Source organism: Achromobacter sp. D7-1, assembly GCF_059760445.1.
This window is the reverse complement of sequence record NZ_JCBAMT010000013.1, coordinates 1-52750: the sequence shown is the minus strand read 5'-3', so window position 1 is coordinate 52750 and position 52750 is coordinate 1. Positions and strand designations below refer to the sequence as shown.

Genomic DNA, 52750 nt, shown 5'->3' with positions numbered 1-52750 from the left:
GGCCAGGGCATTTATCCTTGGCCGGGTCGGCGGTCGGGTTGTTGTCCAGATCGAACATGGCCGCGCCGGTGTAGCCGCAATAAGGGCCGCGATAGCCGCCCTTCCGGGTCCAGGGGCAAACGCTGGTCTGAATCACCAGGTCTGGGATCCGGCGGTCATCGGCGTCCATGACGTTGGACAGCTCGAACACAACCACCGAATCATCCTCGGCAAGCTTTCCCTCTATGCGCCAGCGCTGCGGTGCATACTGCTGCGCCGGGTCCGCCGATGGGTTGCCCTCGGCGAAGTTGGCCGCGTCCAGGTAGAGACCCAGCGTGCGCCGCGTGATGACGGGTGCGCCCACAAGATCCTGGAACTGGATGCAGAGCGCCGAAACCAAGCCGGGGATCGCGTCGCCGTTCACATCGCTGCCGATGTTTGCCACAGAGAGGGATGGGGTGGGCTGTACGCCCTCGGCCGTGTACTCCAGGCCGTCAACCTCAATGGGCCACGCCGAATACTCCAGACCATCAAAGATGATGGGGCCGACCTGCATGTAACCGTGGAACAGCAAACGCTCGCCGCCAAGCTCGCGCAAATCGATCTCGAAAAGGTCCACCAGCTCGCCAACATCAAGGCGCTGGACCTGGGCATAGATACCGGGCACTCTGGCCTCCTAAATGGGGCGGGCGCGGCCAGGGTATGGCGCGCGCCCGCGTTGTGGATCAGCCGCCAGGAGGCAGCTCGCCGGCATAGGTGAACTCACCAGATACCAGCCAGGTCGGCCCGCCTTGCGGTAGCGCCGACCAGGTTTTGCAGCGCCAAAGGCGGCGCGTGCCAGTGAACGGGTCCGCCCAGATAAAGCGCCGGCCCATGCTCTTGACGAGGAAGTTATGCACGTCCAGCGCCATCGCCTTATCGCCAGGTACGGTGATTGGCCAGGAGGTCCGAAGCGCCTGGATAGCAGGGCCATCCAGCGCCACGGCCTCGTGTCCGTCGGCGAACTGAGCGGACAGAAGCGCTGGCGTGTACTTCCCCTGCGTCTCGTCCGTCACTTTCCAAGTGAAAGTTTCAAAAGCCATGGGCGTTACCTCATCTGCATTTCTCGTGTTTTGTTGTAGGAGTACCCACCGGGAGCCCAGGAGCGGGCGAGTTGATCCCGGACGGTGGCCGCTATCGCTTCGCCCATACTCCTCCCCATGTCCTTATTGCTGGATACGCTGGAGTCCCGGCCGTCGCCCGAAACCGTGACGCTCACGTTGATCACGGGCGCCATCGCCGGGCCGCTCTCACCCACATTGTTCACGACCGAGATCCTAGGGACGGAGGAAGTCGGCGACGCCCATGTGCCAGGTGGCCGACCAGCAAGGCCGCCCTGGGCATAGCCCGTCTGGTTGAGGCGATCGAGATTGCCCACCCCGATGCGAGCAGTCGCCGCTGCATTCAGTACATACTCACCCTTATGAACAATTCCAGCTGGTTCGTACTTTCCCCCGTTTCCGGTGTAGCCACCCGAGGACAGGAACATCAGGCCACCACCTGAGCGGGCAGAAGCATTGGCAACGTCAGAAGCAGTTGCGCTGCCGATACCGGCAGAAGCCCCGCTGGAGAACGCGCCGACAATGCTGCCGATCGCCCCCACGATTGCCTGGCGGGCGGCAATGCGTGCCAAGTCCGCAAGGATCGATGTCGCCAGGTCCTTGAAGCTGAGCTTCCCGGTGGTGACGAAGCGCGTCAGGGCGTCTTCCATGCCCTTGAACGCGCCCGAGAACAGGCCCTGCGCCTGTTGGGAAACGTTCGCAGCGGACTCCACATAGTCGGACAGGGCCTCGCGGGCGCCCACGCTCCAATCAGCGTTGAGCTTGTCCAGCTGGTCGTAGTAGGCGCGTTGTTCCCCCAATGCGCCTTGCAACGCTTCGCGGATCTTCGATTGCTCTTCCCTAAAGCGTTCCGAGCCAAGCTGATCCTTGGGGGTCGCCTTCGCCAGCTGGTCCTGATAGCGTTTGAACTCCAGCCGAATCGCGTTTTCAGCTTCGACGCGCTGTCGGGCCACCTGCCCCAGTCCCGAAGCCCCAAGCTGCCGGTCGTACTGCTCCTGACGGGACTCAGCAGAAGAGGCGATTGCCTGCTGGATCTGGGCGGCACGCTCGTCCAGCTTGAGCATTTCCTGCTTGGCCGCCAGCTCCTTCGCAATTCCCTCGTTCTTCGTCAGCTGAGCACGAATGGCATCCTGATTCGCCAGCAGGCTACGCTGTTCGGCAGTGAGAATTGCCTTACCCTTGAGGTCCGCAATCTCCTGCTCAAACTGCGCACGCGCCTTACCGGCGTCGGTCAGCTTCCGCTCACCGACCAATTGCGCGGTCAATGAAGCTTCTTGTTCCCGCAGTTGCGCCAGCCGGCGGGTAGCCGCGTCGTCTTTGTACGCGCCCCCGCTGCCCTTCGGATCTTTGTACTTCTCGTTGATCCGCTTTTCCGCTTCGGCGATCTGCTCGGCAGTCCACCCGGCACGGGCAGCATCCTCGCGCATCGACTTGATTTCGTCGGCACGAATCTGGCTGCGGTCACGCGTGGCCTTCATAAGCTCCCGCAGACGGTCGTCCGCGGCAATCTTCTCCTGCGTGGCCTGCCCCTTCAGCGCGACGCCGCGCGCGGTGGCCTCCTGCTGTTCCTGCCGTGCAATCTCCGCGACGATGACCGCATGTTCCTCCCGGAACCGCTTCAGAGCCTGCTGCGCGCGATTGCGGCCGCCCCCAGTAGCCGCGCCGCCATCGTTTGTGGAAAACCCCTGGTTGTTCTCGATGCTCTCGATGTTCTTGGCAAGCTCCTCCGCTTGCTTGCGCAGTTCACCGATGGGCGTCGGACGCCCAATGTTGAGCATGTAATCCCAGGCGCGACGGGCGGCCAGGCCCAGGCTGTTCCAGCCACGCTCCAACGTCCCCGCGCTGGCACGGACACGATCCGCCGCGCGGTTCGTAGCGTCAGCCAGAGTGGCCTGCGCCAGCGCCACCGCCTGTTCCTTCTGCCCCTGCTGTTCCAGGGCGCGGATACGCTCATAGGTCGCCGAATCCAGGAAGTGCATGGATTCGTTGATCTTGGCGATCGCCTGGCTAGGGCTGTCGCCCAGGCGCGCAAATTCGGCCACCAGGTCGTCGACGGACCTGGCGCCGGTCTCGCTCATGTTCACGATGGCGCCGGCCACCGTTTCCAGCGCGCCGCCGGTAATACGGCCGGACGAAACCAGCTTATTGACCACGTCAGCAGAGCGCCCAATCGTGCTGTTCGCTTCGCCCACGCGCCGGGACATATCGACCAGCTGACCGGAGGTCTTCCCAGCGAAATCGCCCGTCAATGCCAACGAGTTGGCGAAGTCGCGCGATTCGCTCGACCCTTTGTAGAACGCCGTGCCCGCCAGAGCCAGCGCCGCCGCCACTCCACCCACGGCCAGAGAGAACGGCGTGACCATTCCCAGCAACGCCCGGAACATCGGGACAAGGCCACCAAAGCTGTCCTTCAGCTGGCCGCCTTGCTGGATCATGATCAGGAACGGATTTTGCCCGCCAGCCAGCTGCGTGACGATATCCGTCATCTGCGCCGGCACCATCCGCATAGCGGCAGCAGTTTGACGGGCGGAAATGCCGGTCCCGTCCAGGTTCTTGTTGACCTGGGCAAGCCGCGCGATCAGCGGGCCTGCGCGGTCGCCCACACCCAGCTGAGCCGCGCGGTACTCCAGCAGTTGCCGGGCCGTCATGCCGGCGGTTTCCGCCTGCTCACGCAAGCCCGCGATGAACCTATCGCCCTGTGCCGCAGCCTGGGCACTGGAACGCGCCAAGGCTGCTTCCGAGGCGTCCAAGCGCTTCACGGCGGCGCCATACTGTTCCGCCGTGATTCGGCCCTGGTTCCAAAGGGACACCAGCTTGTCGGTCTGGGCCTGGATCGCGGACTGCGAGCCCGCTCCGCGCTCAATAGCGGCCAATGCGGCATTGACCTCGTTGATATCGCGGGTCAGCTCCTGAAAGCCGCGGTTCTGGCCAGCCAGGGCACCCGACCCCTGACTACGCGGCGCCCCGGAAGAGACGGCCGACAGTTCCCGCTCCGCAACAGCCGCAGCGCGGGCTTGCTCGACCTGGCGCTGCAACGCGGCAGCGCGCTCGACGGCGGCCTGGCCGATGTCCCGATAGCGGGCAGCCGTTTGCGCCTCAGACTGGGCCGCCTGGGCGCCAGTGGCCGCTACGGCGCGCTGGCCAGCACTGAGGCCGCCCATAGCCGCTTCCGCTTCGCGGATCTTGGCCACCAGCGGCTCATACACATCCCGCGGCAGCCCTGCCGCCTGCGCCCGATACTCGGCGACCTCCGCGCGAGAGCGGCCCAAGGTGTTCGCCAAGCGCTCCAACGACTGCCGGGCACGCTGCTGCGACGAACTCAACTTCTGGGCGGCGCTCTCGCCCGCGGCTCCGATGCCCTGGAGGCTACCGGATGCCTTGACGGCGGCAGCCGCGGCGACGGACGCCATGCCGTTGACCTCGCGGCCAACCTCCTGCACCGCGGATTTGACGCCACTGTTGTCCGCGCCGAACTCCAGTGTGGCTTTGCCTACAACGTCTGACATGTCAATCCTTGTGCATTTCTTCCAGGGCGGCGCGCTCCATCACACGCACCGAGTCCCATACTTCCGGCCATTCCGCCCGCTTGATGCCCAGAAGCCGCAACACGATAGGCAGCGCGCCATAGTCCAAGCCGGAGGGCCCGCTCGCGCCCACGCGCCACTGCGTATCCATGGCACAGAAGACTTCGAACGGCAGGCGGTTTTCCGAAAGCAGCGCTACCGGCACCGGCTCGATGTCCTGAAGCGTCAACCCCAGCCACGTGTACTCATCGGACGGCGGTGGACGCCAGTACCGCCGCCGCGCCGCCGCGATCAGTTTCCCCGCCGCACCTCTGTCAATTCGGCCAGATACTTGTCCACGATGGCCGTGACGGCCGGCGCGTGGTAGTTGTTGACCAGCTTCGCCAGCGCGTCGACGGAAAACTCTGCGCTCACCCCCTCCCAGCCCTCGACGATGCCCGCCAGCCATTCGGCATCGCTTTTCGCTTCCTTGGAGCCGGTGAGCCAGGCGTTCAGCCCCTCGCCGGTCAGGTGACGGAACACCAGTCGCAAAGGCGCGGGCTCCGCGCCAGGACGCGGAATGTCCACGACGGCCGAAAACGTCGTCGGCGCGTCCAGGGAAAAAACTTGCTCTTTGGTCTGTTTCGACATTGGGGGTCCTTACGCCGCGTAGCGGGTCGGGGCGCCGGTCAGCGCCAGGGTGACCTGGAGCGTCATGGCTTCGTTCTTGGTGGTGGTGGGCATCTCGCTGAACGAGACATAGGCGCGGAAGTAGATGACCGAGCCGTTGGGCAGCTGGAACCGGATCGCGCGCGGTTCGCGGTCGTCGTTTGCGGCCTTCAGCACCGCGTAGTGCGGCAGCGTGTCATCGTCGGCAATCGTGAGGGTGATCGACCGCGCGCTACGGGTGGTCGGGATCTGGCGCTCGTCGCCGGCATCTTCCAGGAAGGAGTAGTTGTAGAACTGCTGCTCGCCGCCCTGGCTCGCCGATTCCATCACCTGCGAAATCTGGGTCCAGTCGATGACGCGCCGCACACTGCCACCGCCCGTGCCCGCGGGATAGCGCTTGGTGTCCGTCGTGTCGATGCCTTCCAGCGCGAGGCCATCGGCCGCCACGGCATCAGCACGGGCAACACGGCCATCGAGCGCCGTCCAGCCGGACACCATTTCCACGATGTCGCCATCAGCCGCGCCATGGCCTGCCGCCGTCACAACCGCCGGCACCGCGTTGGTCACCGCAGTCACCACAGCAACCGCGGCATAGGTCTTCGCAACCGAGAAGATTGCGCCGTTGGGAAGTTTCACGCCCATGTCGGGCCTCCATAAAAAAAGCCGCCCGAAGGCGGCTGAGTTTTTGCCCAGTACGGGCTAGTCTTTGAACCAGATAGAGAAAGTCTGCTTTCGGGCGTATAGCTTGGTGTCGGATTCGTGATCCGACAGCGCGCCGCCTTCCGCGGTGGCGCGCAAAGCGGGACTCAGACGCAATGCATCCTCGGCCTGGCGAATGATGCGGGCTGCGTCTTGGTCCAGAAGAGCCCATACATCGACCTGCAACCGACCATTGCGCAAGTCAGGAACGCCCTCCAGGAAGTTGAGCGGCTTGCCCCCTACCCAGTGGTACGTAATTCGTGGCTCGCCAGCGCCGTCCGGCGCGACACCGGGATAGACCTGGTCATCCACCAACGGACCAAGCACCGCCCTCACATCGTCTTCAACCATTCGAAAGCTCCACAACGATTTCCGCGATCAGGACTCTGGAACGGTCCCTTGAAGCGTCTATAGCCTTCTCGTAGAAGTCGAACGCCGGGCGTATGAACGACTTTGGACCGTGGCGACTGTTCCCGTACTCCATCCAGTGGCCGTGCGGTGCCTTGGAGTGGTTCCAGCTGATCTGGTAGATCTTGAAGTCGTCGGTCGATTTGTCTTCCGAAAAGACGTGGTAGATCGCCGCACGCAGTTGGCCGGGCTTGATGCCCTTTTTCACAGCCCCCCTGTACTCGGGGGCCAGCTCCCGCGCTCGATCGTAAAAAACCAAAGCGCCAGCGCGCGCCGCCGGTCGCACCACTCGCTCCTCGACCGCCTCAACGAATCGGGTCAGCCCCGCCACCGGGTCGCCGTTCATCTCGAAAGTGAGTTTCACGGCTTCGCGCCCGGTATGGACTGGCAGACCAAATCGACGTACTCGCGGCCGGCCAGATCGGGCAGCACCGCCTGAACGTCGAACACCATTCCGCTGGTCGCCACTCGCATATCGGAATGAATGTCGTCGCGGAAGCGGATACGGATGCTGGCCCGCACCAACGAAACATCGGTGCCCGCTTTGATCGTGGCGCTGCCGCTCGGAAACCGCACGTTGGCCCAGGTCGCAGCATGTTCTACCCATTGCCCCACGACCTGCCCCCCGCCGGTTTTGACCTGCTCCTGGCGGCGTATCGATATCCTGGTGTTGAGCGTTCCTGCTCTCATGGCATCATCGTCCTTCGATCCGGTTTCAGAAGCTCCGGTACACCTTGCGGCAGCTCTGCCGTGGTAACACCGACAACAACCTGCTCGCGGTTCGCATAGAGATTGCCCAGCGTCAACCTCACAGCCGCAGCGATGCGCGGGTTTGCCACCATCCCGTGCAGAACGCGGCCGAATCCAATCCTGGCCGCTGCCAGGCGCTCGCGCGCCAGCGATACGGCCATCTCCTGCGCAGCTGGGTTGTCCAAACCGGATGCGTTGATGATGGCTGCGTCGTAGGCGTCCTGCGCTTCACCGGCCGCGGCGGGTAACGCGTCCTGAGCGGCGAGCAGTTCGTCCGTACCTGAGAACAGGGCCCTGTTGAGATAGCCCGCTACCGCGCTCTCTGCCGAGGCAAGCAGCAATTCGAGAAGCGGCCCATCTTCCCGCTCAGCTCGGCAGTGCTGAATGCACTCTTCAAGCGTCAGCAACGGCATGGTCAGTCCTTCTGGCCTTCGGTGAGGGCGGCGCGCAGCTTGTCCGGGCCCCAGCGCTTGTCATACTTGATTTGCGCCGCATCCAGTTGGGCCATCAGGTCTTTCTTTTCGTCCGACTCTTCCTCCGCCCCTTCCAGCGCGCCCAACTCACGCGCGCCGGCCTCCAGTTCAGGCGGGCATTCTTGGCCCGCCTCATAGGCAACAGGGTAAATTGCGCCCTTCGGGACGCCACGAAATGCCTTGATCAGCTTCGGCATGTACATCTCCTAACATGCAGGAGGGCGTCAAGCTGCCGCCCTCCCTTGGGGTGTTTAGGCCGCGGCGATCTTCATCGCGCGCATCGGTTCGGGGTTGTGGACGCCACCGCCCACGCGCTTGGTCGTGTAGAACAGCACGAAGGGCTTGTTGGTGTAGGGATCACGCAGCACCTTCACGCCTACTCGGTCGTAGATGGTGTAGGTGCGCTTGAAGTCCCCGAACAGCACGGCGGCTGCGCCGGCCACGGCATCGGGCATGTCCGGCACCTCGCTGAGCGGGAAGCCGCCGAGAGTCGACGGCTGGCCCGCCACCATAGACGGCTGCCACAGATAGTTGCCTTGGCCGTCCTTCAGCTTGCGTACCAGGCCCTGGGTCTTGCGGTTCATGGCGAATCGCGCGTTGCCCGTGAAGGCCGAGGGCAGGTCATAGATCAGGTCGATGATGCCGTCCGAGGTAATGGCCGCCGCAGCGCCGCTGTTCACCACCTTGATCGCGCCAAACGGGTGCTTGGCCGCATTGGCGCCGCCCGCGATGTAGGTCAGGATGCCGAAGGGCTTGTTCGTACCGTCGCCAGAAATAAACGCCAGGCCTTCCTGCTTGGCGAACTCGGTTTCTACCTCGCCGGCCAGCCAGCTTTCCAGGCTGATCGCAGAATCATCCAGCAGCTGCTGCGTGGCGGCCGGATTGGCGTAGATCTCGCCCCAGCCGAAGCCCAGCGAGGCGAAGCCCGCGGTGTTCGTCTGCGGACGGGCGGCGGTTTCACCGACCCAGCCAGAGGCAGTGCCGCCCAGGTTGTACAGCTTGGTGAGGCCGCCGCCCGAAACAGGCTGAACGGTGGCTAGCTGACGCATGGGCGAGACGAGTACCAGCTTGTCCGTGATCGTGCGGTCCCATTCCACCGGAGCGAGGTAACCGCCCTCTTCCGCGGCGCCCTTGTTCAGCGCGGCCTGCACGTCGCCCTTCTTGAAGTGAGCATTGAACGCGTCGCTGTATTCGGCGTCCTTCAGGCGTTGGCCGCTGCCGTCACCCATCTGCGCCGAAGCGATCTTCAGATTGGCGTCATCGATGGCCGATTGGAGCCGGCTGATGTCGGCGTTGATCTTTTCGACCTTGAGCGCTTGCAGGGCGTCGTGCGTGCCTTTCTTGACCTCGTCCAGCTGCTTCGTATGCTCGTCCTTGAACGTGGCAAAGGCTTGGTTCAGCTGGGTAACCAGCTCCTTGACATCTCCCGGACCGCCGGCGTCGGCGCGAACGGAGACCAGCCCGCGGGGTACGCGGGCATTCGATTGTTGCTTCATGTTTAACCTCGCAGGGTTGTAAGTGTGGTTTGCAGCAGGGCTGCTACGTCGTCACCAGCGCACGGCGTGGTGGTTGTGGCAGCGCTCGGCTTGCCGGAAAAAAGTGCTTTGAAAGTGTCGCGACGAGAGGAGCGGCTATATCCGGCGCGAGCCATTGCCGCTTCCACCTGGGCCAATGCCCGGCGTTCCCCGTTCGACTGCGGCTGCTCGGTGACTGCGGCGCCATCGAGTAAGCCAGTGGCGAACCCATCCTCCACCGCCTGATCAGCGCCGATCCAAGTTTCCTTGTCCATGAGTGCTGCGGCCTGTTTCGCCGTCAAGCCCGTTCTGGTTGCGTAAACTTGGGCCATCGCCTCATCGAACGGCTCCAGCTTTGCGGCTGCGTCGACCAGGTCGTGCCGGTTTCCGATAGCTACTGCCCAGGCGTTGTGGATCATAAGGAACGATCCCTGACCCATCAAGATTTCATCGCCAGCCATCGCAATGACAGACGCCGCCGACGCTGCAAGCCCCAACACCTTAATAGTGACCTTGGCCTTGTGCTCGCGCAGCGCGTTGTATATAGCGACCCCTTCGAAGAAATTACCGCCGGGTGAATTCACGTTCACCGTCACGTCCCGCGCCCCGACGGATCGCAGCGCGGCCTGAATGCGCTTGACCGTCACGCCACTGCCATCCCAGGTTTCCCCGATGGCGTCGTAGATAGAAATGGTCGCGTCTTCGTCCGCGCCGGCGGCGCGCACCTGGGGCGCCCACCGCTCCAGTGCGTCTGGGCGCAGATCGAAGTCGGCGGCGCCAAGGCGGGCGTCCGCCTTGATCTCAGGCAGTTGCAGCAGGCTCATTGGATTTTCCTTTCTGGGTAATGGGTTCGCGTAGCTTGTTTGCCTGCGGGTCGTCGCTCGCGGGGAGGTCCAACAAGTCCCGAATCTCGTTCTGCCACATCCACGGAGCATGGCCACCGGCGCCGGACGACTTGGCAAAATAGTCCGCTTGATCCTTCAACGTCCCGCGCGTCAACGCCCGTTCGTTGAACTTGTAGGCCAGCTCGTCCAGCTCCTCATCGGTCAGGAAGGTGCGCATCGCCGCCTGTTCCCACGCCGTAAACCAGAACTGCAGTCCGTACTGCACGAAGAAGATCCCCAGCTGCTCTATGCCCGACCCCCAACTGGTGTCGTCCATCATCAAGAGGGGCCGCGGCACGCCGAAGGCGCGCGCCACCTCTTCAATCTGGGCGTTGCGGTTCTCGATGTGCTGCGCTTCGGCTGCGGTCACCTTGAACTTGTTCGCCTTGGCGCCTTCCTCCAACAACATCCAGCGCTCGACGTTCTCAGCGCCAGCAAAATCTGTGTCCAGGGAATTGCGCATCCGCCCGTAGGCCGTATCCGATAGCGCCTTGGGCACCTCCACGGCGCCGCCCGCCAGGTTGCCCGTCCGAAATACGCGGCCAGCGGCGCGCTCCGCGTCACGCGCCAGACCGATGGCATCGCGCGCAAGCTTCATGCGGCCCAGCCCTTCCACCCCATCAATGGTGATGTCCCGCAGGTGGAACACCTCCTTTTGGGATAGCTTCAATTGCTGACCATCCGGACGGGTGTACGTGTAACGCATCTCCCATCCAACAAGCTCGGCCTTGACGGACCCAAGCGCCATCGGCACCAGTGCGATAGGTCTGCCAGCCGACCAGATAACCCTGGCATACGCATTGCCCTGCTGTAGGACATGCAGCTGCATCATGCTTTTGAATTCGAATGGCGTTTGCCACCCGTTCGGCTTGAGCTTCATCAGCCGATAACCCGGGTGGTCCTTCGCGGCCGCCTTGGATGCGTCGTTTCGAATCAGGTTGAGTGGCAACATGCCAAGTGAAGTGACGATCAGGGACACGCACCGCAGGGCGGCCATGTTCCGCAGCGATTCCACCCGGCTTCTGTAGTCGCCGGTTCGGATGTATTCCAGCAGCGCCGGATCATCCAAGCCTCGGAAAGCCTGCCCCCTCGGCTGCTGCGAAGCCTGCGCGCTTTCGAGCGCAATGGTGGGCTCAACCCGCGGGCCGGCCTCAGGTGCCAACTCATTGGCCGTGCTGCCCAGAAAGCGGTCCAGTAGTTTCATGGGTTCTCTCAAATAGATCGAATGCCGCGCGATTCGTACACCGAGCGGCCGCAGGCCTCCGGATTGAGCGACAGCAGGAAAACGGCGTCAAAGAGCGCCATGAGCGGGTCGATTTTTGCGGTGCCCGAAACCTGCTTGTTGATGGCGATTGCGTTTCCCTGCGGTACCGTCTTTGCATTGCCGACACACCAGGCCATTAACGGCCGCCCCCCGTGCAACATCTCTTGGCCGGCAACCTTGCGCTCGGTGGTCTTGATCGCGCCGTTCAGGCGCCATCCCTGCGAAATAGCGGTGATTTCTTCTAGGGTGAATCCGCGCCCAGGACTGGTTAGCTCGTCAACAATGTCTCCGATGCCTGAACCGTCCACGCCGATGGACAGCTTCTCCGGCAACAGCCCGCGATCACGCACCCGGCAGACGATGTCAGCCACCTCAGCTACGTCATCGCCCGGCCGGTCCACAATAGTCAGGTCGCCCTGTTTATCGAAGTCGAGCAAAGCAGGTGCAATTTCTGCCCTGCGTTCCAGGACAATCTTGTGCGCCCAGGCGCGCCCCCAATGTAACCAGCGGCGGGTTTCAATCTCCCGCCCCATCAGGGCTAGCCCCAGCAAGTCATCCAAGCCACCTCCGTCTATGCCGACCACGACCACTTCGCAGCGGTCCAGGAACGCGTCTAGGTCGGCTAGGGTTGAATCGCCTTGCGCTTGCCAGAAGTCCGCACCGGCCCAACGGTCTGACCGCAAGTTCAGGCCGATTTGCACGTTCAGGTGCTTCGCCAGGAACTTCTGGCTTGACCCATCGCGCTTGACAATGTGCTTCTTGAGCTCGTCGGCCAGCCATTCCGCGCTGACGGAGCGGCCAAGGTTCGGGTTGGTGATGTAGAAGTTCTCGGGCAGCAGGTAGGCCTTCGCCTCGACCATTTCATCGGGGAATTCGTACAGAATGCCCAGGGTCTTCCGGTCTTCAACCTTGCCGTCGCGCACGTCACGCCAGTAGTCGAGCTTTTCCTTGAACACCCCGGCCGGCGGATCATCGCTCTGCGTGGTCAGGTAGATCACCCATCCCTCATCGCGGGAGACCTGGCCGCCCAAAGCCTCCATGAACATCGCCGCGGCGTTCGCACGCTTGCCGAATAGCCACAGCTCGTCCACCAAGACCCGGCCGGATTTCTTGCCCGATACCGTGTCGGTATCCGCGGCAACAACCTTCAGGCTGTTGCGCGTCACGCGATGCGTAATGGTTCGCACATGGTCCTGAACGTGGAACATGTCCGCCAGCTCGTCGTCCGCACGTACCATCGCGGCGGCTGGCTTAAAACTGTTATCCGCCACCTCCTTTGTTGGGGCCAGAATTAGGTGTTCCTCTTCCTGGCGCCAGCAAAGGATCAGAGCCGTCAGCATGATCCCGGCCGCAATGGTCGATTTCGTATTTTTCTTACTTATGAGCAGCCCATACTCTCGAATCAGCTGCTTGCCAGTAGTCGCCTCATAGCCGCCGAAGATGGCGCGCACGAAGTCAAACACCCATTCTTCGGAGCATTCGCCAAATGTCTGGTGGCGGTACTCCCCGATGGTTTCGTCGTAGACCTGAGGAAGATCCACCACTTTTAGTTGCTTGAATATGCTCAACGCATAATCGGCCTGATCGGGGAAAATAGGTGGAGGGATGATCGACTTGCGCGCCCGCAGCCGATCCGCCCAGTCCGGGCACGCAGTTGACCAGACCATGGCTTAGTCCTTCCCGACAACGCGCAGATGAGTCGGAGGCGGTGGCGGACCGAATCGCCCACCGGCGGCGACCTTATTGGCCGCGTCCTTCTGCGCGCCCTTCTTGCCCTGCTCTGCAATTTTTCCGTGCGTGAAGGGCATCAGTGCTTTGGCCGCCTCCAAGCGCAGCTTCGGTTCCTCAGCCGCATCATTCATGATGGCCACAAGAACCGTGCGCGGATCCGATGTAAGACCCAAGGCCTTCAACCCGATTCCACCCAATGGTTCCTCGTCGGCAGCCTGCTTCGGAACTTCTTCCGGAGGGGGATTGTGGCTTGCCGGTTTGTCGGCCTCGGCCGTTTTGTTAACCGCCTTTTTGTTAACCGATTTGTTAACCTCAGCGATTCGCCCAAGGGCAGCCAGAACATGCTTGTCGCGCATCAATCGGGCGGCTGCTTGGGCCGCCCCGTTTTCGCTGTAACCCGCATGGATAGCGGCTTTCGCACCGGATAGACCCGACAGCAGCGCATCGACGAAACGGCGCTTTTTGTCGGTTAATGCCATAGATTGTGGTTAACAAAAGAGGGTTAACAATTTTCCAAAAGGGAGAAATTTTCCGTGCGTGAGGGAACAGGTGGTTTCCGGAAGGAGAGCTCTTTGGACTTTTACGCCCCCCCTGGTCTGGCGTCGAACCTCGGCGCCGTTACCGGACCTGAACAGACTTCCATCGAATCGCCCGCCAAAGTGCGCCATGCCAAGAGTTACCAGTCGCGAGATTCATCGCGACCAGAAATTTGGCGGTTGGAGCAGGCACTCCTATACGGATCGTCCGGAAGATGGCGTAGGCCGCGATCCATCTCCACTGGTAGCCACGCGTGCGGATTCTTGTAACAATTTGGCGTATATTCATGCGAAGGTAACTCCAATTGAAGGAACTCAGTCAACTATGAATCCCGCCTCTCGGCTATCGGTTTTTGTGGACCATGCGCGGAAGTACAACGCACCTAACGCAAACGGAAATGTGCAATGGACACAGATCTTTCTGAACAAAAAGGCGAATCCAACTTCTGAGGAACTACACACAATTTCGCAGAAACTCGATTCGGTTCAGAACCAGCTGAATGACCTAGCGCAAATCCTCCACGACATGCAGCTCTCTGATGATCTTTATGTAATGCCGATAGCGCAACTGAAATCGGCAACCTCTGCCGGTTCCTTAAACAAGCCTTGGGACGAGATTCGCAGTGCATTCAGCGCCGAGAACGCCATGGCACTTCGTTGGGCAGCCAATGCGATAGGGATGACCGAAGCCCCTGCGACAGACGACGAACTAAAGCAGTTCAACGAGCATCTCGTGGCAATGAGAGCCACACTTGATAGTGGTGAGCTACCGAGGTCTTTGCGTCAGATGATCAAACGTCAGCTTGATTCCATGAACGCTGCATTAGCTGACTATTCCATTTCAGGTATTGCGCCCTTACAGCAGTCCTTGAATGCTGCGATGGGCGAGTTCACGTTGAGCAAAGAAAGCATTGCAGCAGCCGTGGCAGCGGCATCCACCGAGGAAAAAAATGGGATTCAAAAGCACTTCGATACCATCAAGCGCGGCGCTGATCTTGTAGAAAAAACTGCGAAAGTGGCTGGCGCAGGCCAACAACTTATCGGGTATGCAAGTAAGGCAGTTCAAGCCTTATCGGGAATCTTTTGACGGCCTAGTCTCTCTTACCTGTGCACTCTATATCCCATGTCCCGCCGCGTCTTGGCGTCATGGCATCCGGTCTTCCGCCCGCTCGCATCTCGCGACACGCAGAGAATCTGCGTGTTCGCATCGGTGTCTTCGCCGCCATCGAATAGGCTGACCTTGTGGTCCAGTTCAAACCCATACGGGTAAATGGTCAGCGTCCGGCAGTGCGCGCAGTGTGGGTCAACAGACCAGACGCGCAACCGCCGCTCTTGCAGTTTGCGCCCCGTCATACGCTTGGCGCTCGGCGTGGGGGCAGCAGCCAGCCTTGAGCCAGCCATCGCAATGCGCGGCTTGAGAGTCTTGAGCTTCATGCCAGGATCGCCTCGCCACGACGACGATCGGCATAGGTGCGCACCAAGTCGCCTACGGCATCGACACAGTTGATGTACCGAGACATACAGCGCTCACGGCATTCACGCCTGGCGCCAGGCGCCAACCGACTCAGGCCGGACACCTTGTGTCGGTACATCCGGTCGTACTCCCTCAACAGCTGGCGAGCAGTTGTGCACAGCACGGGGTCCGCGCCTGCACGCTCCGCATTGCGGATGTCGCGGAGAACAACCGCTTCGAAGTCTCGCCTGCACATGATCCATACCCCTGAATGTTCTTGCCGGGTGCTACCTACTGCACACCGCCCGGCGGCGATGACCCAACCCCCGCGCGCCATGCTCAGCGCGCTACTAGAACCCGCCATCTGCCGCTCTTTGCTGTGCGGATGTGGGCTAAGTACGTATTGACTGTAGGAATGGATAGTGCGGGAATGAGCGCAGAGGTGGACTACGCCCATCCATTGGAGCTAGCTCATGCCGCAAAACTATACAAATCAGACTTCTGAGCTTGTTGCGGTGGACGCAAACGGGGTCACGTACATCATTGAGCGCCGCTACAGGTCTACCCCCTGGCACGACGGGGCCTGGGCCAACTACTACCTCTGCTTGCGGGATGGCAGGCCTGTGACATGGCTTGGTGCAGAACACTACCAATTGCCCGACGGAACTGCACTACTCGCGATCGAATGCCGTCTGCCTCAGAAGTAGCGGCTGAGCTGAAATCACCGGAATCCTAGACGCGTAAAAGCTGGAAGATTCACAGGTCCAACTTTTGCTAGGCTAGGTGTGCCGGTGCGGGTGCACTATTCCGTGCCCAGGTCCAGAGTGCTAGTGTGGGTGTTCGCGGAGGCCTCTCCGGAGATTACTCATGAAGAAAAAACCGGACGCCATCCTAGCCCGCGCTGTCAGCCTTGAAGTCGGAATATTGCACGGGGCACTAACCGCTATCTTTATGCGCGTCAAGCATACAAACCTAGCAATCGATGCGCCAGCAGATACACCCATAATTTCCGTTTTCGTCCTAGATAGGGACCAAGCGGCAGATCTAGAGCGACAGCTGGCAACTGCGCTGGGGGGATTCGGTTCCAACATACCTCGAACTAACCATTGACGTTATGGGGCTGGAATTTTTGCGCCGTCACACCTAGTCCTTCACGGTTTTTAATAGCCCCGACCGGAACATCCGAATCGGGGCTTTCGTTTGTCTGGAGCGGGCTGCGGGGATCGAACCCGCGTAAGAGGCTTGGAAGGCCACTGCCTGACCACTCGGCCAAGCCCGCAGAAATGCAAAAACCCGCCGGCTTTTCGCGTGGCGGGCTATCAGATGCGTTTCGTTTGGGCGCACCTGTGGACGGACAAATTGTCGCGGTTCCTGTCGCACTAATCAACTACTTCATGTCGCACTTTTCCAGCGGTACACAGCGGCATTGCGAACACCGGGACGGCTGGGCCGGCGCAACACTTGCCCGTGGTCGATAAGGGCCTTGACCGCGCGCAGCACACCTTGCCTCGCCGCGGTCCGCTCCTTGATGGTCAGCTCGCGCGCCCCCGTCGCGGCTCTCACGAGATCAGCCATCTTGAATTCTCGACCGGGATACGGGGCCATCAAGCCGATAATTTCCTTAGCAAACTTCACGTTTCACCTTGTCTTTGAAAAGCCCCAGATACAGCCTGTATTCGGTGGCCGATATTGCCTTGCCCGTCACCTGGGCAATCCAGCGCAGGGCCGATGTGCGCCGCTGGTGCGCCTCCAGGCCCGCGAATCGTTCATGACGCTGCGGATACTCCGCAATGATGATCATCGCTTCATGGTGCGGCAGGGCCTGATGCAGGCGCTCGACAGCCTGCGCCTGATCCACTTGAATCGGGTGATAGTCATCTTCCACGGGCACATAAAAGGCCATGTTGCCGACGGGCGCGCCGGACCAGCACCAGCGCGCCCAGTTCCACAACACGGCGTCAGCGTCGAATCGCTCAGCCATTGCGCCCCCGAGCCTTAGCCCAGCTCCTTGAGGAGCGTGGCAATCTGCTTGACCTTCAGGAGCTCCTTCGAATCCGCAGCGGTACGCTCCTCGATCATGATCGCCGCCTGGTCGATTTCTTCGGCCAGCGCCCCCAACCCGGCCATTGCCGCGCGGACCTTGCCGGCGATACCCGCCAGCACGTCTATGGGTTCCATCGGCCCCGCGCTGTCGGGAACATCAACCGGCTCCTTGCCATGGGGCGTGTTGCGGGATACCTGCTGCTTTTGCTGCACCATTTCCAACTTCTCCTTTACCTCGACGCGCCGGAATGCCCCCGGCACAACCTCTTTGATCAATCCCGCGTCCTTCAGCGCCCCCAGGCACCCGCGCATGGTGTGAATATCCAGGCTCGCCCCCGTGGAAGTCTTCAGGGCCTGGGCGATCTGCAAGGGCGTATACGCGCCGGTTCGCCCTTCGGGCAGGACTGCGTAAACCTTCTTGGCCACCGCCGTTTGCCCTGCCAGCAGTTGCGCGTTTCGTTCTGGCGTCATCAGATGATCCCCGGCGAGTAAGTCACTTTCGCGGGCAGCATTTCCCGCATCCATTGCATTGCCGCTTCCCATGCGAAGGTGACGGTATGCCGCCCCCGGACAGGAAAAGTCTTCGAATTCACGTGATGGGCGTCCACCATCACCAGTTCGCCGCGCGCCCCCGTCTGCCTGTAGATCAGCACCGGCACGCCCTGCTCTCCGGCCTGCTGCTGCGCCTGGCGCCACCATGCCGGCAGGCAAAGCGTATTGGCGTGTTTGCATTCGATGACGATGTGGGCGAACGCCGGATCATCGGCAACCACATCGCTATCGTCCGCGGCGTTGCGCACGCGCCGGCGCCATACCTTCCCGGTTGCCTCGGTCAGCAGATTCGCCACCTTGCGTTCAAACGCCGCGCCCTTGTTTCGCTGCATGGCGCTCATCGCTGCGCCCCCGTGTCCGGATATGCATCCATCGCAGCCTTAGCCATGGCGATGACCGTGGGCGAGTATTGCCGGTCGCCCTTCTTCCCCGTCTCGGCCAGGATGCGCTTTGCGCCTCGGCGCGGATCACGGCCCGATTCGTTCATGATCGCGCTCGCCCCCATCTCCCTGAGAGCCTTCTCGGCATCCTCTTTGGTGGCCTGCGTAGCTCCCGGCGCCGGCAAGGCAACCGCGGGAGTCGGCACCGCGTGCCATTGGCCGCGCGCGAGCTCTTCGGAGAATGCCCGCTCCCAGCGCGCCCTCAGGACCGCGTAGCCGCAGTTCAGCAGATCATGCGTGCCGACTGCTACCGCCGCCCAGTAAATGGCCGGATGCGGCCACTTGCCGATTTCACCGCGGCGGCGGGCCGTCATCCCCGCTACTGCGTCGTGAAACGCAACCTCAGGCACCGTCCACGGGCGGCACAGGCGCATGAACTCCGGCAACGTCGGCGGCCAATCACGGCTGAGGCAGGCAACGATGCCAACCCGCGCTTCCGCTTCGGTGTAGCCCGCCAGCTTTTGATTCCATGCGTCCTTGACCTCGCGCGGCGTCAACCCTTCCCATGCCTGGGCGAACTTGGACCCGTACATCAGGCGCAGTTCCGCAACGACCATGCCGCCCAGCCCAGCGTCAGCGGCCGAATTAGTGAGTTGTGACATCGATGATCCCCATGTCGATTTCGGTTCGCGGCGCGCCCTGTGCAAGCGACGCCCCCATTTCCTCATTCCACGATGCGCGCCGCTGCGCCGCACTCGGCTGGCGTGCAGGTCGCGCAGCCCCCGAACGCAAGACGCGTTGCAGGTAGCCCACGGGCTCAATCGCCTGGTCGTCCACGCATTGCTGGATGGCCCGAACGATGTCCTCGTCCTGGTGCGACTTGCGGAACATGCCCAGCATCGAGCGGGCTTGCTTCTCGGGCTGCCCGGCAGCGATCAGCAGCGGTAGGCCCAGGGCGAAAATCTGCTCTACGGCCGAAGGCGGCTCCGGCGGCGGGCCGCCCGTTCCGTCAGGAACGGAATATTTATTGGTTCTTGGTTCTTGGTTAGGGTTACGACTGGGTTCTTGCTGGCCCCCGACTGGGTTTCCCGTGGCATCCGTTTGGGTTCCTTCTGGAAACCCACCAGAAACCGACTGGGTTTCGTTGGGTTTCTTCTTTGGCCTTCCGCCCGCCTTTCCGTTATCCCGGTTGGTTTTCGCCTTCTGCTGATACGCGGCGATTTCGCTATCCGCCCGCTTATTTCGCCAAGCTCCCTCCACCAGTTCGAAGAACTCCTGCAAGATCATCGGCACCGCAGCGCGCTCTTCCTCCGTCCGCGCCCCCACCCAACGGCAGACCTGCTGCATGTCGTCCTTGATGGGCTGCTCCTCGGCGTAGTAGCGGCGCAGCAGGCGGCTGTAGATGGCGTCCTCAACCAGGCTCAAGTGCATCGTGGCCTGGGCGTAGTCGCCGATGTTGTGGCTGTAGTAGTTCATTCGGTGACTCCGTAGAGCGCCTGATAACCGCGCTCCGCCTCCTCGGGCCACTTACCCAAGGCGATGATGCGCAAGCGCGTAAGGCGCAGCCCGGGAATGAAGTAGCTCAACTTCATTTCCCGAGGTGCGGTCGATTGATCAATGAAGAAGTGGCAACCCACGCAGCCAAAGGCGATTGCCCAGTCATGCGCCTTGATGCCCTTCCCCTTTCCGTCTCGGGTGCGGTTCGAATGGCATGCAACGGTGGTCTCGCTACCGCCCTGGCAATACCTCGGCACGCGCAGCAAGCATTCCTCGCCCTCGGCAAGGCCCAGCAGCGCCTGGTTGCGATACACGGTCTTGGGCGGCTTCTTGCCCTTCTTGCGCGCCTTCATGGCGGCTCGCGGCGGCGGCATCGGCTTGGCCCGCATCATCGGCGCCTTGGCCTTCAACGGCGCGCCACGCTTCATCGGCGCTTTCTGACGCAGGGGCGTCTTGCGATTCAAGGTCATACCGCACCCCGCTGCTTCCGGACACGCGACCAGTGCGAGAACTTCCAGCCGTTCATGTGGCGTCTGACCAGGCCGGCGCGCACAGCGTCGAACAGAAACGACTCCACCGCGGCAGCAGCGGCGTCATCCCGGGTGGTCCGAAGCCAGGGGCTAACCGCCACCATGGCAGGCGAAACCATGGCCCGCAGCGCGTTCACTTGAACCTGTCGCGGCGTATCGATGATCGCCTGGCGGACCGCCTGCACCGTCTCCTGCGGCACGCGGTAGCCCCTGAACATGTGCAGGCAGTCAGCCATAGATGCCGCTCCACTTGATGAACGGCTTTCGGATGGCCAGATAAAACAAGCTGGCCGCCTTGGCGTTGTGGTCCAACTCGGCGCGGCTGGTGACGCCGCAAACGTCACGGACAAACTGCGCCGCGTGCTGTTTAGCTGTCACGCCCTGGGGGGCAGCGCCGACGCGGGCAACAACCCAGTCCTGGAACCGAGTGTTCCTGCAGAGTTGCTCGGCCGCACGCGCCCGCGCGCCCCCCTTACGCACCGTGGACGGGACTCGCGCCCGCACGGGAACACCCGAAGTGCCGCGCATCAGCATTGCACCCTCGACACGTTGCGCGCGCCGCGGAACGCGAGAACAGCCAACTCCATGAAGAGCGTGTAAAGCTCGCTGCGCTCACCAGGATCGATCCGACCATCCGCCATCGCTTCCAAGGTCGACGAATTCAAACCACCGACCTTCGCACCTACCTGCAATACCTTCTGGTGAATTGCCTTCAGCTCGTCCGGCCATCCGCCCTCAGGCGGCAGCGGCACGTCCAGGCAGGTGAGGCCATGCTCGACCGTTGCGTAGGTCTGCGCCCAGCGATGCGCAAACGCGGCAGAGGCTGAGTACTGCGACATCCACTCGGTCAGCAAGTCGGCCATTTCAAACGTCATCGACTCGCCCTCTTGGCCGTTCAGCTTGGCGCGCAGAGATTCGTAGTGGATCCGCTTGCCGCGGCGCTCCGTCAGGAACGACGCAGCATCCTTCACGCCCCCAGGCGTACTGCGGACATCGTTGTAGAGAACATCAAGCCAATTGTGGGAGGGGTGGCGGCTGGTCATTGGGTCTTACCTTGGAATCTGGAAATAACAGGGTTTCGCTCTTGCTTCGCCTCCCCTAGGATGCGAACCATGGACAACACCCTCAAACATCAACTGACATCGAGCGGGCCGATCTGGATCTTCTCGGCGTCGTCTGCCGGCACTTCCGGCGGCTCGTTGTCGCTCGGCTGCTCGGCCGGGACACTGAAGAACCATGCAATCTGTTCTTTCGTGATGGGATGGGTCGCCAAGCGGGCGCCGAAGGTCAACGGCGCTGGCTTATGCATGGGTAGGCTCCTGCTGGGGAGGCGCGCGCGACGCCTCGGGCTGTTCGTAGACCTGATCCAAGGAAACGGACAGGCCAGAATCCGCCGCGAGTGCCACAAGGCGCTTCGCCTGCTTGATGCCAGGTTGAATGGCTCCCCGTTCGTATTGGGAGATGGCCGACTGGCTCACTTTCAGCTTCGCAGCGAGCTGCGCCTGAGAAAGGCCAGCCGCTTTTCGGACTAGGCGGATTGGATTCATCCCTAAATATTAGTCCGACTGATTATTGTAGTCAACAGTCCGGCTAATTGCCAAATATCAGCCTGCCTAATAACGTTGCGCCCATGCCCGCCCTGCCCCTCACTCCCGCCCAACTTGCCGACGCTTCACGCCTTAAGGCCCTCTATGAAGAATGGAAGGCTCGGCGTCGAGCCTCGCGGGAATCCGCCTCTCAGGAAACGGTGGCAGCACTGCTCGGCTTCAACAGCCAGAGTTCAGTGAGCCAATATGTCAACGGCAAAATCCCGCTGAACATCAACGCTTTGGTCAAGTTTGCGGCGCTGTTCGGATGCGCCCCGGAAGACATCAGCATGGACCTCGCAAAAGAGATCCAGCGCATTGCGGAGGCTGCACCCGAGGACGATGGCGCTCAAGAGTTCGTGCCCGTGCGCCGCTTAGACGTTCGCCTTTCCGCCGGCCATGGCGAACTCGTCATGTCAGAGGACGAGAAAGGCCGCCTATCCTTCCGGGCGGACTTTCTTCGCAACGCGGGCGCGAATCCGGAGGAAACTGTGTCTGTCTCCGTGAAGGGAGACAGCATGGAACCGCTAATTCCTGACGGCGCCCTCATACTGGTTAATCGCGGCGCAACCACGATCATCAACGGCAAGGTCTATGCCTTTCGCCACCACGGCGAAGTCCTGGTAAAGCGACTCTATAGGGGAAACGGCGGATTCATTGCTCGACCGGAGAATCCTGCGGGCGGTTACCCCGACATGCACCTTTCTTTCGATGATCCCGAGATCGAGATCATTGGGCGCGCTTTTTGGGTTGGGTTCAAGTTGTAGCGCCCCCACCTGCTGTCACTCTGCAGTTGACTCCTTGGCTAGGATTCATCCCCAGCGAACTTGGTCCAGTCGGACGTGAAAATGACAGTCGTACCAAAGTTTGAACAACTAAGGTGCACCTCGCCTTCGGTATCCAAATCAAGGGCATCACCCCGCAACCCCTGCCACATCGCGAGATAGCGATGGGTTCCATACTTCTTCCCGGCAGCGAGCTTTCGCTCCAGGCCACCACGCCACGGCAGCACTACCAGCACACCATCGCGCGCTTGCGCCGCAAGCGCGGCACGCTCGATAGCGACCTCCCGCCCTCGCTCCCAACAAGCGATGAGCCCGTCATCTTCTCCGTGCCATAGTTCCTCAGTGCTCAGGCCAGACCTCAACGGAGTGGAAATCGGTCTGTACAGCTTCATCCCCGCACTCCCAAGCTATTGAACCAATGCTCTTCGCCAATGATCTTGAGCGGGATGCCGGCCTCTCTGAGCTCAACCGCCTTCTTTATCTTTAGCCCGTGGGTTGAATGAAGCCAGTCGCGACTTCCTATATCACCAATAACCAAGAAATCCAGTTTTCTGGTGACGCCAGAGACGCCTAGCCCCCCATTTGCGTGAACCTGGTTCTCGCACCAAGCGCGGCTTCCGCTGGAGAATTTTCCCGTAAAACAGAACGTTTGCCCAGGGAACACAACTTGCGGCGCAGGACTGCATAGTGGAAGTTTCGTGGAGTCACTTGCCTCACCACTAGCGGGAGCTTGATTTCCGCCGACCACCGCCAACAGGAGAGACATAATTTCACTCTCCTCATTGGGATCTACGTGGCCGTCTGCCAAGGCTTCCGCAATTCGCGGATAAAGGGCGCGCGCAGGCCACTCATCCTTTACATCCCGATTCGAGTTCATCCACATCAGTAGGAACTCAATCTCTCCCTGGCATATAGCCCCGTCCGCCAGTACGCCCTTCACCAAGCCAATCAATTCGTCAATCTGTCGCGCTTGTACTGCGTGGGCCCTATACATAGGGTGGGCGCCTTGTCCGTTTTCATCGCTGGTTGCCCGACTGAATTTTTCTGCGTTGTCTGTTAGCCAGCCCATCTTGTTCTTCCTTGAGTAACAAAACGATTCATGATCTTAGCAGGGTCTCGCACCTTTAATTATCAGTCTGACTGTTGACTATAAATAGCAGTCCGACTAATATTCTTAAAAATGCACCTCACGGACCCGCAGCCAGCAGTCAGGGCATCGCCTGAAGCGGGAGACGTCACCGCCACAAAGTCGGAATGGGGAAGGCGAGAACCGCTCTTTAACAACCGAGGCCGCCCGCCCCCGCGAGGGAGGATGGGCGAAACAGGACTACCCCAGGGGTCAGCGCCCCCGGGCCCTGTGTGCCTGACCCATTGCGGCCAGGCAACGCCCAGCCGGGCGTGGCGACGATAACCCCGGCCATCTGCCTGCGCCGTGACAGGGCGCAGACCGATGAACAAGGAGGGATGCATGTTTGATGCCAAAGAGACCATCTTCGCGGGCGCAGCAGTCGCTTGGGTCGCACTTTGTATTACAGGGCTGATTGGCTGGATCTTGAACATCGTCAAGATTTTTCAGATCAGCCTGCCAGTAGCAGATTGGACCGCTTTCGAAGTCGGCCGCGCGGTCGGCGTCGTCTTCGCACCCCTCGGCGCTGTTATGGGCTGGATGTAGCCCGCACTCACCGAACCGCTGAAAAGCGGGTTTCGGCCAGCGCTGCGAGTCAGCGCTTACCGAAGCACTCCCCCCACCCAGCGCATGCCCGCGCGAAGGAATCCCATGGAACTCAAAGTCAATATCGACCTGGAGGCAGCCGTCGCCCAGGCACTCGCACCCGGAAAGCTGCAGCCCATCCTGGACAAGCACATCATCGGCGCCATTACCAGCGCCATTGATGACGCGACGGGCTATCGCAGCACCTTCCGCACCGCTCTCAAGGACCAGCTTGCAGCGGCGATGCCGCACGGCATCGAAATAGCCGATGTCGCGAAGTTCCAGCACGTGTTGAACGAGGTTTTGCGCAACGCGGTCCACGGCCAGAACGCGACCGCCCTGAATACCGCGCTGGCAAAGGCCGCCGCCAGCGTGATGCCCGACATGCCCGCCACCGTCAAACTCTCCCAACTCATGGAGGATGCGCGGCACGGCTTGCACGTCGAGAAACACGAGGCGTTCTACGCGCTGTTTGAGCAACAGTATGGGTTCTCGCACCTCTACCTTGACCGTGAAACGAACAAAGGGAGCCGCTACGGCAGCGGGACGAGCGAGACCAAGAAGTACGCCGCAGATTACAGGCTTGATTTCAATGAGGAGGGCCGCTGCTACTCGATGAAGCTGGACGGCAAGCAGGTTACGCCTGGGTCCCTTCCCACTGCTGTGGGCGGCTTCGAAGGCACCCTGCTCGCCCTCTACGTCGGCCGCACGCGCCTCGAATTCGACATGGGGCCGGACGAGGTGGAGTCAGCCGCTTCCGAGCAGTACGACGACTGATCCCCTGCAATGAGGAAATGACCATGCTGAAGCTGATTTGGCGCATGCGCGCTGCGCTTGCCTATCGGCGCATCACTGGCCTCACGCTGACGCAAGCGTGGGGTTTCGCCGGTGCCCTGGCAGACGACTACCGGCCGGACGGATGGACGCCGACTGAAGCAGTCCGCGAAGACATCACCTACTGGCAAACCTGACAGTCCCGGCTCATGTCCCGTTTATGAGGACATGAGCCGAGAGCCGCATCAGACAGCCTCAGTAGCGCCAGCGCCCTGAGTACCAGCTTTCTGCGGCAATGGAGAGGACAAAGCCGGCGATGCCACCGATAAAGGCAGCCCAAATCAGCTTGATTTGCTGTTCGTGAGTTGGGCCTCCACGGCTTTCCAAATGCTGGATCCAAGACGCTGGCTCGCTTTGGAACCAGACATCCCAGCCATGTACGCAAATCAAAGCAACCATCGCCACCGCAGGCAGGACCCATCGAACCAAGGGCTGATCCACCAGCTTGGCGCACCCCCAAGCCAACAAGCCAACAAGGAACATTAGGCCTGCGGACCACAAAGCCAACACTACCCAATCAAGCATGAAACCGATGCCGGAAAACATAAGCGCTCCTAGAGAAGTCAAGACAGCTAAATGCCAACGGCAAAAATTCCGCCAACTTAAGTCCGCCCACCACTTTCGATTCCACCTTTCCACTCATGGGAAAACGACATGATCAAGTTCTTTGAAGACCTGTTCGATATCGTCCTGTCCATCATCAACGTGCTGGACCGCAACGGCGACCTGTAAGACTTCCCCATCCTGCCCCGCTCGTCGGGGAGGCTTCGGAGAGCGGGTCGGCGCCGCAACGTCACCGGCGCGAAAGTGACTTTCGTTCGATACCACTGGCTGCTTTCCCGGCCTGCTCTCCGAAGCCCACCACCGCGCGTTCCGCGCAAATCCCCATGCCCTCAACTATCCCCGCCATCTGGTGGGGCCTGGCGCTGCTCGCCCTGGTGGCGGTGGCCCTGGTCCCCATCGGCAACTACTTCACCCGCCGCTATGTCGCGGCTGACCCCTGGAACCCGACATGAACACCATCAGCGCAAGCGCGCCCCCGGTGCGCCACCGTCACCCCATCACGATCAAGCAGGCAGCCCGCAAGCTGGGCGCCCTGATCGCTCCCCGCGACCACGCCGGCAAAGGCAACTGGAACGACGACGCGGATATCCCGCTGTGGGCCTGGCCTGCCAGCCTGGCGCTGGCCGCGTTCTTCCTGTTCGGCCCGACGATCCTGGGCTGGCTGCTGCGGAGCATCCTATGAACGGCATCCAGTTCATCGTGCGGGACAGCAGCGGCTGGACGCCGCAAATCGCGCCCCCGACGAGTCGCCTCATCTGGGAAGACCCCACTCCCAAACCGATCTCTCGTCGGGAAGCGGCATTCATCCGCTCGGTTCAGGGTTCGCTCCCCAGCAACGACTTGGCGGAATGCTTCGGCGTCAGCACCCAGGCCATCCGGAACATCTGGAAGCGCCGCACCCACACCGGCAAACGGCCCGGCCCTCCGAAAAAGAAAGCCAGCGCGCCAGCAACACGCCTCAAACCCAGCAAAGGAGTTAATCACCCATGTGGTTCAGAAATCTGAAGGTCTACCGGTTGTCCGCCGCGCTGTCCGACTACGCTGAAAGGCTGCAGGCGGGCCTCAAGCGCCACGCGTTCCAGCCAGGCAACAACCTCGAAATGCAGTCCATCGGATGGATAGCGCCACGCGAAGGCGGCGAACTTGCCCATCCGGTCGCTGGCCGATTCCTGCTCAGCCTGCGCGCCGAGAAGAAGCTGTTGCCCGGCACCGTGATCAACCAAGTAGCCAAGGCCCGCGCCCAGGAAATCGAAGAGCAGCAAGGCTACAAGCCGGGCCGCAAGCAGATTAAGGAAATCAAGGAACGCGCCATGGATGAACTCCTGCCGCGCGCCTTCAGCATCTACCGCGATACACGCGTGTGGATCGATCCGGTGGGCCGCTGGCTGGTGATCGACACCGCCTCATCGGCTAAGGCAGACGAGGTCATCGGCCTGCTGGCGAAGACGGTTGACCCAATGCCGCTGGAAAACCTGTACGTCGCGCAGTCGCCCGCCGCGGCCATGACCGGCTGGCTGGCCGAAGACGAAGCGCCCAACAACTTCACCATCAACCAAGACACCGAACTGCGCTCGTCTGGCACGAGCGGCGCGGCGGTCCGCTACCTCAAGCATTCCATCGACGCGGAGGACGCGCGCCGGCACATCCAGTCCGGCAAGCAATGCACGCGCCTCGCAATGACCTGGGCCGACCGCATTTCGTTCGTTCTGACCGAAAGCCTCGATATCCGCCGTGTCTCGCCACTGGACGTGCTGAAGGAAGGCGCGGATTACGCGCAGAACGATGACGAGAAGTTCGACTCGGACATGGTTCTCATGACGGGCGAACTCGCCAAAATGCTTGCCGAGCTGGTGGAAGCGCTCGGCGGCGAGAAGAAATTCTGATTCCTGAAGACCCCATGACCGAATCCACCGCCCCCGTTTCTTTCCGGCAGAAGATCCTCTCGAAAGAAATCAAGCGCGCCCATGCAATGCAGGTCCGGTATGAGGATCTGCACGTCGAACCCGGCTTCAACCTCCGCGCCCCAATCGAACGCCTGGGAGGCAAACTTCGCCAGCAGGCCGAAGCGGCCGAAGAAAGCCTGTTCCGCCACATCATGTCCGGTGGTCAGTACCCCGCGCTTGAGGTTCGCCCTCGCGCCGAAGGTGGGGTCTGGATCGTGGACGGCCACCGCAGACACAGGAACATCGGGCGGGCAATCGCTGCCGGCGCTCCGCTGCAGGACAAGGACGGCTTTGTGATGATCGACGTCGTTGCGTTCGAAGGCAACGACGCCGAACGGACGAAGCGCGTTATCTCCAGTTCGAAAGCGCAGGGCCTGTTCATCCTCGATACCGCGCTCGGATATGCGCGCTTGGCCCGCTTCAAATGGGACAACGACCGAATCGCAGAGATTGAAGGCGTCTCAGCCGTATGGGTCGGCAAGCTTCTGACCTTGGCGAACGCTAACACCGACGTTCATGACTTGATCTTGGCTGACCTGGTGAAGCCCACCGTAGCGATTGCAGCAGTCGAAAAGTACGGTGAAGCTGCCGGCGAGTATCTGCGAAATCGCGGAAAGACCACGGTCGGCGATATCAAGGGCCGGCCCCTCCCCCGCAAAGTCGTCTCCCCGCTCATCAGCGGCGTGGACTCCTTCATCAAGGGACTGGACGCCAACCAGCGTGCAATCCTCATCGACATCCAGGAAGGCCGCGTAGCAGCCGACACCATCACGGTAAAGACCGAAGACCTGATCAACCTGTTCCAGGCCCACGGCGCCGTCGAAACCGTCCGCGCCAAACGCGCCGAGAAAGCCGCCAAGGAGGCACAAGAAGCCGCCCCCGAAACACAGGCACCTATAGACCTTGAACAAGAGGAAGCTACCGCATGAGCGCCCCCAGCACAGAAACCAAGCCCCAGATCATCGGCTGGCACTGCGAGGGCACCTTCCCTGCCCTCTTCACGGACTCCGTCTCCATCGCCAAACGCTGGATGGAATCGGGACAAAAGGTGTCAGCTATGGTTCGGGCCTCCAGCGCCTTTCGAACCATCACCGCGGAAGATGCTGAACTCGTCGACCGCCGCCCCCTTGTCGTCGGCTGGGCTTCCCCCTCCACCACGGCAGCGCGTAGGGATGAGCAGACCGACCGCGATGCAGCCTTCGAGGCCGTGCGCAAACGCCTGTGCGCGCTGCCCCGATACAGCTTCTGGATCGGCGATCACGGAGGCGTGAAGCGGGTGGAAGATCGGTCGGGCAACTGGATCGACTTCGACGCCGCGCATGAACTGTTCGACCCGGTTGAGGTTGACGCCGCCATTGCTGCCCAGCAGGGCAAAGGGGGTGAAGCATGACCGCCGATATTGAATCGCTGGGGGATCAGATCACCGACCTCTATGTGCAGATCTGCCAGCGCGATCCGGCCATGGCGCTACAGGTGGCCACGGGCGCCTTCGTGTCGTTGCTCCTGTCGTACATGCGGGCGCGGGGCTACGAGACCGACACGGATATCCGCGTGGACGGCGGCGATGAACGCGATATCACCGTCCATGCGCCGAAGGCCGCCTCTCAGCAGCAGGAGGGGTGATGGATACGAGAATGACCGTCCTACTTGCTTTTCGCCTTCTGCTCAGCAATGTACCGCTCTCCGTCGGCAATCGCCTCTTCACGGCTCGCAAAAGGCGTGACCCCTTTCACTTGGATAAACGACACCTCGATCGGGCTAATGCGCTTGTTGTACGAAACGACCCAGATGAACGTGCCGTCTTCCTTCAGGATCACCTCAATAGGCTCCCATTGCGCGTGCGAATCCATACGTGCCTCCCTGTGATCGCCGAATCGTACCCCAGCCCAATCGGAGTGTCAGCATGACCGACCACACCACCACCGCCCAGGCGGCAGACACCAATCCGCTGAGCGATGAATACGTCAATGCAGTGATTCAGCAGCACGGCTACGACAGCCCGGAATGCGTGATTGCCCGGCTTCACCAATGGATCGGGCTGCACGGCGGTGAAAACGGCCTCACCCTGCTCATGTACGAAGCCCACAAGGCGCTGGTAAAGCTGCGCGCCCCTGTAGCCGATGGGCTGCCTGGCGGTACACGCTGGCCCGTGCTTCGCGCCATGGCTAGGAACTACACGGCAGGCAAACACACATGGGATGCCTCGGATGCCGAGGCGTGTGAGCAAGCGGCAGAAGAGATTCGACATTTGCGCGCCGCCCTGGCAAGCGCCCCTGTAGCCAAGCCCAAGCGTGCGCCGCTCGATGATTGGCGCGTCCAGGCCATTGCTGACTGCCTGGAAACGGAATGGGATGAAATGTCGCCGAACCTGGCCGAATCCTACGCGCGGACCATCGTGGGCTACCTGATCGAGTACGAGAAGGAATCCGACCGCATCGAAGCCCAGCACGCGGCTGAACCCGTCCACCCCGTCGTGCAGGCGGTTCGCAACCTTCGGGCAAGCGGCCCTGTAGCCGGGGAGGCGCAAATAAAAACGGAGGCCCCTCTTGCGTAGGATGCCTCCGCCAATGCGATTAGCAGTTGCCCTTCTTGGCCTGCCCCGGCGGACAGAACCCGCCGCCGCCACCACCACCGCCATGCGGATCAACGATCACGGCGCCATCCGGCGTGTAAACGGCACAGCCAGCCAACAGACTGGCCACGATGGCCAAGCTACAGAGGATTTTCATATGAAAGACTCAGGGTTGAAGATGCGCGCAGTTTATTGCCCTTCGCTGAAACAAGGCCAAAGCGGCGGTTACAGGCTGTATGCCTCTCTCCCCTGGTCCGGCGCTGCCCTGTCCGCGCAACCGGAGCAACCATGACAGCACTCTATGCACTTGCGGTCCCGCTCGCGATCATCATAGGCATCGCCGCAGGGCTGCTGATGCCGAGCAGGGCGAAGCGCCCCCGGTTCCGTTGATGGCGGCAACCGACACGAATGAATCAAGTTCTCAGCAAGCCCACCTAGCGTGGGCTTCATTTTGGAGGCGAAATGCTCACGCTCACACATGAGGAGCTGATCGAACTCACAGGGAAGACCAGGAAGGCGGGGCAGATTGAGGCCCTGCGCTTCCTCTCTATCCCATTCAAGATTCGCCCCGACGGGACCCCTGTGGTCCTACGGGCAGCAATGGAGGCAGCACTAGGCCATGCGACCAAGAACCAAGGACCGACACCTCCCCGCGTGCGTATACCTGAAACACGGCGCGTACTGGTACGTTAAAGGTGGAAAGTGGCGCAAGATCGGCGCCGACCTGCACAGCGCGCTGACGGAGTACGCCCGTATCGTCGCCGCCCCCACAGACGGGATGCCCGCACTGATCGAGGCCGCGATTCCCTTTCTAACAAAGGACGTCGCCGAATCGACGCGCAAGCAGTACGAATACTGTGCAGCGCAGCTGAAAGTGGCTTTTGCCGCCTTCTACCCAAGCCAGGTGCGTCATGGCGACGTAGTTGAGCTACTTGATGGGTACGCCGACCGTCAAGCTCTCGCAAACAGGATGCTGACCGTTCTGAAGCTGGTTTTCCAATGGGCCTTGGACCGTGGTCGCGTCGAAGCCAATCCATGCGTGAGCGTGAAGCGCTTTGTTCAAAAGCCGAGGGATAGGTTGATCACGCCAACGGAGTATGCGGCCATCTATAAGGGCTGCCCGCCGTGGCTTCAATGCGTCATGGACATTTGCTATCTGACTGGGCAGCGAATCGGTGATGTGTTGAAGATCGAACTCGACCACCTGCGTGGCGAAGGCGTGTACTTCGAGCAGCAGAAGACAGGGAAGCGGCTTGTGGTCGAATGGACGCCGGAGCTCCGGGCGGCCGTTGATCGCGCCAAAGAGTTGCGGGGCTCGAAAACCAGAACCCAATATCTGCTTGGCGGCCGCGGGGGGAATCTCAGGCTCCATTCCAACGTTTGGCGCATCTTCAAGGATGCCGCCGTCAAGGCAAACGTCCCTGACGCCACCCTCCACGACCTGCGCGCGATGGCCGGCACCGATGCAGAGTCGCAAGGCATCGATCCGAGCGCCCTACTCGGCCATTCAGATCCTCGAACGACCCGAATCTACCTGCGCGACAAGCGGCCCAAGCTGGTGAAAGGCCCGAGCAAAAAGGCTGGTTAAGCGTACAGCTTACTGGGCCGAGTTTTAGACATCTAATTGACGCCTTTGCGCAAAGCCTTTGTTTATGCGGTTTTCCGGGCGATAGATGTATTCGGTCATGCCCTGTCCCAACTGACGCTTCCGCAACCCTGACATATCCGCTCTCCGGCACTGTGAAGACAGGCTTCAGTGTCGGCGTCTGCCTCCGGCGTCACAATTCGCGGATACCGAGGCGGATCAAGTTGTCGCGGCCCCATTGACAGGCAACTGACGTCAGCGGCGCCCGGCACACGGGCCAGTTGCCCCGCCGAGGGCATGTATCTGTAACCCTTTAATATTCAAGGGTTTTCCCTATTGCTCAACCTATGCCGCAGCAGTAGATTTGAGTTGCCGGGCTGTCTGACACCCATCGCGTGCGAAGCCGGGCAGGAGCGCCTCAGACTCATCTAGAGCTGGGGCGCTCTTCCATTTTGCAGCGCGCAAATGCGCATCGCGCTCAAACATGCGGCCTGGATTCGGCCCGCCCTATCCGAGGCTGGCGACCCGCAATACTCCATTGTCGATGACGATCGCGTCGCGCTCCACGACCTTCGCCCGGAAGGACCCGTCCCGCCAGACCTCCACACTTAGCGTCTCGCCGGGATACATCGGGCCAGAAAATCGCAGCGACACGGAACGCACGGCCCCTTCCGCCTCAGGCTGCAACTGCCTCGCAACGGTGTGCGACACCATGCCAAAGGTGCACAGCCCATGCAATATGGGCCGCGGGAATCCCGCGGCGCGGGCGATCTGCGGATCGCTGTGCAGCGGGTTGTAGTCGCCATTGAGCCGATATACCAGCGCCTGCTCGGGCCGGGTGCGCACCGGCACGGTCCAGTCCGGCGCACCGCCGGGCATGGCGTGCGCCGGACGCGCCTGCCTGCCGGCATTCGCCATGCCGCCATCGCCCCTGAGCACATGGGTCGCGGTAGTCCGCGCGATGAGCACCCCCGTGCCGGCATCCGTCAAGGTTTTCTCGGAATACAGCAGCAGTCCCTTTTCACCCTTGTCCACCGCCTCGACGACGCGGGTCTTGCCTATCAGTTCGCCGGAGGCGGGAATGGGATGGAAGAGTTCCATCCCCTGCTCGCCGTGCAGCAGCCGCACCGTATCGGCCCCGATATCGGGCGCATTCAGCCAGAAACCCGGATAGCCCAGGACCACGGCCATGTACGGCAGCACCAGCGGATCGTGCCGCCTGCCCACATAGGCAAGGTCGCAGGCATCCAAGGGGTCGCGTCCCAGCCCCACTGACAGCGCATACAGCATGGCGTCGCGCGCCGTGTAGCGCTGCCTGATCTCCGGCAATTCGTAGTTCAACAGTTGCTCATGGCTCAAGCGCATGGCTTCCCTCCCCTTTTTCCCAAAGACAATTCCACGTCCATGGCCGCCGAGTCAGATCGGATCCCAGCTCATCACGTCGGGCGAGCGTTCCAGGGGGTAGAAGTGCTTCTGCATCGCCGGGATGGCGATCTCGGCAATGCGCTGCGGAGTCCAGCCTTCGCTGAAATGCACCGACCGCAACGGGCGCGGCTGGCTCATCAGCATGATTTCGTTGGCGCGCACCGCGAATATCTGGCCGCTGACCTCCCGCGCGGCATCGCTCAGCAAGTAGACGGCCATCGGCGCGATCTTGCCCGCCTCCATCTTCTTCAGTTTCTCCACCCGGTCCCGCTGTTGCGGCGTGTCGGTGGGGATGGAACTGGTCATGCGGCTCCAGGCCGACGGCGCGATGCAGTTGGAGCGCACGCCATACCGGCCCATGTCCAGCGCGATCATCTTGGACAAGGCCACGATGCCCAGCTTGGCCGCGCCGTAGTTGGCCTGGCCATAGTTGCCGATCAGCCCGGAGGTCGAGGTCATGTGCACCAGCGCTCCGCCCTCCTGTTCGCGGAAGTGCGTGGCCGCGGCCCGGCTGACGAAGAACGTGCCGTCGAGATGCACCGCGATGACCGCGCGCCATTCTTCCTCGCTCATCTTGTGAAAGGAGCGGTCGCGCAGATTTCCCGCGTTGTTGACCACGCCATCGATGCGTCCGAACTGGTCCATGGCGCACTGGACGATGGCGTTGGCGGACGCATGGGTCGCCACCGAATCGAAGTTGGCGACCGCCACGCCGCCCGCTGCGCGTATCTCGGCGACCACCGCATCGGCGGGCGCCACCGGCGCCTCCCTGGCGGTCAGATCGTCGCCGTTGAGCGCGACCCCGATGTCGTTGACCACGACCTTGGCGCCCTCGGCCGCCAGTTGCAGGGCCACCTCGCGACCTATGCCGCCTCCCGCCCCAGTCACCACCACCACCTTGCCTTGCATCATGCGTTCCATGCCTGAGTCTCCTCAAAACGCGCCTGCCGGCGTCATCCGGCAGACGCGGTACTGTCGAATTCCTACTCGGTCGTCACATTGGCGCGGCGCACCACCTCGGCCCACTTCCTGCCTTCGCTGCCGATGAAGGCGGCGAACTCCGCGGGCGTATCGGGATTGGGCACCGCTCCCTGGTCGCGGATCTGCTTCTGCATATCGGGGGTCTGAATGATCGCGACGACCTGCTTGTTGATTTCCGCCACGACGCCGTCCGGCGTTCTGGCGGGAGCCCACAGGCCGAACCACGACACAACCTCGTAGCCAGGCACGCCGGCCTCCGCCACGGTGGGCACGTCGGGCAGTTGGTCGCTGCGCTGCGCCGAGGTCACCGCCAACACCTTCAGCCGGCCGGCCTTGATGTGCGGCAGCGCTGAAGGCAGATTGTCGAAAATCATCGAGATCTGCCCGCCCAGCAGATCCGTCACCGCCGGCGTGCTGCCCTTGTAGGGCACGTGCACCATGTCGACCCCGGTCATCATCTTGAAAGTCTCGCCGGACATGTGCAGCGTGCTGCCATGTCCGGAAGAGCCGAAGGTGAGCTTCCCCGGATGGGTCTTGCCGTAGGCGATCAGTTCCTTCACGGTGTCATACGGCGCATTCTTAGGCACCACCAGGGCATTCGGCACCATGGCGGTGCGCGTGATCGGCGCGAAGTCCTTGATGGCGTCGTAGGGCATGGACTTGTACAGACTGGGATTGATGGCGTGCGTGCCTATCGTGCCCATCACCAGCGTGTAGCCGTCCGGCGCAGCGCGCGCCACCTGCGCCGTGCCAATGTTGCCGCCCGCGCCGGGCTTGTTCTCGACCACCACCGACACGCCCCAGCGCTCGCTCAGGCGCTGGCCTATCACGCGCGCCAGGATGTCGGTGGTGCCGCCGGCCGAGAATGGAACGTTTATGGTCACCGGCTTGTTCGGAAAGCCCTGCGCCGTTTGCGCGCCAGCCGTACCAGCGCCCAGCAGGACCGCGCATCCCAGCAGCGCCAGGATCTTCAGGGGACGCTTGCGCGCAGAAGCTGCGGGCGCGTCTTTTTTGATTGTCTTGAACATTGTCTCCTCGCTTTTTTATCCAGGTTCAGAGGCGGTCCGCCTCAATCCAGCAACGCAAGATCCTGCCCTTCCTCCACTTCATCGCCGACCGCCACCAGCACCTTGGCGATACGGCCTGCTGCCTCGCTCTCAACGGGGATTTCCATCTTCATCGACTCGACCTTGAACGCCTCGTCGCCCGTCTGAATCTGCACGCCCTCTTCCACGCAACAAGCGACCACACGGCCCGCCACGTTGGAGACTATTTTTTTCATGCAAGCTCCTTTACCGACTCTGTTGAAATCACTTCCTGCAAGCCGTCGACAGTCATTGCTCCGGCCTGGAACCGCTCCGATCCGAGCACCTGAAGAATCATGGGAATGTTGGTCTTGATGCCCTCTACCCGCATACGGCCAAGCGCGCTGCTCAGTTCACCGATGGCGCTGGCGCGATCGGCCGCATGCGCAACAACCTTCGCCACCATGGGGTCGTAATGGCTGGAAACCCGGTTGCCTTGCACATAGCCAGTCTCTATCCGCAAACCGGGACGGGACTGCGGTAACTCGAACATCTTCAGGACGCCGGGCGAAGGCAGGAAGCGCACGGGATCTTCGGCATAGACGCGCGCCTCGATGGCATGCCCCGTCACGACAGGCTGCCTGTCGATCACCGAGGACAGCCTTTCGCCCGCCGCCAGGCGAATCTGCGCCTGCACGATATCCACGCCGGTGACCGCTTCCGAGATCGCGTGTTCGACCTGCAAACGCGTGTTGACTTCAAGGAACGAAAAGCCGCTGTCCGGCGTGTACAGCATCTCCACCGTGCCGATGACGTCGTAGCCGATCTCTCCCAGGATCGCCGACAGCCGCTGCGACATGCTGGCCACGGCCTGGCGGTCGATGGCCGGCGCCGGCGCTTCCTCGATCACCTTCTGGTATCTGCGCTGGGTGGAACAATCCCGTTCGAACAAGGACAGGACATTGCCGAACCTGTCCGCCAGGAACTGGAATTCGATATGCCGCGGAGACCGCACGAATCGTTCCATGTACAGGGTGGGGTTGGCGAAGGCCTTTTCGGCCATGCCGCTGGCGCGCTCCCAGCAATCAGATAGCGCCCGAGGATCGTGGACGGGGATCATGCCTATACCGCCGCCGCCGCCCGCTGGCTTGATCAGCACCGGATACCCTAGCGCCTCGGCCGCCTGGCGTACTGCCGCCATGTCATCCCGGGGCAGGATGCCCGTGCTGCCGCCTGCCTGCAGGCCATGCCGTTGCATCAACGTACGCGCACTCGCCTTATTGCCGAGCGCGTCGATCCACTTGGACGACGGGCCGATGAAGCAATGCCCCGCCATTTCCACCCTGCGCGCGAACTGTGCGTTCTCGGACAGGAATCCGTAGCCCGGATGCAGCGCATCGGCGCCGCAACGCGCCATGACCTCGAGCAGCAGGTCCTGGTTGAGGTAGCTGGCCCGCGCCGGCGCCGGCCCGATGCAATAGCTCTCATCCGCCTGGCGCACATACAGAAGGTCGGCATCGGCCTCGGAGTACACCACCACGGACCGCAGGCCCAGCGCCCTCACGGCACGCAGGATACGCGCGGCGGCGGCTCCCCGGTTGGCGATCAGGATCTTCTTCATCTGCAGCACCTCAGGGCCGGTATCCGGTGGCCACCTGGCCGGGCTGGCGCAGCGGTGCGGCCAGATTCGCGAACTCGACCAAGCGCGCACGCGTGCAGGCAGGATCGATGATGTCTTCGATGACGAAGGCCTCCGCGCTACGGAAGGGCGACGTCAAAGCACGCACTCTTGCCTCGATTTCCGCGCGCTTGGCTTCGGGATCGGCGGCCGCCTCGATCTCCGACCGGTACGCCACCTCCAGGCCGCCCTCGATCGGCAGCGAGCCCCACTGGGCCGAAGGCCAGGCATAGCGGAAATTGAAACGGCTGGAATTCTGATGGCCGCCCGCGGCCACGCCGAAGGCTCGCCGCATGATCAGCGAAAACCAAGGCACCGTTGACTGCGAGACCGCCGTCAACGCCCTGACTCCGGCGCGCATCACGCCGTCCTTCTCGGCTTCCAGGCCGATCTGGAAACCCGCGATGTCCACCAGGTTCACCACGGGCAGGTGGAAGGTTTCGGCCAGGTCGACCAGACGGGTGAATTTCTCGGCGGTGTGCCGGTCCCAGCCGCCGCCATAGTGATAGGGATTGCTGGCGACGAACAGCACGGGCCAGCCATCCACCCGAGCCAGCCCGCCCACGATTGCCCTCCCCCAATGCCGGCCGATTTCGAACACGGTGCCGGGATCGAACAAGGTGTCCAATATCGGCCGGATCTTGTAGACCTTGCGCGTGTCCTTCGGAATGGCGGTCCGCAACCATTCCTGTTCAGCCGCAGTGACGGGAGGCGCTCCCCTGGGCGCGAGTTCGTAGACCGACGCCGGCAGATACGACAGGAAACGCCGCGCCGCCGCAAAAGCCTCGTCCTCGGAATCCACCTCATCGTCCACCACCCCGTTGCGGGTGTGTATGGCGCTTCCGCCCAGCTCGTTCTTGCCCAGTTTCTGGCCGATCTTGGCCACCACCGGAGGTCCCGCAATGAACAGCTGCGAGGTGTCCTTGACCATGACGGAGTAGTGGCTGCCGGCGACGCGCGCGGCGCCCTGGCCGGCCACCGACCCGAGGGCCAGCGACACCACGGGGACCTGGGCCAGGTTGCGCGCCACGTAGGCCCAGATCTTCATCTTCGGCAGCAGCGCATGCCCCATCTTCTCGATGTTCTTGACCGAGCCGCCTCCGCCCGTGCCGTCGATCAGGCGTACCAGCGGCAGGCGCAGGTCGAACGCCATTTGTTCGGCAAAAATCATCTTGTCGCCCACGGCGCCGTCGTTCGCGCCGCCGCGCACGGTGAAGTCGTCGCCCACGACTACGACGCTTTTGCTGTCCAGCGCCGCCCGTCCCATGATCACGTTCGACGGCATCACTTGGACCAGGCGGCCCTGCTCGTCGTATTCACCGCTACCGGCCAGTCCCCCCACCTCGACGAACGAACCGCCATCGACCAGCCGTTCAATCCGCTGGCGGATGTCCAGCTTGCCCGCGTCATGCTGACGCTGCACCTTTTCCGCGCCGCCCATGCGCAGGGAATATTCCTTGCGGCGTGCCAGTTCGTCCAACTCCTGCGTCCAGCTCATGACTTCCTCCAATGACGGCGTCCACCTGAAATTCAGGGCGCCAGTTCGATCCATGCATCGTCCAGCTTCAAGTCCACCGAGGTCCGCGCCTGCAGCGCCGCAAAATCCAGGCCGCGCACCATCGCCCGCACATGCAGTCCGTCCGGCGTGATGTCCAGGATTGCCAGATCGCTGTAGATGCGATCGACCACGGCCTTGCCGGTTAGGGGATAGGTGCATTCAGGCACGATCTTCGGCCGGCCATCCCGGTCCACGTGCTGCATCATTACGAAGATGCGTTTGGCGCCTGCTACCAGGTCCATGGCCCCGCCCACGGCTGGAATAGAGTCTTCGCGTCCCGTGTCCCAGTTGGCCAGGTCGCCGTCGGCGGAAACCTGGAAGGCGCCCAGCACGGTCAGATCGATATGGCCGCCGCGCATCATGGCGAAGGACACCACGTGGTCGGTGATCGAGGCACCGATGTCCAGCGCAACGGGCTCCTTGCTGGCGTTGAGCAGGTCCGTGTCGACCGCGGCGCCCGGCGGCAGGCCTTTCATGCCCAGGATGCCGTTTTCGCTGTGCAGCACCACGCCGCGCTCGGGCTTCAGATAGTCGGCCACCGAGGTCGGCATGCCGATGCCCAGATTGACGTATGAGGCGGGCGGAATGTCGTCGGCGACGATCTGCGCCATGCGCGCGCGGGACAGGCTATTGATACTCATTGGGGTACTCGACGATGCGTTGAACGAAAATCCCGGGCGTTATGATCTGCTCCGGCGCCAGTTCCCCCAGAGACACCAGCTGGTCTACCTGGGCCACAGTCATCCGCGCGGCCATGCACATCACGGGTCCGAAATTACGGCTGGCGTAGCGGTAGGTCAGATTGCCCGCACTGTCGCCGTACTGCGCCTTCACGAAGGCCACATCACCCGGCAGCGGCTCTTCCAGGACGTAGCCGCGGCCATTGATCACGCGCGCTTCCTTGCCGTGCGCCAAGCGGGTTCCGTAGGCAGTGGGCGTGAAGAACGGACCCATGCCGGCTCCAGCCGCGCGCAAGCGTTCGGCCAGCGTGCCTTGCGGCACCACCTCCAGTTCGATTCTGCCTGCGGCATACCACTCTCCGAACGCCGCCGCATTGGGCTTCTTGGGATTCGACGAGCGCGCAAAGGAGCAGATCACTTTCCGCACCCGCCCCGCCCGGATCAGCTGACTCAAACCCTGCTCGCCATTGCCCGCGTTGTTGTTGACGATGGTCAGTTCGCGGGCGCCGGTCTCCAGTAGCGCCTGCAGCAGTTCCGTCGGCACGCCGGAAGCGCCAAACCCGCCTATCAGCAGCGTGGCGCCATCCGCCACTCCAGCCACGGCCTCCTCCAGCGAGGGCACGATCTTTTTCAACATGGCTTACCCCATGGCGGTGACGCGGTTGCTCCGCCTCCACCGCAGACTTGTTGGACGGTCAGAGCGTAGGCAACGCGCTGAGGATCGCGGTGGACTGGCTGGACAGCGTGCCGCCGTTGCCGTGCACCAGGGCCAGGTTCGGATCCTTCAACTGGCGTTCACCGCACTCTCCACGCAGCTGCCTGACCGCCTCGACCATGAGAAACACGCCGTACATGCCCGGATGCACGCAGGACAGGCCGCCGCCGTTGGTGTTGACGGCCAGCCGCCCGCCGGGCCCGATCGCGCCATCGTCCACAAACGCGCCGCCCTCGCCCTTCCGGCAGAACCCCAGGTCTTCCAGGAACAGGATGGTGTTGATGGTGAAGGCGTCGTACAGCATGGCCAGGTCCATGTCTTTCGCGGAGACGCCGGCCATCTCGTAGCAACGCTTGCCCGATTCAAGCGCTGCGGTCACCGTCAGGTCATGCATGGACGACACCTGCCGGTTCCATATCGCGGTCGCATTGCCCATCACGTACACCGGTTTCTTGGCGCAGTCGCGCGCGCGGTCGGACCGGGTCAGCACGAACGCGCCGGCGCCGTCGCTGACCATGCAACAGTCGCGCACCGTAAAGGGCTCGCAGACCGGACGCGCCGCCTCGACATCCGCCAGCGACAGCGGTTCGCGCATGGTGGCTTCCGGGTTCAATTGCGCCCATTTCCGCGCGGCCACCGCCACTTCCGACAATTGCTTGCGCGTGGTGCCGTACTGGTGCATGTGGCGGCTCGCGGCCAAGGCGTAGGCCGCTACCGGCAAAGGCGGGTCATAGGGCGTTTCGTAAGGCTGCGGGTCGAGGAATTTCCGCACGCGGGTCAGATCGGCACGGTTGAACGTGGCGGTGCGCTGGGTGCTGCCGTAACAGACCAGAACCGCATTGCACTGCCCGGAAGCGAGCGCGTGCATGGCCGGGAGCAAATGCGCCACATAGCTGGAACCGCCGATCATGGTGCTGTCCACGAAGGTCGGACGTATGCCGAGATACTCGACGACGGACATCGCCCACATGGGCGACAGGGAGCTACAGGTCGTAATGCCGTCTATATCCTTAAGACTCAGGCCGGCGTCCGTAATCGCGGCCATGGCGGCTTGCGCCAGCACTTCCTGCTCGCTATGGCCGCTGGCCTGTCCCAGCCCGGCCAGTCCCACGCCGACCACGGCCGTCTTGCCTCTCAAATCGCGCAGCGTCATGCTGTCCTCCCCGAGGGCACGAACACCACTTGCGCGGCATGGCCGTCCGCCACGATCCGGGCGCTTACGCGCATGCCGATACGCACCTGCGCGGGCGCCAGCTCCGCGACCCGGCTCATCATCCGCACGCCTTCCGGCAAATCCACCAGGCAAACGTTGTAGTCGCCGCCCTGCTCCGGCTTGCGGTACACGGTCGTGGTGGCATACACCACTCCCTCACCCGAAGGCGAGAACCAGCGCAATGCCAAGCCGCCGCAATGGGGGCACACGCAGCGGGGATAGAACACCGCCTGGCTGCAATCCTCGCAACGTTGAATCTGGAACCGGCCCGCCGCCAGCCCATCTAGATAAATCCGCTCGGGCCCGCCCGCTGCCTGCGCACTGCTCTGGATCTCCACCCATGCCTCCTGTCGTGTCGTCTTCTGAACCTGCCAACATTGCGGCTCAGTGTAGGGACAGGCATGCGGCAGATAAACGGACCCGAGGGCAAATCACCTTTAACTTTCCGCGTGGGAATGACTAAGATGGCGTGCACCCATCAGCCCGAGCGCCATGTACATCCTCATAGACCATCTCAAGCATGTTCTGAATTTCGTGCGGGTCGCGGACAGCGGCAGTTTCACGGCCGCGGCGCACCGGCTCGACATCTCAACCGCATCGGTGAGCAAGAGCGTTTCACTGCTTGAAGCCAAGCTGGGCGTGAAGCTGCTCAACCGCACCACACGCAACCTGTCGCTGACGGACGATGGCGAATTGCTGCTGCGGCGTTGCCGCCATATCCTGCTGGAAGTGGAGGCCGCCGAGGCCGAAGTAACGGGAGCGAGCGAGAGTCCGCGCGGCAAGCTGCGCGTGCATGCGCCGGTCGGGTTGGGCAGAAAGGTCATCATGCCTGCGCTGCTGTCGCTGACTGCGCGCTACCCGGAACTATCGATCAACGCCGATTTCAGCGACCGCATTCCCAATCTGGCTGAAGAGGGACTGGATGCGACCATACGGATCGGCGTCACTGCGGATTCGCGTGTGATCGCCAAGACCTTGTCGCAACTGCGCTACGTCACGTGCGCCAGCCCCGCCTATCTGGCCGCGCATGGCACGCCGACTACACCCGCCGAACTGGAACGGCACAACTGCCTGGCCTACGTCCAATGGCAGACCGGCCGATATCACGAATGGGATTTCCAGAAAGGCGATGAGCGCTACACGATCACGCCCGGCGGCAATCTGAACGTAAACCATCCGGAAGCCATCCTGGATGCCGTGGTGGCCGGCGCGGGCATCGCCCGCATGGCCAGCTTCATTGCAGAGTCCGCCGTCATGGACGGACGCCTGAAACTGGTGTTGACCGACTGGATGGCGCCTGGCGCGCCGGTCCAGCTGGTCTATCTGCCGAACCGGCACCTATCGCCGCGCATCCGCGCTTTTGTGGATGCAATGACGCAGGCCCTGCCTCCCCAATTGCCTTGGGAAAAGGCCATGGGCCTGTAAGGGCGCGCGCCTGCTACAACAACAGCGGCGAAATCTTGCTGCCGTCCACCGACACTCCGGCCATTAGACCGCCGTTGTTCAAGACGAAACCGACGATGGGTTGTTGCGCGGTGTTGGTATCGATGCTGCCGTTGACGCCCACGTTGGCCACCGCCACCGTCGCGTCCGCCCCGACCGTCCAACCGCTGCTGGCGCGGAACTTGGCCAAGGCATCGTCCGTCATGAACAACACCACCATGGCCTTGGACTGGGCGCCAGCCTGCAAGCCAATAGAACCGCCCGTGATGCTGTAGTAGCCGGTATCCGAACCGCTCACGCGCAGCACGCCGGACCCATGCTGGGCTCCCACGATGAAGCTTGCACTCAATACGCCCGGGAACACCAACACCCCGCGCGCGCGTTCGACCAATTGCTTGGCCTGCGACGAAGATTGATAAAGCTTGCTCAGGGTGGCGTCCGCGGCGGTATCGAGTTCCTGCCGCTTTTCCGCAGCCGTGGCCGAGGATTGAGCGGTGGTCGTGGTGCAGCCGGTAAACAACAAGCTAGCCACGCCGAGCATCGCGGCGATCACGCCCGCTCGGCCTGCCTTGGGAAAAGTATCAAGCATGTAGCGCTCCTTCTTTTTGTTGGACGCCCTTCCGGGTACGCCCGGAAAGAACATCACCATCCTACCCGGGATTTCCCGGCTCTGGCGCCATGCAAACGGGGTCCGCGTTACCTCCTGTTCCAAGGCGAGCAAGTGTCATTACACTTGGCCAGCATTTCCCCACTAATTGGCGCGGCGACACATAGCAGAATGCCGCCTGCGCAATGCAGCGTGCACGTTTTCTTCAGATGGGAATCGGCGTCTGAACATGGTCGAAATAGACTCCGTGCGACACCGCCAGCCTTTTATCGGGCTGCGCCTTGATCAATCAATTCGAACACGTCCAATGAAGTGGCTTTTGATTTCAATGCTGTGCATATCCGCTTCCGGTTGCGGCGTAGCGGCCGCCCCCTGCCGTATTGCGTCTGCGGCCATCAAGATCGTGCCCGTCGTCGGCGACGTCGCCGCAGCGCCAACGGATGCTTGCGCGGAAGTGATCGATTGATTGTTGCGACCGTGCGGTGGATGGGAAATAGCCGAAGCCGCACCGCCAACAGATTGCATACCGCTGCAGCGGGATCATCCATTTTCGGGCCCACGCCATATGTAGCAGGCTAGGCGGCAGTGCTGGTTACTTCCTGCAGACCACAAGCGCGATGCAACACATGCCGGCCAGAGTACCGCCATGACCAGGGTACGCCACGCACGGGCAATTCGTCGTGGAGGAAACTCCTGGGCAAACCTGGCCTTGCCATTGGATTGCCGGACTAAATGGGGGAGGCCGATCATCTTTTTGTCCATCGTACCTGTCAGGCACCCGCAGCCCATCGACAATCCGCGTCCGATCGCTCGGACCTCCCCAATGGAGTTGAATCACAACCGGACAGCGGGGCCGGGTAACAACATCAACGCCATCTTCATATGCACGAAAATTCGAGACATTCGTAAAAATATCGAAAAACTGAGCAGAGCCCAGACAAGTCCGAGACCTGCGCTTTTTTTCCGGGGAATGTGGCTGCAAGCCATATCAACGGCACGCGACCGACCAAGCCCTGGTATCGAACAAGCTTCTGGTACAGATGGCTGAGGATCTTCTGTTGATACTCAACGCATCCAAACTCGGGAACTACGCCTCTCTCGAGTCTAGGTTCCTCCGCAAGCAGCCAAACCTCGCCTTCAACATCTGCCAAGTGGTACTCGCCCCGAGAGTGGGCAGAAATACGTTTCAACGCTGCTCGACAACTACGAAGGAACGTCGCAAACAAGACGCCTGCATCAAGGGGATGGCGCCGCGGTAGAACACGCTAACGCCGCTGACTCATCCCCAAGCTCTGCAGATTACTCAGCGCTGACAAATTCCCGGAGGACGCCGTCCTTGAAGAGAAGCGGACCAAGGTAGCGCGCGCCACTTTCGGTCAGGTGGATGCGGTCATAAGAGATGAGTTCGTCCTCTGGAGTGACAGTGGGGCATCCATCGTTCGCGCAAACCGCAGCAAAGACATCGACGAAGGCGCCAAAGCCGGCGACACCATCCTGCAGGGTCTTGTTGATGCTATATCGGGTGACATCGGGCTTATGGCGAACTTTTGCCCTTTCTTTAGACGTCATTCGCATCATGTTGCGGATATTAGGTGCGGCAAATTCCTTTGGCCCCACCACGAACAAACGCTGGTCTCCCCGCAAATGCAGGCGTTCAACGGTGCCGCGCAGTCTCGACGCAGACCACATGTGCCAATTTGCCACCAAGAGAATGACGTCGGCCTTCTGAATCTGTGCCGTGGATTTCTTCAGCGAACGGGCGTTCGCGCACATGTGCCGCTCGGCTGCGGGGATATGCGAGCTGATGTCATCGTCGGTCCAGACGATCTGGCATTGTGCAGGCACGTAAATTGTCCGTAGCTCATCGTTCTTCCAAGCCCCGGCCTCGACTGCCAAGTTGACGAAATCCTGCGCCTGGCTATCGCCGATAACCAGTACCCGGCGCTTCGCGGCTTCGTCGAAGTCCTTTTCCAAGGCGTTGAATCGCTGGATGACGTAAGGAGTCTGTGCCTCGATGTTGTCGTACTCTTGCCAGCGTTTTTGCTCTTCGTTGTGGCGCACAACAGCGCCCTGCGTGATCCACAGCGCTACGCCTAACCCGAAGACCGCCAGCGATCCAAGCCCCACAGTCCACATCGCCGGCCCCGTCTTGAACTTCGCTCGATCGCGAAACGGACGCTCCACCACGCGCCAGCTGATCCAGCCGAGCACCAGAGCCAAGCCGGTAAGAATCAAGCTACCTCGCACTCCAAATCCAGGCCGAATAATGTGCGCGAACGTGAACAACGGTTGGTGAACCAGATAGGCGCTGTAGGAGATAAGACCCACCGCTACCAGTGGCCGCACCGACAGGATGCGCCCCAGCAAATTGGTCCGCGTGGCACCCAGGAGTACGAAGGCCGACCCCACGGCGGGAATCAGCGCGGATAAGCCGGGGAAGAAAACAGAGCTATCGAAGCACAAGATAGCGCCAAACACGCCGGCGGCACCTACCCAGCCGACGAGCCCGCGAACATTCGGGCGGGTTACCAGGAATTGCCCGATGGGGGCCACGGCAGCAATCGAACCGATGAGCAACTCATAGGCCCGAGTAGGCAACCAGTAGAACGCGGCAAGCGAGCGCCCCGTCTGAACGCTAGCCTCGCTAAGCGCCAATGACGCTAAGGCGCAAAGGACCAAGACCCAGACCAACGAGCCTCTGCCAAAGCGCCAAATAGCCAACATCAATAGCGGAAACAGGACGTAGAACTGTTCTTCAACGCTGAGACTCCATGTGTGGAGCAGTGGGTTGTCCAGACCTGCGGTGAAATAGTTCGTCGTGTTCCAAAAGAAGATATTGGAAACGAAGGTTGTAACGGCTACTAGCCCCTGCCCGAGGCGAACCAGCGCATACGGTCCTTGCAGAAACCAGGCCGCGACAGTGGTGCCCACCAAGACAGCCAGAAGTGCGGGAAGAATGCGCCGCGCGCGCCGCTCATAGAAGCCGCGGAATGTAAACGATCCGGCATCCAGCTCACGCGCGATAATCGTCGTAATCAAATAGCCGCTGATAACGAAGAAGATATCAACGCCGACGAAGCCACCCGACATTCCCGGCACCTTCGCGTGGAACAGAATGACCGCCAAAACGGCAATTGCGCGCAGTCCATCGATTTCAGGCCGGTACTTCAGGTGCACATCTGACATTTGCTGGTATTTTTCGAATCTGTAGGATGTATTAGTCGTCCGGCCGTGTATGGCCCCGGGCGATTATAAACACCTAGTTACCGCGCATCAGTTCAGGGGGCCTTCGCCCCACCTGTCGCCCAGGCGTCTACGACGAACTGGTGTCGCGCCGCGCATTCGGCATACTGGAACGCCAGCGCGGCGTGTGCCTGCGCTAAGTCGTCCCACGACGCTGAGAACGTCAAGATTACGTCAATGTCGAAGCCGGAAAAGAAACAGCCGCCATTACTGGCGGCTGTTAGTGCCTGAATTAACAGGACTTTCTTGGTAGGCCCCCCGAGAGTCGAACTCGGCACCAACGGATTATGAGTCCGCTGCTCTAACCAGGCATGAGCTAGAGGCCCTAAAAACGATTACTGCCCTTCCAGGAAGCTCTTGAGCTTATCGGCCCGGCTGGGGTGACGCAGCTTGCGCAGTGCTTTCGCCTCTATTTGGCGAATGCGCTCGCGCGTGACGTCGAATTGCTTGCCCACTTCTTCCAGGGTCTGGTCCGTGCTCATTTCGATGCCGAAACGCATGCGCAGAACCTTGGCTTCACGCGGGGTGAGAGAGTCTAGCACTTCCTTGACCACATCGCGCATCGAACCGTGCAAGGCCGCGTCGGAAGGCGCCAGGGTGGACGTGTCTTCGATGAAATCACCCAGATGCGAGTCGTCGTCGTCACCGATGGGCGTTTCCATGGAGATCGGTTCCTTGGCGATCTTCAGGATCTTGCGGATCTTGTCCTCGGGCATGTCCATCTTCTGCGCCAGGGTCGCGGGATCCGGCTCGGCGCCGGTTTCCTGCAGGATCTGGCGGCTGATCCGGTTCATCTTGTTGATCGTTTCGATCATGTGAACCGGGATACGGATGGTGCGCGCCTGGTCGGCGATGGAACGCGTGATGGCCTGACGGATCCACCAGGTCGCGTAGGTCGAGAACTTGTAGCCGCGGCGGTATTCGAACTTGTCCACGGCCTTCATCAGGCCGATGTTGCCTTCCTGGATCAGGTCCAGGAACTGCAGGCCGCGGTTCGTATACTTCTTGGCGATCGAGATCACCAGGCGCAGGTTGGCCTCGGTCATTTCGCGCTTGGCCTTGCGGGCCTTGGCTTCGCCAGTGGCCATGCGCTTGTTGACGTCCTTCAGGTCCTTCAGCGGCAGCACGACGCGCGTTTGCAGGTCGATGAGCTTCTGCTGCAGTTCCTGCACGGCGGGAATCTGGCGCTCCAGCGTTTCGGCGTACGGGTGGCCGGCAGCCACTTCATCGACGACCCACTGCATGTTGGTTTCGTTGCCCGGGAACACCTTGATGAAGTGCGTGCGCGGCATGCCGGCACGGTCCACACACGTGTGCAGGACGGCGCGCTCGAGCTGGCGCACTTCCTCGACCTGCTGGCGCAGCGTATCCGCCAGTTTCTCGACCATCTTGGCCGTGAAGCGGATGCCCATCAGTTCGTTCTGGATGGATTCCTGGGCGCGCACGTAGACGTCCGACTTGTAGCCGTCCTTCTCGTACGAGTGGCGCATTTTTTCGAACTGCTTGCCGACTTCGTCGAACTTCGCCAGGGCCTTCACGCGCAGGTCTTCCAGCTGCTTGCTGGACATGCCGCCCGCGGGGCCGTCGTCGCCTTCGTCTTCCTCGGCGGTGACGCCGGCGCCGGCGTACTCTTCGCCGTCTTCCGGATCGACCAGGCCGTCGACCACTTCGTCGATCTGGGCCTGGCCTTCGCGCACGCGCAGGATATGGGCCAGGATCTCGTTGATCGTGGTCGGGCAGGCCGAGATGGCCATGACCATGTGCTTCAGGCCGTCTTCGATGCGCTTGGCGATTTCAATTTCGCCTTCGCGCGTCAGCAGTTCCACCGAGCCCATTTCACGCATGTACATGCGCACGGGATCGGTGGTGCGGCCGAAATCGGAGTCCACGGTGGTCAGCGCGGCTTCGGCTTCGTCTTCAACGTCGTCGTCGTTGGAGGCCACCGGCGCGTTTTCGCTCATCAGCAGCGTTTCGGCGTCGGGCGCCTGGTCGTAGACCGCAATGCCCATGTCGCTGAACGTGCTGATGATGCCGTCGATCGCTTCCGCGTCGACCAGGTCGTCAGGCAGATGGTCGTTGATTTCGCCGTAGGTCAGGTAGCCGCGGTCCTTGCCCAGCTTGATCAGCTGCTTCAGGCGGTTGCGGCGCGCTTCGTATTCTTCGGGCGTGACGGGGCCGCGGGCGATCAGATCCTTGGGATCGGCCTTGCCGCGCTTGCCGCCGCGCTTGGGCGGCTTCAGATCGGGCAGGACTTCGCCCTCGCCGTCCATCGAATCGTCGAAGCCGTCGGCATCATTGTTGGCGTTCTTGGCGGGACGGCCCGGGCGGCGTCCGCTGGGCACGGGGCGCGCGCTGCCCACGAGGTCGGCGAGCTTGTCTTCGGCCTTCTTGGCGCGAGCCTTCGTCACCTTCTCGGGCTTGTCAGCCGCGGCAGCCTTGGTCGCCTTCTTGGCGGCGGGCTTGGCGACCTTCACCGCCGTCTTGGCGGGCGCCTTTTCCGCTGCCATGCTTACGACGCGCTTGGCCGTGGTGGCCTTGGTTTCGGCCGCATCAATTGCAGAGGAGGATTTGCCGGTGGATTTGGTCATAGTCGCTTCCGTGGTCGTCGCAACCCGTTCGGGCATGTTGCACCGCATGAAGCCGCCTTGGACGGGCAGCCCAACACGGCGGTTATACGGGTAAAACTGGTGAATCGGCGGAGACCACACGGCTGCGTTGTTCGCAGCGCTGGCTCTTGCGAGCCCGCTTGGCGCCGTTCCGGTGCGATACCGTACTTGCGCGTTGCGTGCATGGCCTCATCCTGCGGGGGCTTGCGCGCGTCGGGGGGGCTGTCTGCCTATAAATAGGCTTTGCTTGCTTATCGGGCCTTGGCCCCAAGCAGCTGAGTAGACACAGCACCCAAACCACTAACGCTACGCGGAAACGCCCGCCGCCGAACTGCTTGATTCACCGCTCAGCTATATTAATTAACTATGTAACAAATTTGACGCGCGCATCCGCTTTTATTTCTGCCGTTGCGCGCCTGGCGTTCCATTTCTGGAGCGCCCGCCGCGTCCGGATCGCAGGTCCCGCGTCAAACCCTATACATCCATTAGATTCCAGCATCCGGAATAGATTCCGTCTGCCAGACGCATTTCGTATTGCCCACGGATTGCAGCACCAGGATTACTACCAAATTCAGCAAGAATTAAGCAGAAATCGACTGCACACACCTCAATTCGCGAGCTCACCAGGCCAAAACCTTGTCTAAGTTCGGCGTCCCGCAACGGGTACCGCGCCGCACAAACAACTGCCTGCCCCAGCCCCACCGGCCAAAAATGCGCTATGCCGGCGGACAACCTTTGATTTTAGCGCATTTAGCGCACACCGGCACCTTTCAGCACGGCCATGCGGCTGGAAAGCTCCAGATAGCGCTTGCGCGCTTCTTCCGTGGTCAACCCCGCCGCAGCGAGTTTGGCGATCTCCAGCTTGGCCGAATCGAACTCGATGCGCCTCAAGGCATCGTCCCATTCCGTTTGCGGGTCCGGCAGGTCTTCCTGAGACAGGATATCGGCCCGCAGCCCCTTCAGCACGGTGGCCAGATCCGAATCCGGATCCGCCGCCTCCAGCAGCGCGCCGACATGACGGGCGCCGCTGGATTGCGCCAGCATGATCAAGTCTCTTACAAGACCTAGATGGGGACCATGGTCGATGACTTCAAGCTGCTGGTCGCCCATGGAGTCAACCAGCTCAGGGTGCGCCAGCAGCAGGCCCAGCAGGCGTTTGGCCAGCGAAGGCATGGTGCGGCGGCCTTCAAATCCGCCAACGTCGTTGTCGCGCTTGCCTTTCCAGTTGCCTTTGCCGCCTTTCCAGTCGCCCTTGCCCTTCCAGTCGCTTTTGCCCTTCCATTCCTGTTTGCCGCCGCCGCGCTGACCGCCTCCGCCACCAAAGTCGGAACCCTGGGACGGCAGGTGGACTTGATCCGCATAATCGGACTCATCGGCCGGAATGTCATGAAAATCGTGACCGGCGAAGTCGTAGCCCATGTCTGAATGGCCGGGTTCATGCTCCCGCCCGGATGCTGCGGCCGCGCCGGCATCCCCTCCGGCCGCGCCCGATTTGGCCGCGGGCGCAAAGGGCTTGGCGGGCTGCTGAGCCAGCACCTGAGCCATTTCCTCAGGCGTCAGTTGAACCAACTTGGCCATTTCCCGCTCGATCTGCACGCGCAGTGCGCATTCGGGAATGGCGGCCAGCAAGGGCTTGGCTTCGTGCAGGCAACTGGCACGCCCTTCGGCTTCGTTCATGTTGTGCCGCGAAGCCAACTCATCCAGCAGGAAGCGGGAGAGCGCCACGGCGTCCCCCAGGCATGCGCGGAAGGCTTCCGCGCCCAGTTCGCGCACGTACGAGTCGGGATCGTGCTCCGAGGGCAGAAACAGGAAGCGGATCGCAATATCGTCGCGCAGCACCGGCAGACAGGCCTGCAAGGCGCGCCATGCGGCACGCCGGCCGGCGCCGTCGCCGTCGAAACTGAAGATAACCTTATCGCTGGCACGCAACAGCTTCTTGACATGGTCCGGCGTGGTGGCCGTACCCAGCGTCGCCACCGCGTTGGCGATGCCTTGCTGGGCCAGACCGACCACGTCCATGTAGCCTTCGACCACAATGACCTGACCTTCCTGGCGTATGGCCTGGCGCGCCTCCCACAGCCCGTAGAGCTCATGCCCCTTGGAGAACAGCGGGGTTTCCGGCGAATTCAGGTACTTGGGCTCGCCCTTGCCGATGATGCGGCCGCCGAATCCGATGAGACTGCCCCGCGCATTGCGGATCGGAAACATGACCCGTTCCCGGAAGCGGTCGTAGCGGCGCCCGTCCTCGGATTCGATGACCAGCCCGGACTCGACCAGGACGGGGTCCTCATAGGTCGGGAAGACTTGCGACAAGCCGTGGCGGTCGGTGCCCGACCAGCCCAGGCCGAAATGGGCCGCGATTTCACCCGTCAGGCCGCGCTGCTTCAGATAGCGGATCGCCGCGGGCGATGCCCGCAACTGCTTGAGGTAATGGGCCTGAGCAGCATCCAGCACCTGCGTGTGGCGGGATTCCTCGGCCTTGCGGCGCGCGGACTCCTGCTGCTGGCGTGGACTGCGGTTTTCTTCGGGGACCGTCATTCCCGCCGATGCCGCGAGCGTGCGCACGGCATCGGGGAAACTGGCGCCCGTGTGTTCCATCAGGAAGGTGATGGCGCTGCCGTGCGCTCCGCAACCAAAACAGTGATAGAACTGCTTGGTGGGGCTGACAGTGAACGAGGGACTTTTTTCGTTATGAAAAGGGCACAGGCCAAGCAAGTTGGCCCCGCCCTTTCTCAACTGCACGTATCGCCCGACTATGTCGACGACGTCGACTCGGGCGAGCAAATCCTGGATGAATGATTCTGGAATCAATAGATTCGGGAATCAAAAATCAATACAGGCGCGGGGGCAGTTGTTGGCTACGGATGCGCTTGTAGTGGCGCTTCACAGCGGCGGCGTGCTTGCGCTTGCGCTCAGCCGTGGGCTTCTCATAGAACTCGCGCGAACGCAGCTCGGTGAGCAAACCGGTCTTTTCGATGGTGCGCTTGAAGCGGCGCAGAGCGGCTTCAAACGGTTCGTTTTCCTTCAGTCGAACGATAGGCATAAAGTGATTGGCCTGCTTGTAGGGTAACAAAAGTTGATGACAAACCTGGCTTGCTTACCAGCAACGCTGCGCGGGTCCAGGTACGCGTAAACGGCCTCGTCGATACCAAAATCATACCAACAGAGACAGATACCGCGAACGGGGAACCTTGAAAGCGCAACCCAGGGGCCGGACGCTGGCTTCAGTGCTGCCTGGCAGCCCTGAACCGCAGATCCCATCCTGGATTTCCGCTGGCTGTTTCCGTTACCCAAAGACTACCCAGAGAGTAACAAGCCAAGTTCGGTTTAGCGATAACCAGCGATTCTAGCATGGTCATGGCCATTTTGACTACTAGGGGGGACAGTCTGGCGCCCTGGGCAGCCAGAATGCCCTCTCCCGCCGGAAAAGCAAACTCAGCTCTTGGAACCCTTGCGGATCCAGGCCTCGAGCTGATGCGGACGCAGGCTGTCGTAGTCTTCGAAAGGCTGATGAATCCAGGGATTGGTCGGCAGCTTGTCGACGTAGTAATCCGGCGTCGCCTGGGAATGGCCCTTCCACCACAGCACCGCGCTGCGCAGCTCGGTGATGTCGGCGAATTGGCTCTTCAGGTGATCGAAGACCTTGTTGAAGGTCTTGCCGGTATCGACCATGTCGTCCACCAGCAACACCCGCCCGGACAACGTGCCGCGCGTGATGGTGATGAACTGGGCGATATCCATGTCGCCTTGCTTGGTGCCGGCCGCTTCGCGATAGCTGCTCGTGGCCAGGATACCCAGCGGCACATCAAAAATACGGGACATAACATCACCGACGCGCATGCCGCCGCGCGCCAGACAAAGAATCTTGTCGAACTTCCAACCCGATTGATGCACCTGCAAGGTAAGGCGCTCGATCAGGCGGTTGTAGTCGTCCCACGTCACCCACAGATGGCTGTCATCATTGGTCGGCGTGCTCATAGGCAAGCATCTCCTGCTTAATAAATACGAAAAGGCCGCCGCCGGTATGAGAC

Annotated in this window: 66 protein-coding genes and 2 tRNA genes (1 of these 68 cut by a window edge); 17 read left to right on the top strand and 51 right to left on the bottom strand. The window is 61.8% G+C overall.

The features are described 5' to 3' along the window. The 16 genes from AC6LKD_RS08385 to AC6LKD_RS08310 all read right to left on the bottom strand — a co-directional run. Window positions 1-646, bottom strand: the 5' portion of a protein-coding gene (locus tag AC6LKD_RS08385; protein WP_498115873.1) for a phage minor tail protein L. The gene continues 92 nt to the left of window position 1, outside the view; the window shows 646 of its 738 coding nt (coding positions 1-646); it begins with the start codon at window positions 644-646; the stop codon falls past the left edge of the window. A gap of 58 nt (window positions 647-704) precedes the next feature. Further along, entirely contained in the window at window positions 705-1061 is a 357-nt protein-coding gene (locus AC6LKD_RS08380; RefSeq protein WP_498115872.1) for a phage tail protein, read from the bottom strand. A gap of 5 nt (window positions 1062-1066) precedes the next feature. Further along, window positions 1067-4585, bottom strand: coding sequence for a phage tail tape measure protein (locus AC6LKD_RS08375; protein WP_498115871.1), 3519 nt, complete (start codon window positions 4583-4585; stop codon window positions 1067-1069). 1 nt (window position 4586) lies between these two features. Continuing rightward, window positions 4587-4832: a DUF1799 domain-containing protein gene (locus tag AC6LKD_RS08370; protein ID WP_498115870.1), complete on the bottom strand. Its 246-nt coding sequence runs from the start codon at window positions 4830-4832 to the stop codon at window positions 4587-4589. Window positions 4833-4894: 62 nt separating this feature from the next. Further along, window positions 4895-5233, bottom strand: coding sequence for a phage tail assembly chaperone (locus AC6LKD_RS08365; RefSeq protein WP_498115869.1), 339 nt, complete (start codon window positions 5231-5233; stop codon window positions 4895-4897). Window positions 5234-5242: 9 nt separating this feature from the next. Beyond that, window positions 5243-5893: a phage tail protein gene (locus AC6LKD_RS08360; protein ID WP_498115868.1), complete on the bottom strand. Its 651-nt coding sequence runs from the start codon at window positions 5891-5893 to the stop codon at window positions 5243-5245. A 57-nt stretch (window positions 5894-5950) separates the two neighbouring features. Further along, window positions 5951-6301 carry a tail completion protein gp17 gene (gene gp17 / locus AC6LKD_RS08355; RefSeq protein ID WP_498115867.1) on the bottom strand — a complete coding sequence of 117 codons (351 nt, stop codon included), beginning with the start codon at window positions 6299-6301 and terminating at the stop codon, window positions 5951-5953. After that, on the bottom strand, window positions 6294-6722 hold the full coding sequence (locus AC6LKD_RS08350) for an HK97-gp10 family putative phage morphogenesis protein (protein WP_498115866.1): 429 nt from the start codon (window positions 6720-6722) through the stop codon (window positions 6294-6296). The genes gp17 and AC6LKD_RS08350 overlap by 8 nt, the downstream gene beginning before the upstream one ends. Then, entirely contained in the window at window positions 6719-7048 is a 330-nt protein-coding gene (locus AC6LKD_RS08345) for a phage head closure protein (protein ID WP_498115865.1), read from the bottom strand. Before AC6LKD_RS08345 ends, AC6LKD_RS08350 begins: the two co-directional genes overlap by 4 nt. Then, window positions 7045-7521, bottom strand: coding sequence for a head-tail connector protein (locus AC6LKD_RS08340; protein WP_498115864.1), 477 nt, complete (start codon window positions 7519-7521; stop codon window positions 7045-7047). Before AC6LKD_RS08340 ends, AC6LKD_RS08345 begins: the two co-directional genes overlap by 4 nt. Before the next feature lie 2 nt (window positions 7522-7523). Continuing rightward, window positions 7524-7778 (bottom strand): hypothetical protein, encoded by a 255-nt coding sequence (locus AC6LKD_RS08335; protein ID WP_498115863.1) that lies wholly within the window; start codon window positions 7776-7778, stop codon window positions 7524-7526. A 54-nt stretch (window positions 7779-7832) separates the two neighbouring features. Then, a complete protein-coding gene (locus AC6LKD_RS08330; RefSeq protein ID WP_498115862.1) occupies window positions 7833-9077 on the bottom strand; it encodes a phage major capsid protein in 1245 nt (414 codons plus the stop codon). A 2-nt stretch (window positions 9078-9079) separates the two neighbouring features. Beyond that, window positions 9080-9919 carry a head maturation protease, ClpP-related gene (locus AC6LKD_RS08325; protein WP_498115861.1) on the bottom strand — a complete coding sequence of 280 codons (840 nt, stop codon included), beginning with the start codon at window positions 9917-9919 and terminating at the stop codon, window positions 9080-9082. Beyond that, the gene (locus AC6LKD_RS08320) at window positions 9897-11183 is read right to left on the bottom strand and encodes a phage portal protein (RefSeq protein WP_498115860.1); all 1287 of its coding nucleotides are present in this window, start codon (window positions 11181-11183) and stop codon (window positions 9897-9899) included. Before AC6LKD_RS08320 ends, AC6LKD_RS08325 begins: the two co-directional genes overlap by 23 nt. A gap of 8 nt (window positions 11184-11191) precedes the next feature. Further along, window positions 11192-12910 (bottom strand): terminase large subunit, encoded by a 1719-nt coding sequence (locus tag AC6LKD_RS08315; RefSeq protein ID WP_498115859.1) that lies wholly within the window; start codon window positions 12908-12910, stop codon window positions 11192-11194. A gap of 3 nt (window positions 12911-12913) precedes the next feature. After that, window positions 12914-13453: a terminase small subunit gene (locus AC6LKD_RS08310; protein ID WP_498115858.1), complete on the bottom strand. Its 540-nt coding sequence runs from the start codon at window positions 13451-13453 to the stop codon at window positions 12914-12916. A 382-nt stretch (window positions 13454-13835) separates the two neighbouring features. Between AC6LKD_RS08310 and AC6LKD_RS08305 the strand changes: the two genes are divergently transcribed. Continuing rightward, window positions 13836-14597, top strand: coding sequence for a hypothetical protein (locus AC6LKD_RS08305; protein ID WP_498115857.1), 762 nt, complete (start codon window positions 13836-13838; stop codon window positions 14595-14597). Between the two features lie 14 nt (window positions 14598-14611). Here the strand turns inward: AC6LKD_RS08305 and AC6LKD_RS08300 are convergent, their stop codons facing one another. The 14 genes from AC6LKD_RS08300 to AC6LKD_RS08235 form a co-directional block, all read right to left on the bottom strand. Next, a complete protein-coding gene (locus AC6LKD_RS08300) occupies window positions 14612-14944 on the bottom strand; it encodes an HNH endonuclease signature motif containing protein (RefSeq protein WP_498115856.1) in 333 nt (110 codons plus the stop codon). Between the two features lie 1224 nt (window positions 14945-16168). Further along, window positions 16169-16242, bottom strand: a tRNA-Gly gene (locus AC6LKD_RS08295). A 113-nt stretch (window positions 16243-16355) separates the two neighbouring features. Then, window positions 16356-16598 carry a hypothetical protein gene (locus tag AC6LKD_RS08290; protein ID WP_498115855.1) on the bottom strand — a complete coding sequence of 81 codons (243 nt, stop codon included), beginning with the start codon at window positions 16596-16598 and terminating at the stop codon, window positions 16356-16358. Beyond that, window positions 16585-16944, bottom strand: coding sequence for a hypothetical protein (locus AC6LKD_RS08285; RefSeq protein ID WP_498115854.1), 360 nt, complete (start codon window positions 16942-16944; stop codon window positions 16585-16587). Before AC6LKD_RS08285 ends, AC6LKD_RS08290 begins: the two co-directional genes overlap by 14 nt. 14 nt (window positions 16945-16958) lie before the next feature. Further along, the gene (locus AC6LKD_RS08280) at window positions 16959-17477 is read right to left on the bottom strand and encodes a hypothetical protein (RefSeq protein WP_498115852.1); all 519 of its coding nucleotides are present in this window, start codon (window positions 17475-17477) and stop codon (window positions 16959-16961) included. Beyond that, window positions 17477-17899, bottom strand: a complete 423-nt coding sequence (locus AC6LKD_RS08275) for a putative PDDEXK endonuclease (RefSeq protein WP_498115850.1) — start codon at window positions 17897-17899, stop codon at window positions 17477-17479. Before AC6LKD_RS08275 ends, AC6LKD_RS08280 begins: the two co-directional genes overlap by 1 nt. Beyond that, window positions 17896-18600, bottom strand: coding sequence for a hypothetical protein (locus AC6LKD_RS08270; protein ID WP_498115848.1), 705 nt, complete (start codon window positions 18598-18600; stop codon window positions 17896-17898). Before AC6LKD_RS08270 ends, AC6LKD_RS08275 begins: the two co-directional genes overlap by 4 nt. Beyond that, window positions 18584-19414, bottom strand: a complete 831-nt coding sequence (locus AC6LKD_RS08265) for a YdaU family protein (protein WP_498115846.1) — start codon at window positions 19412-19414, stop codon at window positions 18584-18586. Before AC6LKD_RS08265 ends, AC6LKD_RS08270 begins: the two co-directional genes overlap by 17 nt. Further along, window positions 19411-19905 (bottom strand): nuclease domain-containing protein, encoded by a 495-nt coding sequence (locus AC6LKD_RS08260; protein WP_498115844.1) that lies wholly within the window; start codon window positions 19903-19905, stop codon window positions 19411-19413. The genes AC6LKD_RS08265 and AC6LKD_RS08260 overlap by 4 nt, the downstream gene beginning before the upstream one ends. Beyond that, a complete protein-coding gene (locus AC6LKD_RS08255; protein ID WP_498115842.1) occupies window positions 19902-20201 on the bottom strand; it encodes a hypothetical protein in 300 nt (99 codons plus the stop codon). Before AC6LKD_RS08255 ends, AC6LKD_RS08260 begins: the two co-directional genes overlap by 4 nt. Continuing rightward, window positions 20194-20499 (bottom strand): hypothetical protein, encoded by a 306-nt coding sequence (locus AC6LKD_RS08250; protein WP_498115840.1) that lies wholly within the window; start codon window positions 20497-20499, stop codon window positions 20194-20196. The genes AC6LKD_RS08255 and AC6LKD_RS08250 overlap by 8 nt, the downstream gene beginning before the upstream one ends. After that, window positions 20493-21008, bottom strand: coding sequence for a phage regulatory CII family protein (locus tag AC6LKD_RS08245; RefSeq protein ID WP_498115838.1), 516 nt, complete (start codon window positions 21006-21008; stop codon window positions 20493-20495). The genes AC6LKD_RS08250 and AC6LKD_RS08245 overlap by 7 nt, the downstream gene beginning before the upstream one ends. A gap of 89 nt (window positions 21009-21097) precedes the next feature. Further along, window positions 21098-21274, bottom strand: a complete 177-nt coding sequence (locus tag AC6LKD_RS08240) for a hypothetical protein (RefSeq protein WP_498115836.1) — start codon at window positions 21272-21274, stop codon at window positions 21098-21100. Next, entirely contained in the window at window positions 21267-21512 is a 246-nt protein-coding gene (locus tag AC6LKD_RS08235; RefSeq protein ID WP_498115834.1) for a helix-turn-helix domain-containing protein, read from the bottom strand. The genes AC6LKD_RS08240 and AC6LKD_RS08235 overlap by 8 nt, the downstream gene beginning before the upstream one ends. A 200-nt stretch (window positions 21513-21712) precedes the next feature. Between AC6LKD_RS08235 and AC6LKD_RS08230 the strand changes: the two genes are divergently transcribed. Then, window positions 21713-22318, top strand: a complete 606-nt coding sequence (locus tag AC6LKD_RS08230) for a LexA family transcriptional regulator (protein ID WP_498115833.1) — start codon at window positions 21713-21715, stop codon at window positions 22316-22318. A 38-nt stretch (window positions 22319-22356) separates the two neighbouring features. Here the strand turns inward: AC6LKD_RS08230 and AC6LKD_RS08225 are convergent, their stop codons facing one another. Both AC6LKD_RS08225 and AC6LKD_RS08220 read right to left on the bottom strand, forming a co-directional pair. After that, the gene (locus AC6LKD_RS08225) at window positions 22357-22728 is read right to left on the bottom strand and encodes a hypothetical protein (RefSeq protein WP_498115831.1); all 372 of its coding nucleotides are present in this window, start codon (window positions 22726-22728) and stop codon (window positions 22357-22359) included. Then, entirely contained in the window at window positions 22725-23405 is a 681-nt protein-coding gene (locus tag AC6LKD_RS08220; RefSeq protein ID WP_498115829.1) for a BRCT domain-containing protein, read from the bottom strand. Before AC6LKD_RS08220 ends, AC6LKD_RS08225 begins: the two co-directional genes overlap by 4 nt. A gap of 399 nt (window positions 23406-23804) precedes the next feature. Here AC6LKD_RS08220 and AC6LKD_RS08215 point away from each other — a divergent pair, with 399 nt between their 5' ends. The 3 genes from AC6LKD_RS08215 (at window position 23805) to AC6LKD_RS08205 (ending at window position 25018) form a co-directional block, all read left to right on the top strand. Then, window positions 23805-24008 (top strand): hypothetical protein, encoded by a 204-nt coding sequence (locus AC6LKD_RS08215; RefSeq protein ID WP_498115827.1) that lies wholly within the window; start codon window positions 23805-23807, stop codon window positions 24006-24008. A gap of 105 nt (window positions 24009-24113) precedes the next feature. Then, on the top strand, window positions 24114-24824 hold the full coding sequence (locus AC6LKD_RS08210) for a hypothetical protein (RefSeq protein ID WP_498115825.1): 711 nt from the start codon (window positions 24114-24116) through the stop codon (window positions 24822-24824). A 23-nt stretch (window positions 24825-24847) separates the two neighbouring features. Then, the gene (locus tag AC6LKD_RS08205; protein WP_160144423.1) at window positions 24848-25018 is read left to right on the top strand and encodes a hypothetical protein; all 171 of its coding nucleotides are present in this window, start codon (window positions 24848-24850) and stop codon (window positions 25016-25018) included. 58 nt (window positions 25019-25076) lie between these two features. On the opposite strand, the gene AC6LKD_RS08200 is transcribed toward AC6LKD_RS08205, so the two are convergent. Then, window positions 25077-25427: a hypothetical protein gene (locus AC6LKD_RS08200; RefSeq protein WP_498115823.1), complete on the bottom strand. Its 351-nt coding sequence runs from the start codon at window positions 25425-25427 to the stop codon at window positions 25077-25079. Between the two features lie 341 nt (window positions 25428-25768). On the opposite strand from AC6LKD_RS08200, the gene AC6LKD_RS08195 reads away from it, so the two are divergent. Genes AC6LKD_RS08195 through AC6LKD_RS08165 form a run of 7 tightly spaced genes read left to right on the top strand, consistent with a single transcriptional unit; the run spans window position 25769 to window position 29011 of the window. Next, window positions 25769-25897, top strand: a complete 129-nt coding sequence (locus AC6LKD_RS08195) for a hypothetical protein (protein ID WP_262761087.1) — start codon at window positions 25769-25771, stop codon at window positions 25895-25897. Beyond that, complete coding sequence (locus tag AC6LKD_RS08190) at window positions 25894-26127, top strand: hypothetical protein (RefSeq protein ID WP_498115821.1); 234 nt, start codon at window positions 25894-25896, stop codon at window positions 26125-26127. The genes AC6LKD_RS08195 and AC6LKD_RS08190 overlap by 4 nt, the downstream gene beginning before the upstream one ends. Then, window positions 26124-26450 (top strand): hypothetical protein, encoded by a 327-nt coding sequence (locus AC6LKD_RS08185; protein ID WP_498115819.1) that lies wholly within the window; start codon window positions 26124-26126, stop codon window positions 26448-26450. The genes AC6LKD_RS08190 and AC6LKD_RS08185 overlap by 4 nt, the downstream gene beginning before the upstream one ends. Next, complete coding sequence (locus AC6LKD_RS08180) at window positions 26432-27328, top strand: recombination-associated protein RdgC (RefSeq protein WP_498115817.1); 897 nt, start codon at window positions 26432-26434, stop codon at window positions 27326-27328. Before AC6LKD_RS08185 ends, AC6LKD_RS08180 begins: the two co-directional genes overlap by 19 nt. Before the next feature lie 14 nt (window positions 27329-27342). After that, complete coding sequence (locus tag AC6LKD_RS08175; protein ID WP_498115815.1) at window positions 27343-28317, top strand: hypothetical protein; 975 nt, start codon at window positions 27343-27345, stop codon at window positions 28315-28317. Next, a complete protein-coding gene (locus tag AC6LKD_RS08170) occupies window positions 28314-28778 on the top strand; it encodes a hypothetical protein (RefSeq protein ID WP_498115814.1) in 465 nt (154 codons plus the stop codon). The genes AC6LKD_RS08175 and AC6LKD_RS08170 overlap by 4 nt, the downstream gene beginning before the upstream one ends. Further along, on the top strand, window positions 28775-29011 hold the full coding sequence (locus tag AC6LKD_RS08165) for a hypothetical protein (protein ID WP_498115812.1): 237 nt from the start codon (window positions 28775-28777) through the stop codon (window positions 29009-29011). The genes AC6LKD_RS08170 and AC6LKD_RS08165 overlap by 4 nt, the downstream gene beginning before the upstream one ends. 20 nt (window positions 29012-29031) lie before the next feature. On the opposite strand, the gene AC6LKD_RS08160 is transcribed toward AC6LKD_RS08165, so the two are convergent. Further along, window positions 29032-29238 (bottom strand): hypothetical protein, encoded by a 207-nt coding sequence (locus AC6LKD_RS08160; protein ID WP_498115811.1) that lies wholly within the window; start codon window positions 29236-29238, stop codon window positions 29032-29034. 53 nt (window positions 29239-29291) lie between these two features. Between AC6LKD_RS08160 and AC6LKD_RS08155 the strand changes: the two genes are divergently transcribed. The 3 genes from AC6LKD_RS08155 to AC6LKD_RS08145 all read left to right on the top strand — a co-directional run bounded on the left by AC6LKD_RS08155 (window position 29292) and on the right by AC6LKD_RS08145 (window position 31548). Beyond that, window positions 29292-29942 carry a hypothetical protein gene (locus AC6LKD_RS08155; protein ID WP_498115809.1) on the top strand — a complete coding sequence of 217 codons (651 nt, stop codon included), beginning with the start codon at window positions 29292-29294 and terminating at the stop codon, window positions 29940-29942. Window positions 29943-30422: 480 nt separating this feature from the next. Continuing rightward, window positions 30423-30653 carry a DUF4224 domain-containing protein gene (locus tag AC6LKD_RS08150; RefSeq protein ID WP_498115808.1) on the top strand — a complete coding sequence of 77 codons (231 nt, stop codon included), beginning with the start codon at window positions 30423-30425 and terminating at the stop codon, window positions 30651-30653. Next, window positions 30580-31548 carry a tyrosine-type recombinase/integrase gene (locus tag AC6LKD_RS08145; RefSeq protein WP_498115807.1) on the top strand — a complete coding sequence of 323 codons (969 nt, stop codon included), beginning with the start codon at window positions 30580-30582 and terminating at the stop codon, window positions 31546-31548. The genes AC6LKD_RS08150 and AC6LKD_RS08145 overlap by 74 nt, the downstream gene beginning before the upstream one ends. A gap of 504 nt (window positions 31549-32052) precedes the next feature. On the opposite strand, the gene AC6LKD_RS08140 is transcribed toward AC6LKD_RS08145, so the two are convergent. The 10 genes from AC6LKD_RS08140 to AC6LKD_RS08095 all read right to left on the bottom strand — a co-directional run bounded on the left by AC6LKD_RS08140 (window position 32053) and on the right by AC6LKD_RS08095 (window position 41158). Beyond that, window positions 32053-32910, bottom strand: coding sequence for a MaoC/PaaZ C-terminal domain-containing protein (locus tag AC6LKD_RS08140; protein WP_492276766.1), 858 nt, complete (start codon window positions 32908-32910; stop codon window positions 32053-32055). A gap of 51 nt (window positions 32911-32961) precedes the next feature. Then, a complete protein-coding gene (locus AC6LKD_RS08135) occupies window positions 32962-33891 on the bottom strand; it encodes an SDR family oxidoreductase (RefSeq protein ID WP_498115805.1) in 930 nt (309 codons plus the stop codon). Between the two features lie 62 nt (window positions 33892-33953). Continuing rightward, window positions 33954-34979 carry a Bug family tripartite tricarboxylate transporter substrate binding protein gene (locus tag AC6LKD_RS08130; RefSeq protein WP_498115803.1) on the bottom strand — a complete coding sequence of 342 codons (1026 nt, stop codon included), beginning with the start codon at window positions 34977-34979 and terminating at the stop codon, window positions 33954-33956. Window positions 34980-35020: 41 nt separating this feature from the next. After that, a complete protein-coding gene (locus AC6LKD_RS08125; protein WP_013392847.1) occupies window positions 35021-35233 on the bottom strand; it encodes an acyl-CoA carboxylase biotin carboxyl carrier protein subunit in 213 nt (70 codons plus the stop codon). Next, the gene (locus AC6LKD_RS08120; protein ID WP_498115801.1) at window positions 35230-36597 is read right to left on the bottom strand and encodes an acetyl-CoA carboxylase biotin carboxylase subunit; all 1368 of its coding nucleotides are present in this window, start codon (window positions 36595-36597) and stop codon (window positions 35230-35232) included. Before AC6LKD_RS08120 ends, AC6LKD_RS08125 begins: the two co-directional genes overlap by 4 nt. Before the next feature lie 10 nt (window positions 36598-36607). Further along, window positions 36608-38152: an acyl-CoA carboxylase subunit beta gene (locus AC6LKD_RS08115; protein WP_498115799.1), complete on the bottom strand. Its 1545-nt coding sequence runs from the start codon at window positions 38150-38152 to the stop codon at window positions 36608-36610. Between the two features lie 32 nt (window positions 38153-38184). Next, the gene (locus tag AC6LKD_RS08110) at window positions 38185-38853 is read right to left on the bottom strand and encodes a 3-oxoacid CoA-transferase subunit B (RefSeq protein WP_013392844.1); all 669 of its coding nucleotides are present in this window, start codon (window positions 38851-38853) and stop codon (window positions 38185-38187) included. Further along, window positions 38840-39529, bottom strand: a complete 690-nt coding sequence (locus AC6LKD_RS08105; RefSeq protein WP_498115797.1) for a 3-oxoacid CoA-transferase subunit A — start codon at window positions 39527-39529, stop codon at window positions 38840-38842. Before AC6LKD_RS08105 ends, AC6LKD_RS08110 begins: the two co-directional genes overlap by 14 nt. Window positions 39530-39587: 58 nt before the next feature. Beyond that, window positions 39588-40760, bottom strand: coding sequence for a thiolase family protein (locus AC6LKD_RS08100; protein ID WP_492276764.1), 1173 nt, complete (start codon window positions 40758-40760; stop codon window positions 39588-39590). Next, a complete protein-coding gene (locus AC6LKD_RS08095) occupies window positions 40757-41158 on the bottom strand; it encodes a Zn-ribbon domain-containing OB-fold protein (RefSeq protein ID WP_013392841.1) in 402 nt (133 codons plus the stop codon). The genes AC6LKD_RS08100 and AC6LKD_RS08095 overlap by 4 nt, the downstream gene beginning before the upstream one ends. Window positions 41159-41312: 154 nt before the next feature. Here AC6LKD_RS08095 and AC6LKD_RS08090 point away from each other — a divergent pair, with 154 nt between their 5' ends. Next, window positions 41313-42245: a LysR family transcriptional regulator gene (locus AC6LKD_RS08090; RefSeq protein WP_498115795.1), complete on the top strand. Its 933-nt coding sequence runs from the start codon at window positions 41313-41315 to the stop codon at window positions 42243-42245. 13 nt (window positions 42246-42258) lie between these two features. On the opposite strand, the gene AC6LKD_RS08085 is transcribed toward AC6LKD_RS08090, so the two are convergent. Then, complete coding sequence (locus AC6LKD_RS08085) at window positions 42259-42852, bottom strand: BPSL1445 family SYLF domain-containing lipoprotein (protein ID WP_498115793.1); 594 nt, start codon at window positions 42850-42852, stop codon at window positions 42259-42261. Window positions 42853-43177: 325 nt separating this feature from the next. Here AC6LKD_RS08085 and AC6LKD_RS08080 point away from each other — a divergent pair, with 325 nt between their 5' ends. After that, window positions 43178-43336: a DUF6726 family protein gene (locus AC6LKD_RS08080; RefSeq protein WP_080551052.1), complete on the top strand. Its 159-nt coding sequence runs from the start codon at window positions 43178-43180 to the stop codon at window positions 43334-43336. A gap of 833 nt (window positions 43337-44169) precedes the next feature. Here AC6LKD_RS08080 and AC6LKD_RS08075 read toward each other — a convergent pair. The 6 genes from AC6LKD_RS08075 to AC6LKD_RS08050 all read right to left on the bottom strand — a co-directional run bounded on the left by AC6LKD_RS08075 (window position 44170) and on the right by AC6LKD_RS08050 (window position 52697). After that, window positions 44170-46056, bottom strand: a complete 1887-nt coding sequence (locus tag AC6LKD_RS08075; protein ID WP_498115791.1) for an acyltransferase family protein — start codon at window positions 46054-46056, stop codon at window positions 44170-44172. Between the two features lie 304 nt (window positions 46057-46360). Next, window positions 46361-46439 (bottom strand) — tRNA-Ile (locus tag AC6LKD_RS08070). Window positions 46440-46448: 9 nt separating this feature from the next. Further along, window positions 46449-48701 (bottom strand): RNA polymerase sigma factor RpoD, encoded by a 2253-nt coding sequence (gene rpoD / locus AC6LKD_RS08065; RefSeq protein WP_013392838.1) that lies wholly within the window; start codon window positions 48699-48701, stop codon window positions 46449-46451. Window positions 48702-49469: 768 nt separating this feature from the next. Then, window positions 49470-51530, bottom strand: a complete 2061-nt coding sequence (gene dnaG, locus AC6LKD_RS08060; RefSeq protein ID WP_498115789.1) for a DNA primase — start codon at window positions 51528-51530, stop codon at window positions 49470-49472. Window positions 51531-51549: 19 nt separating this feature from the next. Continuing rightward, entirely contained in the window at window positions 51550-51762 is a 213-nt protein-coding gene (gene rpsU, locus AC6LKD_RS08055) for a 30S ribosomal protein S21 (protein WP_006218592.1), read from the bottom strand. Between the two features lie 392 nt (window positions 51763-52154). After that, window positions 52155-52697, bottom strand: a complete 543-nt coding sequence (locus AC6LKD_RS08050) for a phosphoribosyltransferase (protein ID WP_013392836.1) — start codon at window positions 52695-52697, stop codon at window positions 52155-52157. Window positions 52698-52750: the final 53 nt, after the last annotated feature.

Bases quoted from the DNA above. Each gene is read 5' to 3' on its own strand.
- AC6LKD_RS08205 (WP_160144423.1), top strand. From the start codon at position 24,848: ATGCTGAAGCTGATTTGGCGCATGCGCGCTGCGCTTGCCTATCGGCGC.
- AC6LKD_RS08315 (WP_498115859.1), bottom strand. From the start codon at position 12,910: ATGGTCTGGTCAACTGCGTGCCCGGACTGGGCGGATCGGCTGCGGGCG.
- AC6LKD_RS08380 (WP_498115872.1), bottom strand. From the start codon at position 1,061: ATGGCTTTTGAAACTTTCACTTGGAAAGTGACGGACGAGACGCAGGGG.
- AC6LKD_RS08215 (WP_498115827.1), top strand. From the start codon at position 23,805: ATGTTTGATGCCAAAGAGACCATCTTCGCGGGCGCAGCAGTCGCTTGG.
- AC6LKD_RS08210 (WP_498115825.1), top strand. From the start codon at position 24,114: ATGGAACTCAAAGTCAATATCGACCTGGAGGCAGCCGTCGCCCAGGCA.
- AC6LKD_RS08140 (WP_492276766.1), bottom strand. From the start codon at position 32,910: ATGCGCTTGAGCCATGAGCAACTGTTGAACTACGAATTGCCGGAGATC.
- AC6LKD_RS08120 (WP_498115801.1), bottom strand. From the start codon at position 36,597: ATGAAGAAGATCCTGATCGCCAACCGGGGAGCCGCCGCCGCGCGTATC.
- AC6LKD_RS08305 (WP_498115857.1), top strand. From the start codon at position 13,836: ATGAATCCCGCCTCTCGGCTATCGGTTTTTGTGGACCATGCGCGGAAG.
- AC6LKD_RS08270 (WP_498115848.1), bottom strand. From the start codon at position 18,600: ATGTCACAACTCACTAATTCGGCCGCTGACGCTGGGCTGGGCGGCATG.
- rpsU (WP_006218592.1), bottom strand. From the start codon at position 51,762: ATGCCTATCGTTCGACTGAAGGAAAACGAACCGTTTGAAGCCGCTCTG.
- AC6LKD_RS08340 (WP_498115864.1), bottom strand. From the start codon at position 7,521: ATGCCGTTGCTGACGCTTGAAGAGTGCATTCAGCACTGCCGAGCTGAG.
- AC6LKD_RS08250 (WP_498115840.1), bottom strand. From the start codon at position 20,499: ATGCTGATGCGCGGCACTTCGGGTGTTCCCGTGCGGGCGCGAGTCCCG.
- AC6LKD_RS08155 (WP_498115809.1), top strand. From the start codon at position 29,292: ATGACCGACCACACCACCACCGCCCAGGCGGCAGACACCAATCCGCTG.
- AC6LKD_RS08335 (WP_498115863.1), bottom strand. From the start codon at position 7,778: ATGCCGAAGCTGATCAAGGCATTTCGTGGCGTCCCGAAGGGCGCAATT.
- AC6LKD_RS08365 (WP_498115869.1), bottom strand. From the start codon at position 5,233: ATGTCGAAACAGACCAAAGAGCAAGTTTTTTCCCTGGACGCGCCGACG.
- AC6LKD_RS08325 (WP_498115861.1), bottom strand. From the start codon at position 9,919: ATGAGCCTGCTGCAACTGCCTGAGATCAAGGCGGACGCCCGCCTTGGC.
- AC6LKD_RS08220 (WP_498115829.1), bottom strand. From the start codon at position 23,405: ATGGGCTGGCTAACAGACAACGCAGAAAAATTCAGTCGGGCAACCAGC.
- AC6LKD_RS08375 (WP_498115871.1), bottom strand. From the start codon at position 4,585: ATGTCAGACGTTGTAGGCAAAGCCACACTGGAGTTCGGCGCGGACAAC.
- AC6LKD_RS08260 (WP_498115844.1), bottom strand. From the start codon at position 19,905: ATGACCTTGAATCGCAAGACGCCCCTGCGTCAGAAAGCGCCGATGAAG.
- AC6LKD_RS08080 (WP_080551052.1), top strand. From the start codon at position 43,178: ATGAAGTGGCTTTTGATTTCAATGCTGTGCATATCCGCTTCCGGTTGC.
- AC6LKD_RS08175 (WP_498115815.1), top strand. From the start codon at position 27,343: ATGACCGAATCCACCGCCCCCGTTTCTTTCCGGCAGAAGATCCTCTCG.
- AC6LKD_RS08105 (WP_498115797.1), bottom strand. From the start codon at position 39,529: ATGTTGAAAAAGATCGTGCCCTCGCTGGAGGAGGCCGTGGCTGGAGTG.
- AC6LKD_RS08245 (WP_498115838.1), bottom strand. From the start codon at position 21,008: ATGACCAGCCGCCACCCCTCCCACAATTGGCTTGATGTTCTCTACAAC.
- AC6LKD_RS08285 (WP_498115854.1), bottom strand. From the start codon at position 16,944: ATGGCTGAGCGATTCGACGCTGACGCCGTGTTGTGGAACTGGGCGCGC.
- AC6LKD_RS08110 (WP_013392844.1), bottom strand. From the start codon at position 38,853: ATGAGTATCAATAGCCTGTCCCGCGCGCGCATGGCGCAGATCGTCGCC.
- AC6LKD_RS08200 (WP_498115823.1), bottom strand. From the start codon at position 25,427: ATGTTTTCCGGCATCGGTTTCATGCTTGATTGGGTAGTGTTGGCTTTG.
- AC6LKD_RS08150 (WP_498115808.1), top strand. From the start codon at position 30,423: ATGCTCACGCTCACACATGAGGAGCTGATCGAACTCACAGGGAAGACC.
- AC6LKD_RS08255 (WP_498115842.1), bottom strand. From the start codon at position 20,201: ATGGCTGACTGCCTGCACATGTTCAGGGGCTACCGCGTGCCGCAGGAG.
- AC6LKD_RS08185 (WP_498115819.1), top strand. From the start codon at position 26,124: ATGAACGGCATCCAGTTCATCGTGCGGGACAGCAGCGGCTGGACGCCG.
- AC6LKD_RS08240 (WP_498115836.1), bottom strand. From the start codon at position 21,274: ATGCATAAGCCAGCGCCGTTGACCTTCGGCGCCCGCTTGGCGACCCAT.
- AC6LKD_RS08180 (WP_498115817.1), top strand. From the start codon at position 26,432: ATGTGGTTCAGAAATCTGAAGGTCTACCGGTTGTCCGCCGCGCTGTCC.
- AC6LKD_RS08275 (WP_498115850.1), bottom strand. From the start codon at position 17,899: ATGAGCGCCATGCAGCGAAACAAGGGCGCGGCGTTTGAACGCAAGGTG.
- AC6LKD_RS08300 (WP_498115856.1), bottom strand. From the start codon at position 14,944: ATGAAGCTCAAGACTCTCAAGCCGCGCATTGCGATGGCTGGCTCAAGG.
- AC6LKD_RS08330 (WP_498115862.1), bottom strand. From the start codon at position 9,077: ATGAAGCAACAATCGAATGCCCGCGTACCCCGCGGGCTGGTCTCCGTT.
- AC6LKD_RS08100 (WP_492276764.1), bottom strand. From the start codon at position 40,760: ATGACGCTGCGCGATTTGAGAGGCAAGACGGCCGTGGTCGGCGTGGGA.
- AC6LKD_RS08345 (WP_498115865.1), bottom strand. From the start codon at position 7,048: ATGAGAGCAGGAACGCTCAACACCAGGATATCGATACGCCGCCAGGAG.
- rpoD (WP_013392838.1), bottom strand. From the start codon at position 48,701: ATGACCAAATCCACCGGCAAATCCTCCTCTGCAATTGATGCGGCCGAA.
- AC6LKD_RS08360 (WP_498115868.1), bottom strand. From the start codon at position 5,893: ATGGGCGTGAAACTTCCCAACGGCGCAATCTTCTCGGTTGCGAAGACC.
- AC6LKD_RS08195 (WP_262761087.1), top strand. From the start codon at position 25,769: ATGCCCTCAACTATCCCCGCCATCTGGTGGGGCCTGGCGCTGCTCGCC.
- AC6LKD_RS08190 (WP_498115821.1), top strand. From the start codon at position 25,894: ATGAACACCATCAGCGCAAGCGCGCCCCCGGTGCGCCACCGTCACCCC.
- AC6LKD_RS08265 (WP_498115846.1), bottom strand. From the start codon at position 19,414: ATGAACTACTACAGCCACAACATCGGCGACTACGCCCAGGCCACGATG.
- AC6LKD_RS08225 (WP_498115831.1), bottom strand. From the start codon at position 22,728: ATGAAGCTGTACAGACCGATTTCCACTCCGTTGAGGTCTGGCCTGAGC.
- AC6LKD_RS08085 (WP_498115793.1), bottom strand. From the start codon at position 42,852: ATGCTTGATACTTTTCCCAAGGCAGGCCGAGCGGGCGTGATCGCCGCG.
- AC6LKD_RS08145 (WP_498115807.1), top strand. From the start codon at position 30,580: ATGCGACCAAGAACCAAGGACCGACACCTCCCCGCGTGCGTATACCTG.
- AC6LKD_RS08090 (WP_498115795.1), top strand. From the start codon at position 41,313: ATGTACATCCTCATAGACCATCTCAAGCATGTTCTGAATTTCGTGCGG.
- AC6LKD_RS08075 (WP_498115791.1), bottom strand. From the start codon at position 46,056: ATGTCAGATGTGCACCTGAAGTACCGGCCTGAAATCGATGGACTGCGC.
- AC6LKD_RS08125 (WP_013392847.1), bottom strand. From the start codon at position 35,233: ATGAAAAAAATAGTCTCCAACGTGGCGGGCCGTGTGGTCGCTTGTTGC.
- AC6LKD_RS08320 (WP_498115860.1), bottom strand. From the start codon at position 11,183: ATGAAACTACTGGACCGCTTTCTGGGCAGCACGGCCAATGAGTTGGCA.
- AC6LKD_RS08135 (WP_498115805.1), bottom strand. From the start codon at position 33,891: ATGGAACGCATGATGCAAGGCAAGGTGGTGGTGGTGACTGGGGCGGGA.
- AC6LKD_RS08310 (WP_498115858.1), bottom strand. From the start codon at position 13,453: ATGGCATTAACCGACAAAAAGCGCCGTTTCGTCGATGCGCTGCTGTCG.
- AC6LKD_RS08115 (WP_498115799.1), bottom strand. From the start codon at position 38,152: ATGAGCTGGACGCAGGAGTTGGACGAACTGGCACGCCGCAAGGAATAT.
- AC6LKD_RS08235 (WP_498115834.1), bottom strand. From the start codon at position 21,512: ATGAATCCAATCCGCCTAGTCCGAAAAGCGGCTGGCCTTTCTCAGGCG.
- gp17 (WP_498115867.1), bottom strand. From the start codon at position 6,301: ATGGTTGAAGACGATGTGAGGGCGGTGCTTGGTCCGTTGGTGGATGAC.
- AC6LKD_RS08280 (WP_498115852.1), bottom strand. From the start codon at position 17,477: ATGACGCCAGAACGAAACGCGCAACTGCTGGCAGGGCAAACGGCGGTG.
- AC6LKD_RS08170 (WP_498115814.1), top strand. From the start codon at position 28,314: ATGAGCGCCCCCAGCACAGAAACCAAGCCCCAGATCATCGGCTGGCAC.
- AC6LKD_RS08050 (WP_013392836.1), bottom strand. From the start codon at position 52,697: ATGAGCACGCCGACCAATGATGACAGCCATCTGTGGGTGACGTGGGAC.
- AC6LKD_RS08130 (WP_498115803.1), bottom strand. From the start codon at position 34,979: ATGTTCAAGACAATCAAAAAAGACGCGCCCGCAGCTTCTGCGCGCAAG.
- AC6LKD_RS08165 (WP_498115812.1), top strand. From the start codon at position 28,775: ATGACCGCCGATATTGAATCGCTGGGGGATCAGATCACCGACCTCTAT.
- AC6LKD_RS08160 (WP_498115811.1), bottom strand. From the start codon at position 29,238: ATGGATTCGCACGCGCAATGGGAGCCTATTGAGGTGATCCTGAAGGAA.